The organism is Rugamonas sp. FW305-51 (assembly GCF_058786935.1).
This window is the reverse complement of the sequence record NZ_JBYSZG010000004.1, coordinates 164,224-220,408: the sequence shown is the minus strand read 5'-3', so window position 1 is coordinate 220,408 and position 56,185 is coordinate 164,224. Positions and strand designations below refer to the sequence as shown.

The window sequence follows — 56,185 nt, the reverse complement described above, 5'->3', positions numbered from 1 at the left end:
AGCCATCGAGGCGGCCACGGCGGCCGGCGCACAGAGCTTTGCCTTGCGCACGCTCCGCCTGGCCACGGCCGATCTGGCGCAAGCCGAGGCGTTGCGCGCAGCGATGGTCGCAGAGCTGGCCATTCTCGGCCAGCAGCAGGCGCGCGTAAGCGCCCAGGCGACCGCCGCAACCGCTGCCCAGGCGGCTGCCACAACCGCCCTGAATGCGGCCTCCACCGGTGCTGCTGCCGGCGCCGGTCTGCTGCGCGGTGCGTTGGGCCTGCTGGGCGGCCCGATCGGCGCCGTCGTCACGGTACTCGGTCTGGCCGCGACGGCATGGGCCGTGTGGCGAGATACCAGCAAGGATTCTGCCGAAACTGCGACGGAGGCGGTGCGTGCCAGCACTGAGGAAATCATCTCCGACATGAACAAGCAGATCGCGCGCATCGAGGCCCGCAATGCGGCCGCAGCGCGTGGCGTGCCGACCACCAAGTCCGAGACGCCGGCAGCGCAGCGCCTGGTCGAGGTCGATGCGCAGATCCAGCGCCTGATCAAGCGGGAGGGCGAATATGCCGCCGGCGCCGAGTTCGGGAATCTGAATGTGGAAGCCCGCGTCGAGCTGCTCAAACGGCTGGGCGGTCAGTACAACGACCTGACCGTGATTGTCGAGCGCTTCAACAAGGCATCGGCGGACGAGTCGGCCCGCAAGAATGCCAAGACGCATCTGGACTTCATGAAGGAATACGGGTCCAAGGCGGACAAGGCCGAGGCGGAGATCAAGAAGTGGAAGGCGGCGTTGGGCGATGCCTTCAGCAGCGAGGACGAGGCCAAGATCCGCAAGCACTTCGAGACGGTCGACCAGGGGGCCAAGAAGGAAGTATCGGCGTACGAGCAGCTGGTGACGGCGATCAAAGCCAAGGCCGCTGAAAACGATCTGGAAGCGCAGGCGGGCGTCAATGCTACCGAGAGCCAGAAAATCGGCATCAAGGTTGCGCAGGAGCTGGCAGCAGGCACGCTGAAGCTGTCGGCCGCGCGCAAGTCTTCCATCCAGTCTTTGCTGGAAGAACAGGCTGCTTCCGAGAAGCGCCTAGCCAACCAGAAGATGGAACGCGAGGTGGCCGACTGGATCGGCAAGAGCACCATCGAGCGCAAGGCATCGAGCGCGGCGCTGGCTGAGGAATACGCGCTGTACGGCAAGAGCAGCGATGCGCGTGCCATTGCGGCGGTGGCCACGCGCGCCGAAGCGGATCTCGAAAAGTACCTGCTGGAGCAGCGCAAGGCAGGCCGTCCTCTGACCGATGAAATGATCGGCCAGTTGCGCACCGAGTCTGCTGAGCGTGTGAAGGTGGAGCAGGCCACGCTGGCGCAGACCCGCGCGCTGGGCTATGCGGCCCAGCTGGCGGAGGAGAACAAGCGTGCGGCGGCCGAAGCACTAGCCGATCCGCGTGCACGCGCTACGGCGCTGCTGCAGATCGATGCCGACAACTGGCAGGAGCGTATCCGCCTGGCTGGTGCCGGCACCGAAGCGCAGAAGCGCCTGCAGGCCGAGTACAACACCTGGTATGCCAACCAGAGCCGCAAGGTGGTGCTCGACGTGGATGTGACGCGCGCCACCGAAGTGCTGAAAATCTTCGAGGGACTGGACGATGCGGCCCGATCGGCTGCTGCCGGCATGGAGGCGTCGTTCGGTCGCGTGGGCAAGGCAATCGGCGGTCTCACGACTGCGCTAACTGGTTACCAGCGGACGCAGGCTGCGATCGCTGCCCAGCTTGCCGCCGCGACGAAAGACGCTGGCGGGGATCGCACCAAGATTGAGAAGGCAAACGCCGGAGCGGCCGTCGCATCCGCCCAGGCGCAGCTCCGAAGCTACGGCGACATGGCCAATGCCGCGAAGGGCTTCTTCAAGGAAAACTCGGCCGGCTACAAGACCCTGCAGGCGGTCGAGAAGGCTTATCGCGCTGCCGAGATGGCAATGGCGCTGCAAGCCATGGCGAAGAAGATCTTCTTCAAGGAAGGCGAGGTCGCGGCAAACGTGGCGCTGAACGCGACCAAAGTCAGCGGCGAGGCGGCCGCTACGGCGGCATCGACTGGGCTGGCGGCGACCGAGGCCAGTGCCTGGGGCGTAACGGCAGTGGTCAAGGCAATCGCGTCGATGCCATTCCCGCTGAACCTGGCTGCCGGCGCGGCAACGCTGGCTGCTGTCGTAGCCATCGGCGCCAAGATTGTCGGTGGGCTGGGTGGCGGCGGTGGCGCCAACATCGCCAAGGAACGGCAGGAGGCGGCCGGTACGGGCACCGTGTTGGGTGACGCCAATGCGAAGTCCGATTCGATCGCCAGGTCGCTGGACCTGATCGAGAAGAATTCGGGCATTGAGCTGTCGCACACTGCCGGCATGCTGGCGTCGCTGCGCAGCATTGAGCACTCGATCTCAGGGCTGGGCGGCCTGCTGGTGCGTGACGCGGGACTGACCGGCAAGCTGAGCGGCGACAGCGTCGGCTCCGCCGAGGCGTTCGGACGATCGACGGTGGCCATGGCCATTACGGGCGGTGTAATCGGTGTGACGCTGGACAAGCTGACCGGCGGACTGGGCGGCAAGGTCCTGGGCAAGGTACTGGGCGGAATTTTCGGCGGGAAGGTAACGACCCTCGATACCGGCCTGACGGCCGACCGTGCATCGGTGGGTCAGGTGCTGGCGGGAGGCATTCATGCCAGCCAGTACACGGACACGAAGAAGTCCGGTGGGGTCTTCCATAGTGACAAGTACAGCACCACGCTGACCGCCCTGGGAAGCGAGGCGGATGATCAGTTCACCAAGATCATCATCGGTCTGGCCGACACGGTGAAGCAGGCCGGTGGGCTGCTCGGCATCGGGGGCGACGCATTCACGCAGCATCTGAATTCGTTCGTCGTGGAGGTCGGCAAGATATCGCTGAAGGATCTGTCCGGTGAGGAGATCCAGAAGCAGCTGGAAGCGGTGTTCTCCAAGATCGGCGATGACATGGCCCGCTTCGCGGTGGGCGGCCTGCAGCAGTTCCAGCAGGTCGGTGAGGGGTACTTCGAGACCTTGACCAGGATCGCGTCGGACTACGCAAACGTTGACTCCATCATGGCGTCGATCGGGCGCACGTTCGGCATGGTCGGCATGGAAAGTATCGCGGCGCGGGAGCGCCTGATCGAGCTGGCCGGCGGCGTCGACAAGCTGGCGGAGAAATCGCAAAGCTTCGCGGAGAACTTCCTGAGCGAGTCGGAGCGCCTGGCGCCGTTGCAAAAGTATGTAACCGAGCAGTTGGCCTCGATGGGGCTGGCCAGCGTCACGACCCGCGATCAGTTCAAGCAGGTCGTCCTCGGCCTGGACGTCACGACCGAGGCGGGCGCTAAGCAGTATTCGGCGCTGCTTGACCTGGCCGACGCCTTTGCCAAGGTGACCCCGGAACTGGAAGAGACGACGAAGGCCGCCGACAACGCGGCGCAAATTGCGGCGGATCGGAAGCGGCTGGAAGGGGAAATCTACGACCTGACGCACACCGAAGCCGAAGCCTTGGCCCGCAAACGCCGCGAGGAACTGTCCGCGATGGACGAATCCCTGCGGCCGCTGCAGGAGCGCATCTACGCGCTGACCGACGAGAAGGCCGCTGCTCAAGAGGCGGCGGAAGCGAGCCGGAAGGCGCAGGAGGCGATCGAGAAGGCGCGGCAGCAGGCCAATGAAACCATGCTGTCGTTCGGTAACGCCCTGGTTGCCACCATGCAGCGCGCGGAGGAAAGTGCGCGTGCGCTGCGTGCTTACCGCGAGTCGTTGTTTGGGAGTGAGCTGTCCCCACTCGGCAGCCAGACGCGGATCGACGTCGCGAAGCAGCAGTTCGAAGCCGCCGACGCTTCCAATCTGCAGGAGGCGTCGAACACGTACCTGAATCTGCTCAAGACCCTGGGCGTCGGTGGTCTCGACTACGCCAAGGCATTCTCCGCGGTGCAGGCGCGCGCCGGCTTGGTGGCGGATCAGCAGGCGAAGTTCGCCGCGTCGATCCCGGCCTTCTGGCAGGCGATCAATGGCTTTGGAGCGGCCAATGGCTCGCATGCGAACGGGCTAGCCAGCGTGCCGTATGACGGCTACAAGGCGATCCTGCATCGCAATGAGCGCGTGCTGACGGCGCGTGAAGCGGCCGAGTATGAGGACGACTCGGAGTCGGGAGACGAGACGGTGCGCTTGCTGCATGAGCTTCTGACCGAGGTGAAAGCCGGAACGAAGAGCAGCAAGGCGGTCGCGGACACGCTGGCTCGGGTGACGCGAAACGGTAACACGGTCAAGACGGAGGTTGCATGAGTTTTAACGTCATTCCGCCACTGCAGATCACCACCGCAAGGGTGGTGAGTTCTACGGTGGCGGAGCCGGACGCCGGCGAGGTCGAATATAACCCGGCTACGTCGTACGCCCTCGACGCCCAGGTGATCAGTTCAACTACGCACCGCAAGTACCAGTCTCTTCAGGCCGCGAATCAGGGGAAAGCCCTGCCGGTCTGGCCGGCGACCCAAAACTTGTGGTGGTATGACATCGGGCCGACCAACCGCTACGCCATGTTCGATCTGTTCCGAAATACGGCCTCGAAGAAGGCGGGGGTGCTGGAGGTTGTCCTGGCTCCGGGCGTGCGGATCGACTCGCTCGCCTTGCGCGGACTTGTCGCGTCCTCCGTCGATGTCCTGATGACGAGCAATGGGAACGTGGTCTACAGCTACTCGAAGAGCCTGAACGTGAGGGAGGTGAGGAATGCCTACGAGTACTGCTTCAAGGAGTTCGAGATCCAGTCCAGCCTTACGCTGCTCAACCTGCCGCCGTACACGGGGGCGCAGCTGAAGGTGACGCTGCAGAACACCGCAGGAGCTGTCGAATGCGCGTCGTTGGTGATCGGACAGCGGGTCGAGATGGGAACGATGCTGGCCGAGGCGGAGTCGGACACGTTGAACTTTTCCACGATCGAGCGGGACCCGACCGGGATGGCAGTGCTGCAGCCGGAACCGAACGCGCCGACTTTGGTGTCACAGATCCTTGTGCCCATCGAGTCGGTGCGCGTCGTGCGCCGGCTACGCGATCGCCTTGCCGGCGGCGTGCCGGCAATCTACTGCGGTATCGCCGACGACTCGCACCCGTATGCGGAAGCCGTCGATATCTGCGGCATCTACAAGAAGTTCACTATCAATTTGAAGAACCAGACTGAGGCAATCGTCAGTCTGCAACTGGAGTCTATATCTGATGGCGCAAACCCAACCACCAGTTCTTGATCCGCTGCCGCAGGCGCCCAACCAGAGCCAGCCTACGGGCTTCGCAACGGTAATGGACACCTTCCTGGCAGCCCTTGTCATTTTCCGCACGCAGATCGTGGCCTTCGGACTCAATCTGTACAACAACGCCGTCGATGCATACCAGAGCGCATTGGCGGCGGCAGCGAGCGCATTGGCTTCGGCGAACAGTGCGACGGCGGCAAACCTGAGCGCCCAGGCGGCAGACGCCAGCGCACAGGCAGCGGCCATCGGCTCCAATGCCCCTAAGTGGGTGGCGGGGCCGTATGCCGACGGGGTAATTGTCTGGTCCCCATCCAACCGTAAGCGCTTTGCCAAGGTAGGCGCGGCCGTGTCCAATGTGGACCCGGCGCTCGATAATACGGGCGCATGGACGAGCCCCGTCGATATACCTGGGACTGGCAGCAATACCGCGAACGTGGCGGCCGGTTCGACGTTGGTGCTGTCGTCGGCCGGCGCCATGGTGCAGAACCTCACGCCGCTGGGGCCTGGCGCGTCAATGCAGTTTCCTCCAGCGAGTGCCATGCAAGCCGCAGTGGCAGCGGCATACGCCTGTAACCAGGGTGTTCACCAGCTGGGCGTGCGTGATGGCTCCGGCGTGCTGAAGCAAGTCATGCCCGCCGGCGGCGCAGCCGCCTACACGCTGGCCGACGTCAGTAGCGCGGCGGGCCGCTGGGACTACCTGGTTGGCGGCGATGACGGCATCCTGTCTTTCTTCGATGCGGCGTTGCCGAGTGGCTGGAGCTACCTCACGTTCCGGCCGAACTTGCCGGCGTCGACCGGCGAGATCGATAAGACTTTCCTGGTGGTGTCGCCGACTTTGATCGTATGCCTGGTCGTTCAGGGCGCGAGCGTTGGTCTGCTGGCATTCAATCCCGTTACGGGCGCCATTAGCTCCGTGCAGACGCTTACTGCCTCGTATTCAACGGACTCGAAGTTCATGCTGGTGAAGATGAGCGCCACTACGGTCGGCGTGTTCTGGGGGCAGGCATGGAACACTCCCGCGTCGGCCCGCGTGGCTGGTAAGCTGATTTCCTTCGATGCGGCATTGGTCGCAGGCGTCGGGGCAACGGCGCTTGTTCCAGCAGGTGGGTTCGTGTTCGATGAGATCAATGCCTTGGTCTTGAGCGGCGGGGCTGTGGCAATTGCAGTGCGCGGCCAGACCGCGTCGCAACCGTATTACACAGGTTTTGCGGTGGCCGGCTTGACGCTCACGCCAGGGGGCGCACCTTCGCAGTTCGGAACGCCCGTACCGGGGACTGGCGGCGCTGCTCCGCAAATGACGGAGGTTGGGCCAAATTGTTTCGCGGTCGCAGGCATTCCTACCAATGGTTCGAATGCCTATGTAATCACGTACTCGATCAACAACGCGACCGGGGTGGTTGCAGCGGCCGCGACTTCGCCTGCTGTGCCGCTCGGTGCCGGCTATGCAACGCCTGGCCAGGCTTCTGTTGTGCAGCTGCCAGGCACGACCAAGTACATTGCCTATTGGCCGCAGACAACTGGCACAGCCGTGGCGACAGCGTTCACGCACATCTTCAACATTACGACCGCCGGTGCAATCTCCGTGATTAACGGTCAGGCAGGCCCTAACACGGTTGGCGGGTATTACCTGGGAAATCCCGGCTACCGTTTGTCAATTCAGGGATTCGGTGGACCTACGCCTGGGATTGTGGTCCCGCACTCCGCTGCGTCGGGAAGTGTGCAGCCGCAGTATTCGCTCCTGAGCGAGAGCACCGGCACTCCAGGCACGGTGGCATACCAGCCGAACAAGACGACCGCGCAAGGCGTTGGTGCCGAGCTGCAGTCGCCAACGCCAGGCACCTGGTATCTGCAGTTTGGCACCAACTCGCTCTATCGAGTGACCTACAACAGCGCAACCGGTGCATGGACGCAGACGCTGCTGGGCAGTTTCAGCAGCAGCTACGGGACGATCTACTACGGCAACGTCGTCAACGGCATCCCGGTCATCTATGGCAGCAACAACTACGTGGCGTCGAAACGCGGCACGAAGTTTTCGGCAATCAACACCACGCCCACTGGTGGCTTCGTCATGGGGCAAAGCTGGGGCAGCTTCGAATCCCTGGGCAACTACATCGTGTTCCCCGACACGAGCAACAAGAAAATTCGTGTGATGGAGATTGCGCAATGACGGTGAAACTTCTGATTGGGCCTGATTCGCGGGTGGTGGACTTCGGTGATGTGCGCGAGGTCGACGGCGGCGGTTTCGTTGGCCCCAGCGTGACCGTCCCGGCCGAGCTGGCCGACGGGTTCTCTGTGGTCGACGCGCCGGAAGGGTTCGAGCCTGGCGTGCACGGTTGCGTCTACGAGGATGGCAATGTGGTCGTGTTGCCGGCGCCGCCGATTGAAAAGACCCGCGACCAGCTTAAGCAAGAGCGCGATCAGCGCGTGGCGGGGATTCAAGTCACGACCGCAGCCGGTGTGACCTTTGATGGCGACGAGGTCAGCCAGGGGCGTATGGCGCGCGCCATCCTTGCCCTCAAGGCTGCAGGGCAGGAGTCGACGATGTGGGTGCTGGCGGACAACGAGAAGGTGTTGGTCAGCGTAGTGGAACTGGAAGAAGCGCTCATTCTGGCCGGCCAGGCTCAGACGGCGCTGTGGCCGATCTGATGGTCGGCGAGTTCGAATTGGCCTCCGCCGCCACTGTGCGACGGCTGCGCGAGGCGCTGCTGGCCAGGCTGCGGCTGCTGGCCATCTATCCGATCTGCATTGCTGCTTCGCTGCTGGCGGCGTGGCGAATGTTCTACCTGATCGCGAGAGACCCCGACAGGGCCTGGACGATGGCTGTCGCGCACGACCAGCTGGGGAATGCCGCCCTGGACGGTGATCCCGACGAAACGGTCAGCAGCCGCGCGAATCGTGCGCGTGCAGCCGGCCGCCGTTGGGGCTGCCTTCTGTGCCGCGCCCTGGACTGGCTTGATACCAACCACTGCAGCGACGCTGCAGGCGTATGACCTCCAAACTATGAAAGCGAGAGATATGAGTGAACCGATTACCAGCGCGGCCGCCGGCGCGGTCGGCTGGAAAGTGCTGGGCGGCGCAGCTGGTGCGGGGGCCATTGGTGCCGGCCTGGCTGCTGTGGTGGTGATGTGTCTAACGCCGCCGCGCAGCAGCAAAGAGTGGGCGGTGGGCATCATCTGCACCATCGTGGGTTCGTTTGCCGGAGGTGCCTACGTGATCATGCGTTGGGCCTTGCAGGCCTGGGCCTATGAGCCGTTCGGGCTGGTCGCAATGCTTGGCGTCGCGTTCGCGTGCGGCCTGCCTTGCTGGGCCTTTGTGCGCCTGCTATTCAACTATGTCGACCGGCGTCGCGATGCGGATCTCGCCGAGATCGTCAAGGACGTGAAGGAGATGCTGTGAGGCCGGACCAATTCGCAGTCATCATGCCAAAGACCCGCTCCAACGCGGGCTTTTTTGTGCCGGCCTTGAATGGCGCTATGGCGGAGTTCGGGATCGTCACCAGGTTGGATCAGGCCGCGTTCCTGGCAACGTTAGCGCATGAATCTGCCCAGCTGACGGTGCTGGAGGAAAACCTGAACTACAGCACCGAGGCGTTGGGCAAGGTCTGGCCGAAGCTCTTTCCGCCGGCGATTGCAAAGGAATATGCGCGCCTGCCAACCCGGATCGCCAACCGTGCCTACGCGAACCGGGAAGGGAATCGCGATGAAGCATCAGGTGACGGTTGGCGCAATCGCGGTGCCGGCGCCATCGGTCTCACGTTCGAGAACAATCACGCGGCATGTGGCCGATTCTTCGGCGTCGATCGCGCCCAGGTAGGAGCGTGGTTGCGTACACCGGAAGGAGCATGTCGCAGCGCGGCCTGGTTCTGGAAGAGGAATGGCGTCGGCGCCTACGCGAATGCCGGCGACTTCGACGGCGTGTGCGACATAGTCAATCGCGGGAAGAAGACCGAAAAGGTCGGTGATGCGATCGGGTGGCCTGACCGTCTGGCGCATTACAAGCTGACGCTGGAGGTATTGCAATGAATCTGGTTCTCTCGCCGCTTGCGAAATACGCTGTGGCCGTTGCGGCGGCTGCGGTGCTTTACGTCCTGGGCATGTTGCACGGCGAGCGCGTCGCTGGCCAGCAGCATATCGACTACGTCCAGGCTCAGGCCGCGCGCGGCGTCACAATTGCCAAGGCGCAGGCCGAGGTGGTCGTGCGCACCGAGATCAAGTACCGCGACCGAATCAAGACCGTTTATGTCCAAGGAGAGGAAATTGAAAAACAAGTCCCTGTACTGGTATCGCCTTCTGATGATCTGCAGCCTGGCGTCAGTGTTGGTTTCGTGCGGAGCTACAATGCCGCCTGGTCAGGTGAGCCTGCCGGACCTGGCGCCGAGTCTGACCGTGACGCCGCCGGAATTCCGCTTGCTGAAGTCGCGGAAGCCGACGCTCACAACGCCACCGCTTGCCGCGCCTGGCGTGAGTTAGCCTTGGGCGTGCGTGACTTCTACCTGCAGCAGCAAGCCGTGTTGAGGTGATGTGCAGACGTCTGCACTAAGCTGATTCGAACGGTGTAAGCGCTTAACGGGCTCCCAGGAGTGGTTTCCCTTGTGTGTCGATCGTTCGAATTATCTTTGCCGTGGCGGCGTCAACCACTCCTGCCGTTCCAAGGGATAGGAGACTGATCAGGCTTTCGCCCTTCATGCCAGTGACCATGTTGGCTCCGATGAGTAGGGCAATTTCATGCGACCTAGTGAATCCTCCTCGTAGCAGCTTTCTGATCCCAGAGGCAAGTAGGTCGGCAGCTTGAACGCCGGGGCTGGCGTCAGAGTTGACGAGCGCGAAGTCCTCCGTTAGAAGCTTCTTTGCATTGAAGCCGTCCGCTGGCTCTATGTCATATTCAGTATAGAGGTAGGTCGGTTGCTCGCCAGGCGGGAAATCAAATCGAGCGAAGTAGCTGTAATCAAACTTCGCGTCGTTGACCATGATGAATGGATCTGTAATCGACATCGACTGCATAACGGGCGCCAATACAAGTTCGAAAACTCGCTCGTACTCGGACTGCTTGACGTCCTTCTGATCTAGGCGCCAGCGAAAGAATTCAAGGGCGGCAGGATCATGCTGCGCGAAATACATCGAGCTACGGCGGACCAGCTTGTCGAAAAGAGTTAGCTGCAGCTGCATTTGCGTGTAGAGCTGTAGAGACATTGTGGAGATCGTCTCACTGAGCTTCGTAAGGCTGTCGCGCATCGATTGGTGTTGCATCTTGTCGATGTGCATCACCACTGACTTGGATTGCATTTCCCGATGATGCGAGACGAGATCAGGGGGCATGCGGCTTGCGTCTCCGGCCGCAGCAAATGCGAGACCGCCAAGGCGGCTCAGGTCCCTGAGAAATCTGATGTATCTGGCTTCTGTAAGGTGCTTGAGCTTCACTTCCTCGCCGCCACGAACCTCCGCGCGCAGGTTCGCGATGAGCTGCTCCAGCTTAGGTATTTGGCGGTCGGGGATGGCAAATGCCACGATCGTCGACCATGAATTGAGTTCGTCTGTGTGTACGAAGGTGCCGGATTCGTCTACGAAGATGTGCATCGACTTTAGTTGTTTGGCGTTATCAATGAAAAAGACAGAGCGCCGGGCCAAGCTGCGTCAACAGCATGCCCCGGCCTCAATCCACTGAGTTGGCAGTGAACCGAGCAAGGCTCTGCACCCTCCGGAGGGCGGCAGAAGTCTAGCACAAAAAGCTAATAAGGTTTACTCTGTGGCAACACCTATCATTCCCTGGATCGGCGGCAAACGACGCTTGGCCGATCGTCTCATCCCGCAGTTTCCAACCCATACTTGCTACGTCGAGGTATTCGCGGGAGGGGCTGCACTATTCTTCATGCGGCCGCCGGCTGAGGTGGAGGTAATAAACGACATCAACGGCGAGCTGGTAAACCTATACCGGGTCGTAAAAAATCACCTGGAGGAGTTCGTCCGCCAGTTCAAGTACGCGCTGTCGAGCCGCGATGTGTTCAAGTGGATGCAGGAGACGCCACCGCACGTGCTGACCGACATACAGCGTGCGGCCCGCTTCTTCTACCTGCAGCAGCAGGCGTTCGGCGGGAAGGTGCAGGGGCAAACCTGGGGCACAGCAACAACGGCGCCGCCGGTCAACTTGCTGCGCATCGAGGAAAATTTGTCAGCTGCGCATTTGCGGCTGGCCAGCGCGTACATCGAAAACATGGACTGGTACAAATGCATGGAGAGATATGACCGGCCCCACACGCTATTTTATCTCGACCCCCCATATTGGGAGACGGAGGGCTACGGCGTGAATTTCCCGTTGACCGAGTATGAACGCATGGCGGAACTGATGGTGCGACTGAAAGGAAAGGCTATCCTCAGCCTTAACGATCACCCAGACATCAGGCGAGTGTTCGCACGATTCCAGATGGAGTCGACTGGAATTTCGTACACCGTCGGCGGTGGTGGCAAGGCGGTCAACCGTCAGGAGCTGATCATCTACAGCTGGGATCGGGCTGCTGAACCGGCCGGTCTGTTCTAAGTAGTTGCGCTGTGTAGATGTCTGCACAGCGCCCGTTGTACTGGCGCACTCACCACCTTATCTTTCCAGATGGGAAAGGAGGTAGAATGATCAGCAATTGTTCTAACTCTTCTTTCCCTTTATGGATGCTACCGAGTGGGCACTACTTACAGGAATCGTCGGCGCCGCCGCATGGATTCCGCCTGTAATTACTGGCATTAGGTCATATCTTGACCGGCCGAAGCTGACCATTGTCCCTTCTCGACAGGTTACGGTTGGTTTCACCGAGTTGGGGCCAGTTCTTAACGTGAAGGTCGCCATCACGTCTAACCAAAATATTCTGGTAGATAGCGTGCAAGTGCACGTCGAACACGAGTCAGGTGCCACCTTTTCGTTCAAGTGGCATGAAGTGATCGAGGTAAAAGGGCAAGTGATAATTCCCGGGGCGGAAAGTCAGCCCGTTTACCATCAGACCGAAGCGATTGCAATGAAGATATTGCCGAGCGATTTTAAGGATGTCGAACTTAGAAATCGTTTGGCTGACCATACCGAAGAGTATAGAAGGCATTCGCGGGAATACGCAGAGAGCCGAAGGCGATTGACTAATCTAGGTCAGTATGAGCCAGAAAAATTCTTTGCATCAGGGGCAGTGCAAGACATGGTTGCCTACTTGAGGTCTCAGATGATTTGGAAGCATGGTAAGTATTCGATGCAGTTTCGCATCGGCACAAAGGGAGCCGCAAGTGTAGAAGTTCCCGAGTTGAAATTTAACCTTTTGCAAGAGGATATTGAGTTACTGCAGGAGAACTGCAACAACCTGCCCCGATTCTTGAGGAACGCTTGTTATCACCAAACTGCACAAGAGAATGAAAAAGTCGCGCTTTCGTGGTCCTGGCTGACGCAGCCCTTAATTCAAGCCAGTGCAGGGTGAATGAGTTATTAGCTGAATATAAAAACGACTATGTTATCGTTAGACGAGTTGACAACGTTGCGAGAAACTGGATACGCATTCTGCTATGGATTGGATAGAACTGTTTCTACCCTAGAGTTTGCATCGAAAATTGGGACGGTGCTTAATTTGCATGTATTAGATCAGGCATATCCGGATCGTTCTCTTGATATTCTGAGGCCCAAGGAGCAATCGGCAGAAAGTCGGAATCGATATCATGGAAATTTCGGGTTTGGTGATTACCCGGCGCATACCGACCTGGCTCATTGGCTTATCCCGCCGCGCTATCTATTGCTGCGAGGGCGCGCTGGTTCGGCATCGGTAAAAACTTACATACACGGAGTGCGGAGGGTTGAGGCTTTATTGCCGTATTCGCTTGTAAAGCGCGCGCTATTTCTTCCTCGAAGCGCTCGGGTTGTGACTGCTTTGCCCTTCGCGATACCGCGAAGTGAAGGATTCACACTAAGGTGGGACCCAATATTTATTCAGCCCGCGAATTCGTATGCGATTGCTTGCGCCGATATATTGTTGTCGGATGCGTTTGTGGCCACGCGTGACGCCGTGGTGCTAGACGATGATGGAATGGCTTTGATTATCGATAATTGGCGTAGCCTGCATGGACGAAGTTCGGTTCCATTGCGTGACCGAACGCGGATTGTGGAGCGAATTTACCTGGAGGATATTCATGGCATCTCAAGTTGATGCGCACGTGTGGTCAGTTGATGCACTGTTTGCCAAGGCGCAGCTTTACTCCGAAAGGATGGCGGGCGCAGATGGCGGGGATAGTGAGTATCCACTTTGGTCGGCAGCCTTACTTGAGCTACTTGCTCGAGCTGCTCTATCGAACATTTCGCCGGTTCTATTAGCTGATGAAAAGAACTGGCGAAATATTTCGTTTGCTTTAGGAAAGAATACAACGGCAAAACGCTTTAATCCAAGCTCGATCGGAATTAAGGAAGTACTCGCGCGACTTAGTGAATTTGATTCCCGCGTTACGTCGGAGGTCGTTAATTTTTGCGCTTCACACTTCGATAAGCGAAATTCCGAGCTACACACTGGTGAGTTCGCTTTTGCTGGATACGGATCGTCCGCATGGTTGCCGAAGTTTTATCATGCTGCCGAAGTCTTCCTCACTTGTGTTGGCAAGCAACTTGCTGACCTTTTTGCGGAGGTAGAGCATATCCGCGGACTCATTGATTCTCTTTCGGATCAAGCCGCGCATAGCGTTAGTTCAGATATCTCCGCGTACAAGAGAGTTTGGGGGGATAAAATTGCCTCCGACAAAGAGCTGCTCATTCAACGGGCGAGCGTTTGGGCGTCTAGGCACACTGGTCATCGAGTAAGTTGTCCAGCATGTGCCTGCGATGCCTTGATATTCGGAACGCCGACTGGTCCTGTCACAACTCGAGCGGATGAGGATGGGATTGAGCAGAAACAGGGGCAATTGCCTTCAAGTTTCGAATGTGTCGCGTGCGGACTTCGCATCGCGGGGTATTCAAAGCTTGCAGCATGCAATATGGGAAATATGTTTACTGCAACTACGCGACTCGAACCGTCCGAGTTCTATGGGCTCTATACCGAGGCCGATGTGGAGTCGGCCGTAGATGAGGCTGAGCGTAATACCCGCAATCAGTTCGAGCCAGATTACAACGATTAGATTTTCGGACTCAGCTCGGCTAAGTGGGGCGATGAAGGTCCCTAGCACGTAGATGCAAGTATCGCGAAAGCATTTTCCAGTCGCGATGGCCTGACACGAGGGCTACCTCTTCTATGGAGTAGCGTTGCTCGAACAATCGTGACACACCCTCGTGGCGCAAATCGTGGAAGCGCAAACCCGCAATGCCGAGCTTATTGCAGGCGCGCGGGAATATCGAGCTAACTGTTCCCTCAGTAACTGGAAAGATGCGCCGCTCATTGTCCTTGCGTGGCTGCCGCTTCGCGATGTCGAAGGCTGTGCCAAGGAGTGGGACTTCCTGATCATTGCCCATCTTCTCGGTGGGATGCTTGCGGTCCCGGATAATGATCGTGCGGTGCTCTTCGTTGAGATCGTCCCACTGCAATCGAATAATTTCTCCAAGCCGCATGGCCGTTGCCACGGCAAAGTCGATTATGTCCGCCATGGGCACTTTCTGGCGTTTGATCGCGTTGAAATGCGCCTTGAGCCGGTCCAGCTCGTCGGAAGTCGGGCGGCGGTCACGCTCCGTGGACTTTGGTGACAGGCCGAGGTAGCGCATGTTGTCTCGGGCGGCTGCAGTCACAGTCGGATCGACCGGAAGGCGCCAGAGATTCTTTGCCGCCTTGAGCACGCTGCCCAGGTACGTCAGGTCAATCGCGATTGTCACGCCTCCTGCGCCGGCCTTCTGCCTAGCCTGCAGGTGCTGCGTCAGCCGCTCGACGGTCAGATCCGGTAGCAGTGTTTCGCCCAACTGGACGCGTAGCGCTGCCAGTACGGCTTTCTTATTCTTCCCGAACGGCTTAACGGCCCCGATCTCCTCTGTATACTTGTCGATTAAGTCGGCAACCGTCTTTTTTGATATGATGCGCACGTCCTGGTGCTTTAGCGCCATCATGTTCGCTTCCGTTGTCGCCGCCCATGCCGTGGCCTGGCCCTTCGTAGAGAATGTACGAGTTTCGGCCGGGAAGCCCTTGCGCCTCACCTGTGCCCGCCATTGATTTCCGATCTTAATTACCGATGCCATTTCGTAGCAATCCTGTAGCACTGCGTTGTGAATTTGAGTGATTAAACATTATATACAGTGATACATAGCATGACCGAGAAAAGCATCGCCATAGAGGGAAAGCCAGCAAAAGCCAGCGTTGATGGCGGTCGCAGGATCAGCGTAGCCCCGATGATGGACTGGACCGACCGCCACTGCCGCGTGTTCCACCGCCAGATCACGCGCCACACCTGGCTGTACACGGAAATGGTGACCACGGGCGCGCTGGTGTATGGCGACGTGGAGCGCCACCTGCGTTTCAGCGAGGAAGAGCATCCGGTGGCCCTGCAGCTGGGCGGCAGCGACCCGGCCGACCTGGCCGTGAGCGCCAAGAAGGGCCAGGACTGGGGCTACGATGAAATCAACCTCAACTGCGGCTGCCCGTCCGAGCGGGTGCAGAAGGGCGCATTCGGCGCCTGCCTGATGGCCGAACCGCAGCTGGTGGCCGACTGCGTCAAGGCCATGCGCGACGCCGTCACCATCGACGTGACCGTCAAGCACCGGATCGGCATCGACCAGTCGGAGAGCTACGACTTCGTGCGCGACTTCGTGGGCACGGTGGCCGACGCCGGCTGCCGCACCTTCATCGTCCACGCCCGCAACGCCATCCTCAAGGGCCTGTCGCCCAAGGAAAACCGGGAAGTGCCGCCGCTCAAGTACGAATTCGCCTACCAGCTCAAGCGCGACTTCCCCGACTTCGAGATCCTCATCAACGGCGGCATCAAGACCGAGGCCGAGATCGACCAGCATTTGCAGCACGTGGACGGCGTGATGCTGGGCCGCGAGGCTTACCACAACCCGTTCATGATGGCCGGTTTCGACCAGCGCTACTACGGCGACACGGCCGAGCGCCCCACGCGCAAGCAGGTGCTGGCGGCCATGGTGCCCTACATCGAAGCCCAGCTGAAACAGGAGGGCGGGCGCGGCCTCAAGCTCAATTCCATCACCCGCCACATGCTCGGTTTGATGCAGGGTTTGCCCGGCGCCAAGGGCTTCCGCCAGACCCTGTCGGACTCGAAAAAGCTGGCCGCCGCCGACCCCCGTTTATTGTTGGAAGCAGCCGCCCGGCTGCGCCATTCCACACAATAACCCGGCTTTTGCCATGCAATTGTCGGTGCTGCCTCAATTTCCGCGCAGAAAGTTCGCTTGCGTAAAATTGAGGCAGTTTTTGCTTGCTTTGAAGCAAAATTCACATCTATAATTCCTGAATATACACACAAATCCACCGAACTCCGTTTGTATATTGCGCTTCAAAAAATGATGCAGGCGGCTGGTGGAGCCGCTCATTTTGCATTCGCAGTCATTGTTTGCTACTGTCGCACACCTTAGCAGCAAGGGCCAGGTGGATTGCTTTGCGTACAACGCTTAGCCTCCAGGGCAAATTCTTATCAATAGTGTCACTTACGAAGAGACGAAATGAATTTAGCAAAAATGAAGGTTGGAACGCGACTGGGTCTCGGGTTCGCACTGGTACTGCTGTTCCTGGTGGCGGTGACTGCCGTCGGCATCGGCCGCATGGCCCAGATCCAGGACCGCCTGGACCACGTGGTCGGCGTCAATAACGTCGTTACCCGCCTGGTGATCGACATGCGTGCCAACGTCAGCGACCGCATCACTTCGCTGCGCATCCTGACCCTGATGCCGGAAGGTTCGGACCTGGAGCCGGAAATGAACCGCATCAAGGACCAGGCTGCCAAATACGGCGAAGCGGAGAAGAAGCTGACCGCCCAGTTCGCCCTGGAAGCGACGCCGGAAGAAAAAGCCCTGCTGGGCCAGATCAAGGAATACGAAGCGGCCGCCTTGCCCGCCATCGCCAAGGCTTCCGAGCTGTGGGTGGCCAACAAGGCCGAAGATGCCACCAAGGTCATGATCAAGGAAATCCGTCCCGTGCAGAAGAAGTGGATGGCCGCTCTTGACCAGTTGTCCACGCTCGAAGACAAACTGAACACCCAGGTGCAGGCGGACGCCGCCAATGGCTTCGCCAGCGCCCGCACCTTCATGATCGTGCTCGGCGCCCTGGCCGTGGCCATCAGCGTGCTGGCCGCCGTCGTCATCACCCGCGGCCTGCTCAAGCAGCTGGGCGGCGAACCCGACTACACGGCCAGCATCGCCGGCAGCATCGCCAAGGGCGACCTGTCCGTCATGATCGACACCGACCACCGCGACCAGGACAGCCTGCTGGCCGAGATGAAGGAAATGCGCGACAGCCTGGTCGACATCGTGGGCCAGGTCCGCACCGGTACGGAAACCATCGGCACCGCTTCGCGCGAAATCGCCGCCGGCAACATCGACCTGTCGTCGCGTACGGAAATGCAGGCCAGCTCGCTGGAAAAAACGGCTTCGGCCATGGAAGAGCTGACCTCGACCGTGAAACAGAACGCGGACAATGCCCGTGAAGCGAACCAGCTGGCCGCCACCGCGTCCGACGTGGCCATCAAGGGCGGCGCCGTGGTGTCGCAAGTGGTCGACACCATGAGCTCGATCGACGCCTCGGCCAAGAAGATCGTGGACATCATCGGCGTGATCGACGGCATTGCCTTCCAGACCAACATCCTGGCCCTGAACGCGGCCGTGGAAGCGGCCCGCGCCGGCGAACAGGGCCGCGGCTTTGCCGTGGTGGCCTCGGAAGTGCGCAACCTGGCCCAGCGTTCCGCTGGTGCCGCCAAGGAAATCAAGCTGCTGATCGATGATTCGGTGGAAAAAGTGGGCGCCGGCACCAAGCTGGTGGGCCAGGCCGGCGTGACGATGGACGAAGTGGTGGCCTCCGTGCGCCGCGTGACGGACATCATGAGCGAGATCGCCAACGCCAGCCAGGAACAGAGCGCCGGCATCGAGCAGGTCAACCACTCCATCATCGAGATGGACAGCATGACCCAGCAGAACGCCGCGCTGGTGGAAGAGGCGGCCGCCGCCGCCCAGAGCCTGCAGGACCAGGCCGCCGAGCTGGCGCGCGTGGTCAGCATCTTCAAGCTGGTGGAAGGTGAAGAGCGCGTGGCGCCCGTGTCCTATGCGCCGCCGGTGGCCGTCAAGAAGCCGGCTCCCGTGAGCCGTCCGGCCGCGCCGGTGCGCAAGATCGCCGCCGCGCCCGTTGCCAAACCCAGGAAAGCCGTCGCCGCCGCCCAGGCAGCCGATGAGTGGGAAGAGTTTTAAGTAGTCCTGGTTTCAGGTGTACCGCGCGGATGGCCTGGCCGTCCGCGTGTCTGACCGATTTCAATAATAGTCTTTAATAATAACGTAGTGGGATTATCGTAAACATGAAGAAAATTTCGACCAGCATTATCGCAGCCATCCTCCTGTCCGGCGTCAGCGCCGCCGCCTTCGCGGGCGAAGTGCCAGCCTCGTTCGACGCCAAGAACTGCCGCGCCGAATATCCGAAAGCCTCCCTGATGAACGAAGAACAGGGCAACGTTTCGATGGCATTCCTGGTGGCAGCCGATGGTACTGTGGTCGATTCGAAGATCGAAAAATCGAGCGGCTACAAGAACCTGGACAAGGCCGCCATCAAGGCCATCAGCGCCTGCAAGTTCAAGCCGGGGACCAAGGATGGCGCCATCGCCCAGACCTGGACCAAGGTCGATTACGACTGGAAACTGTAATACCACGCACGCGGCGCACGGCGCCGGGAACTTGATCCAGAATCAAACACTTGGGGAAATCAGATGTCTACAAATAAGCGTTGGTTGAGTGTTTTTGCTGCAGTGCTGATGTCGGGCACAGCGGTGGCGTACGCAGGCGAAGTGCCTGCCAGCTTTGACGCCAAGAACTGCAAGGCCGAATATCCGAAGGCTTCGCTGATGAACGAAGAGCAGGGTACGGTATCGATGATGTTCCTGGTTAAGGCCGACGGTACGGTGGCCGACTCCAAAGTGGAAAAGTCGAGCGGTTTCAAGAACCTGGACAAGGCCGCCATCAAGGCGCTGAGCGCCTGCAAGTTCAAGCCCGGCACCAAGGATGGCGCACCGGCCGAGACCTGGACCAAGGTCGATTACGCCTGGAAGCTGGACTGAACCGGCGCCTGTCGCACCCATGAAAGAAACCGGCCTGGCGCCGGTTTTTTTTTATGGATGGCCTATTTTTCCGCTTTCCCTACGGGTGTAACAAGCTGTAAATCCGTGGCAGGGGGCCGCAATTTTCCCTATAGTACGAGAAGGAGGAATTTGCGATGAAAACTATCTTGGCAGCGCTGTCCCTGGTGGCCCTGGGCGGTTGCGTGGTGGCTCCGCCGGCCCCCGCGTACTATGGCAGTCGTGCGCCGGTTGATCCCTATCAGTGGCATACGGTATCGGCGGAGCCGGTCGGCGCGTCGCGCGTGGAATACAGCAGCGAGCCGGTGTATGCGCCCGCGCCCGTGTATGTGCAGCAACCCGTCTACGCGGCGCCCGTCTATGCCGCGCCGTCGTACTATTATCCGCCGGTGACGATAGGCTTGGACTTCATGTTCGGCAACTGGTGCTGTGGCCACCGCTGGGGCGGCCGAGGCTATTACCGCCACCGCTGACGAACGGCGTGACCCAAAAGCGCAAGCCCGCGACACCATACCGGTGCGGCGGGCTTGGCTGTTCTGGCGGGCAGTAAATGTCAGGGCAGCATGTACAGCGTGCCTTGGTCCAGCATCGCCATATCCGAGCAGAGCAGATAGGCTGACGTGCCGGCCAGACCAAGCAGCAACGTTCCCCAGGCAAAATGACGCATATGCGCCAAGGTCGCCTCCGGAACGTGGAATGGGATGTGATGCGAAATGTTCATGCATCCAGTCTAGTCCCGGACCGCCGCGGCGCCCATCGGCCTATCGTCCGCCCACCTGTAGGACGATGGCTCGTGGCCTGGAATTACTTATTGCGCCACAGAACGACCGCATCGGCCGGCGCCGTATCCAGGGCGCCGGACAGTTCCAGCCATTGCTGCAGTCGTTCAGGATGCTTGAGGTGGATACCCATGCCGTCGATGGTGCCGACCTGTTCCAGCATGCGGGCGTCGAGCTTGGCCTTGGAGACGGTGGGGGCATTCATGACCATGCGGTCATAGGCCTTGCGGGCCTTGTTTTCCCATTTGTGCAGACTGCTGTCGTCGAAGCGGTTGGCTTCGAAATACACGGTCAGCGAACCGTCCGGGTTGCCGAAGCCCACCACACCGGCGCCCTTGCGGATGGTGGTGGTGGTGCTCAGGTCAAAAGAACTGGTGGGGACGAACACGCCGGCGCGGCCATCGATATCGGGCCGGCCCACGGGCGTGTCCTTGCCATAGGTGGTGACTTCGTTGTTGGAGATTTCTTCAGACATATGCTCATGCGCCTCCGACCTGTGACGGCGGGGCATTCCTGTTCAGTGTTATGGGAATTCAGGGGCGGCGGTTCGGCCCGTTTACTGCTGTTCGGTGCCTTGCACGGCAGTGCAGGGCGACACAGCATTGTAGCGTTAATCTAGTTCCATCGGGCAACGAGGCCCCATATTTTCTGGCCGCCCCGGCTGTCGGGATGGTCGGGCCTGATGGCTGCGCTGAAAAGACAAAAAGCCACAAGCGTGAACTTGTGGCTTTTCGTTTGCTGCGCATTCTTTGGGGTGGCTGATGGGGCTCGAACCCACGACAACAGGAATCACAATCCTGGACTCTACCAACTGAGCTACAGCCACCACTGGTTACTACGTTTGTCTCGGTGTTTGCGAGACAGGTGCCGAATTATACAAGCCAGTTTTGAAACGTGCAAATCTAAATGCACAGATTGTTACGGCCGGGCGCCGACCACGGCAAGGCCATGTCTAAATGGTCACGCTCGCCACCGGCGGGGCGAGGCCCAGCAGGTTGGAAAACGCCGCCGCCAGCTCAGCCGCGCTGGCACTTGTGTAGCCTTGCAGCCGCGCCGGCGACAGGGCCGGCGCGGCTGCCGCGCCGGCATCAGTCTGTGTCGGCGCGACGTCATCCTGCCTCACACCGGCGTCAAGCGGCGTCGTATCGACGTGATCCGGCGCCATGCCGGGATTGTCCGCCGCCATTGCCGGCGCCCGTTCCAGTCCGGCCGCCTGCAGCAGGCGGGCGATCTGGCGCGCCACGGCGTCGCCCGTGTCGATGATAGCCACAGGATGGGCGCTGGTGCGCTCCACCACCTGTTCGATGCCGGGCTGGACGAACACATAGTGGGTGCAGCCCAGCACCAGCGTATCGACGCCCTGCGCGATCAGGGGCGCCACGTAGCGTTGCAGCATGGCTTGCGTGGCCGGCGTGTCGAGCTCGCCCAGGTTGATCTGGTCGGCCAGGCCGATGCACGGCTGCAGCAGGAACTCGGCCCCGCTGGCGCCGCTGATCTGCGCGCGCAGCTGGAGGAATTTTTCGCCAGACAGCGTGCGGTCGGTGGCCAGTACGCCGATCTTGCCGTTGTGGCTGGCCGCGACGGCCGGCTTCAAGCCCGGCTCCACGCCCACCACGGGCAGCGTCGGATAGCGGGCACGGATGGCCTTGATGGCAGCCACGGTGGCCGTGTTGCACGCCACCACCAGTCCCTTGACGCCCTGCGTGACGAGGAAGTCCGTGACGGCCAGGGCGCGCGCCGTGACCACGGCTTCCGGCTTGTCGCCGTAGGGCGCAAAGCCAGTGTCGGCAAAATAGACCAGGTGCTCGTGCGGCAGCTGGGCGCGGATGTGGCGCAGCACGGACAGGCCGCCCACGCCGGAATCGAACACGCCGATGGGCGCGTCCGGGGCGGTGGAAATAGCTGGGATAGGATTCATGAGCGTATCGTAAACGGCAACCGCCCCGCAGCGCAAACGCAGCGGGGCGGCACGGGAACGGCTTAAGCGACGGTGACGGGGATCTGGCCCACGCTGCTCAGCTGCTCGATCTTGGCCTGCCACTCTTTTGGACCGGTGTTGTGGACCGACGTGCCGGCCGCATCGACGGCCACGGTGACGGGCATGTCGACCACCTCGAACTCATAGATCGCTTCCATGCCCATGTCCGCAAAGCCCAGCACCTTGGCGCTCTTGATCGCCTTCGACACCAGGTAGGCAGCGCCGCCCACGGCCATCAGGTAAGCGGACTTGTGCTTCTGGATCGCCTCGATGGCGACCGGGCCGCGCTCGGCCTTGCCGATCATGGCGATCAGGCCCGTCTTCTCCAGCATCATCTCGGTGAAGCCGTCCATGCGGGTCGCCGTGGTGGGGCCGGCCGGACCGACTGCCTCGTCGCGCACGGGATCGACCGGACCGACGTAGTAGATCACGCGGTTCTTGAAGTCCACCGGCAGCGACTCGCCCTTGGCCAGCATGTCCTGGATGCGCTTGTGCGCGGCATCGCGGCCGGTCAGCATCTTGCCGTTCAACAGCAGGGTCTGGCCCGGCTTCCACGACGCCACTTCTTCCTTGGTCAGCGTGTCCAGGTCGATGCGCTTGGATTTTTCCGTGTCCGGGGTCCAGTGCACTTCAGGCCAGGTCGACAGCGGTGGCGGCGTCATATAGGCCGGGCCGGAACCGTCGAGCACGAAGTGGCCGTGGCGGGTGGCGGCGCAGTTCGGGATCATGGCCACTGGCTTGGAAGCGGCATGGGTCGGGTGCATCATGATCTTCACGTCCAGCACCGTGGTCAGGCCGCCCAGGCCCTGGGCGCCGATGCCCAGCGAGTTGATCTTGTCGCACAGCTCGATACGCAGCTCTTCCAGCTTGTTCTTGGGGCCGCGCTGTTTGAGCTCGTACATGTCGATGTCTTCCATCAGCACTTCCTTGGCCATCAGCATGGCCTTCTCGGCCGTGCCGCCGATGCCGATGCCCAGCATGCCGGGCGGGCACCAGCCCGCGCCCATGGTGGGCACCGTCTTCATGACCCAGTCCACCAGCGAATCGGAAGGATTCATCATGATCATCTTCGACTTGTTTTCCGAGCCGCCGCCCTTGGCCGCCACTTTCACGTCGACCGTATTGCCCTCGACCAGTTCCATGTGCACCACGGCTGGCGTGTTGTCCTTGGTGTTCTTGCGGTCGAACTGCGGATCGGCCACGATGGAGGCGCGCAGCTTGTTGTCGGCGTAGTTGTAGGCGCGGCGCACGCCCTCGTTGACGGCGTCGGTGACGGTGCCGGAGAAGCCCTCGAAGCGCACGCCCATGCCGATCTTCAGGAACACGTTGACGATGCCGGTATCCTGGCAGATCGGACGCTTGCCTTCCGCGCACATGCGCGAGTTGGTCAGGATCTGCGCGATGGCATCCTTGGCGGCCGGGCTCTGTTCAGCCTCGTAGGCGCGCGCCAGGTGCTCGATGTAGTCGGCCGGATGGTAGTAGCTGATGTACTGCAGCGCGGCGGCGACGGAGTCGATCAGGTCTTCTTGCTTGATGATGGTCATGGTGATCTCGCGTGGTTAGATTCGAAAGGAACGATGAGTGATGCGGAAATCTGGGCAGCGGCCCGGCGGCAACGACGGCGCGCACGACGACCACGCGGACAGCGGCCGCAGGCGCGGCGCAGGCTGTCGGAAAGGCGGATAAGTCATCGGGGCAGGACTCCGGTATGCTAGTGGGCAGGTGAGGACTGCCGACATTTTACACGTGCTTATCGGCAATCGCATCCGCACGGCGAGCTGATGCGCAATGAATGCCCGAATTAAAAGATTGGTAAAATGGCACAACAGGCGTGATTGCAACGGGAACTGACATTAAATCCTCCGCCGGGGAATGCCTGTAAGGGCTCAGTAAGCGATCAAGTTTAATGTTGTTATCAAACGATTACTACACTGGAGATCAGCATGACCAGCACCGCAAACCAAGCACAAAGCGCCCAGCAACAGGGCCCACAAGAATCCCGCGTCTTCGCACCGCCGGCGGCGTTTGCAGACCAGGCCGCAGTATCGGGCATGGCCGCCTACGAGGCACTGTGCGCCGAAGCGGCGGCCGACTACGAAGGTTTCTGGGGCCGCCTGGCCCGCGAAAACCTCGTGTGGCAAAAGCCGTTCACCCAGGTCCTGAACGAAGACGAAGCGCCGTTCTACAAGTGGTTCGAAGACGGCCATCTGAACGTGTCGTACAACTGCCTGGACCGCAACCTGGAAAACGGCAACGCCGACAAGACCGCCATCATCTTTGAAGCGGACGACGGCACCAGCACCCCGGTCAGCTATCGCCAGCTGCACGAAAAAGTGTGCAAGTTCGCCAACGGCCTGAAATCGCGCGGCATCAAGAAAGGCGACCGCGTCATCATCTACATGTCGATGTCGGTGGAAGGCGTGGCCGCCATGCAAGCGTGCGCCCGCATCGGCGCCACCCACTCCGTCGTGTTCGGCGGCTTCTCGGCCAAGTCGCTGCAGGAGCGCATCATCGACGCCGGCGCCGTGGCCGTGATCACCGGTGACGAGCAACTGCGCGGCGGCAAGCAACTGCCGCTGAAAGCCATCGTCGACGAAGCGCTGGCACTGGGCGGCTGCGAAACCGTGCGCGACGTGATCGTCTACAAGCGCACCGGCGGCAACATCAATATGGTGGCCGGCCGCGACATGTGGCTGAGCGACCTGGTCGACAACCAGCCGGCCCAATGCGAGCCGGAATGGGTGAGCGCCGAGCATCCCCTGTTCATCCTCTACACGTCCGGTTCGACGGGCACCCCGAAAGGCGTGCAGCACTCGAGCGGCGGCTACCTGTTGTGGGCCGCGCTGACGATGAAGTGGACCTTCGACATCAAGCCGGCCGACGTGTTCTGGTGCACGGCCGACATCGGCTGGGTGACCGGCCACAGCTACATCGCCTACGGTCCGCTGGCAGTGGGCGCGACCCAAGTCGTGTTCGAAGGCATCCCCACCTACCCGAACGCGGGCCGGTTCTGGGACACCATCGCCAAGCACAAGGTCAGCATCTTCTACACGGCGCCGACGGCGATCCGTTCGCTGATCAAGGCATCCGACGTGGACCCGAAAGTGCATCCGCAAAACTTCGACCTGTCCACGCTGCGTTTGCTGGGCACGGTGGGCGAGCCCATCAATCCAGAAGCGTGGATGTGGTACTACAAGAATGTGGGCGGCGAAAAGTGCCCTATCGTCGACACCTTCTGGCAGACGGAAACGGGCGGTCACATGATCACCCCGTTGCCGGGCGCCACGCCGATGGTGCCGGGTTCGTGCACGCTGCCGCTGCCGGGCATCATGGCCGCCATCGTCGACGAAGCGGGGCATGACGTACCGAACGGGCAGGGCGGCATCCTGGTCGTCAAGCGTCCATGGCCATCGATGATACGCACCATCTGGGGCAATCCGGAGCGCTTCAAGTCCGGCTACTTCCCGGAAGAGCTGGGCGGCAAGATGTACCTGGCAGGCGACGGCGCGATCCGCAACAAGGAAACGGGCTACTTCACCATCACCGGCCGCATCGATGACGTGCTGAACGTGTCGGGTCACCGCATGGGCACGATGGAGATCGAATCGGCGCTGGTGGCCAATCCGCTGGTGGCTGAGGCGGCCGTGGTGGGCAAGCCGGACGACACGACGGGCGAATCGATTTGCGCCTTCGTCGTGCTCAAGCAGGCGCGTCCGACTGGCGACGAAGCCAAGCGGCTGGCGCTGGAGTTGCGCAACTGGGTAGGCAAGGAGATTGGACCGATCGCCAAGCCGAAAGAGATCCGTTTCGGCGACAACCTGCCGAAGACGCGTTCGGGCAAGATCATGCGTCGTCTGTTGCGCGTGCTGGCCAAGGGCGAGACGATTACCCAGGACGTGTCCACGCTGGAAAATCCGGCGATCCTGGAGCAGTTGAAAGAAGCGTCCTAAAAGGATGGGGCGGGCATCCGGTGGGAATCGGGTGTCCGCGGTGGTGAGTTGATTGCAAATAATATTGGTACTCTCCAGAATCTTTGCTATAATTTGCCGCTTCCCGAAAAGGGAAAAGCAGGAGAGATGGATGAGTGGTTGAAGTCGCACGCCTGGAAAGCGTGTATAGGTTCATAGCCTATCGGGGGTTCGAATCCCCCTCTCTCCGCCAGGAACACAAATGCAAAAAGGCCACCCTCGGGTGGCCTTTTTGCATTTGTGTTCCTGGTGGAGAGAAGCAAGGCCCCTGCGGGCCTTGCGCGGGGGATTCGAAGGGCTGGGCGTATTCGCCCAGCCCGCTCCGAATCGCCCAATTGCCACCGCGTGGCGGTGGCGCGCCGGAGGCGCCGCGCGCAGCGCCCGCAAAATTTCCCCTAAACATTATTCCAACAATCAATATCACTTCTGTCGATTTGTCTTCTTGCCACACCCAATACCCAAGTGTGGCAAGGATCATAGATCGCAAGCCGAAGGGCAGCACTCGCACATCAGGCAGCGTTGCACAGGGTGAGCGGGCATTCCCTCCAAGTGTAAATTTACTGCCCGATACCAAGTAACGCAACACCAGCCGCGCTGGCGAAGAAACGCCAACTCCCGTCGGGGCAACGAGGCAGATATATCCGTTTTCACAACAGATATTCCGATTAAAATAAACAAAAAAACAATAATTTACAATTATTAATATTGTATTATATGAATTCCATTTAATTAACATTAACTTTCGAACCGAAAGGATGTATATGCAAAGACTATTCGTGGGCGCTGTACTGGCAGCGGCCTGTTCCACATCTGCGCTTGCGGCGACACCCCGATACAATGTCTCCGTTGTCGGGACTGAACTCACCGGTGGAGTGGTGTTGAACGATGCCGGCCACGTGGCCAGCAATGCCTGGGATGCCGGCCCGGGATTCGCGGCAGGCCGGTTCTATAACGGCAGCAGCAACGTCAGCATCGGCACTCTAGGCGGTTCCTACTCGCGGGTACTGGGTATAAACAATCTGGATCAAATTGTCGGTATCTCGGCTACAGGCGCGAACGATCACGCTTTCTTGTATGGAAACGGAGCGATGAGCGATCTGGGCACGCTGGGCGGGCGCGGCAGCAAGGCCTATGCGATCAACGACAGCGGCATGGTGGTTGGACAGGCCGACTTAAGCAGTGGCGCAAAGCACGCCTTCAGCTACACCGCGACGGGCGGCATGAAAGATCTTGGTACCTTGGGCGGCTCCTACAGTGTGGCAACAAATGTGAATCTGCACGGCGATATCCTTGGCTATTCGACGACGGCTTCTGGTGACCAGCACGCCTTCCTCTATGTCAACGGTACCATGACAGACCTGACCGCAAAATGGCATGCAGGCAATGTCGCCCCCGATTGGGGCACTGTCGTGGGGCTGGACAACCTTAAATTTGGCCATGACGGCTCCATTGTCGGTTCGGTGAGTTTCGACTGGATGGGCGGTAACAACTTTGGCATGGTTTATCAGAACGACCAAATGACGGTGCTAGCAACTGCTGCACAAGTGAGTGGCCGTAGCGCCAGCGGCGTGACGCTGATGAGTGACAACCCGACGCCCAATCCTAACATCTCCATCAACGGTCAATACTTCAACCTCGGCAACCTGCTTGTCTCGCCCGAGCTTTATCGGGGTGTGAGTTTTGACTATAACCTTGATGTCAATGCGTCGGGACAAATCCTAATAGCTGGTTGGGATACGACGCAGCAGCAATCCCTGACCTATTTGCTGACGCCGGTCCCAGAACCTGAAACCTGGGCCATGTTGCTGGCCGGCTTGGGCATGCTGGGTTGGACCGCGCGTCGCCGCCAAGCAGCTTAACGCCGCAAGCGATCGGATGGGGTGTAGTGCGTGCAAGGGGTAAGTGACTGGCGGTGTCCAGTTTTGCCTGGCGCTCGCCTCTATCTGATCGCAGTCTCGGGCTAGGCAGTTTGTCGTGGATCGCTCTGTCGAGTGCGCACCTTGCGACACTGGTTCAAGTACATGGAGCGGCATGATGGGGCATCTCTGCCCGTCATACCCGGGCCGCCGGAAGTGTTCGTATCAAGATAAGACACCTGTAGCAGCAACGTGCGGCGACGTCAGCAGTTGCCGAAGCTGGGCATCGTTAAAAGCCGGAATATCGTCCGGCTTGCGGCTCGTGATCAGTCTGCTATCGACGATCACTTCGCAGTCGTCCCATTCGGCGCCGGCATTGCGTAAATCTTGCTGCAGGCTGGGCCAGCTGGTCAGGTGGCGGGCTTGGGCGATACCGGCATCGATCAGCGTCCAGGGACCATGGCAAATGGCCGCGATCGTTTTATCCGCCGCGTTGAACTCACGGATGAAATTAATGGCATCGGCGCTGAGGCGCAGCTGATCCGGATTGGCGACGCCACCAGGCAAAATCAAAGCATCGAATTCCGATGGTTGGGCGTCGCGCACATTCTTTTCAACGGTGAACTTGTCTCCCTGCGCCATGTAGTGAAAGCCCTGGACCTGTTCACCCTGGGCCTTGGGCGACACGAGTGTTACCTCCGCACCGTGCAGCTCCAGGAATTGACGCGGCCCGGTGTATTCCACTTGCTCGACGCCGTCCGTCTTTAAAACCGCGATGTGCTTGCCTTGCAGTTCCTTTCCAGCTACAAATACGGGACCGATCGATTATAGGAGCGTGCAGCGGCTGCGGGCGCACGGAAGTGGATGAAGTGGGGATGGCCGTGTTTAACTGTACATCGCCGAAGGACGGGAGGTATTTGCTCAGTCCGATCCGACAACTCGAATGCCACCGTCGCGCGATATTCCCCGCGCATTATTTACTGTGGCTATATTGGCCGATTGCCGGACCTGAAACCACACTCGGATTCGGTCGGGCGGATGACTGCGAAATTTTTGTGACGGCGCGGACCAGATAACAGAACATCATATCTGCCAAGCCTGCGATGTCGCCATGCAGGACTTGCGTCGATAAAGTCAGGACCGCTTCAACTGGCCGATCACGCTCGCCACCTTGGTGGTAATCATATCGACTGCCGGGCCATTTGCGCCGTGCGGAATAATGACATCGGCGTAGCGCTTGGTCGGCTCGATGAATTGCTTGTGCATCGGGCGCACGGTTTCCAGATACTGGCCGACGACACTTTCCACCGAGCGGCCGCGTTCGGTAATATCCCTTTGCATACGGCGGATGAAGCGGATGTCGGAGGCCGTGTCGACAAAGATCTTCAGCGACATCATGTCGCGCAAGTCCGCGTCATACAAGGCAAACAGGCCTTCGATGACGATGACCGGGGCTGGCTTGACGGGAATGGTCCTGCTGGAGCGGTTATCGATCGTGAAGTCGTACTCGGGCATCTCGATCGCTTCGCCGTTGCGCAAGGCTTGAACGTGCTGCACCAGCAACGGCCAGTCGAAGGCCTGCGGATGGTCGTAATTCTGCTGGCGGCGGACTTCAGAAGTGAGATGGGTTTGGTCGCAGTAGTAATCGTCCTGCATCACGACCGAGACCATCTCAGCGCCAAACGAAGCCAGCACTTGCTGGGACACGGTGGATTTGCCACTGCCGCTGCCGCCGGCGACACCAATGATAAATGGTTGGAAAGGAATCTTGTTCATGCCAAATGATACCGGAACCGCGACCGGACTGACAGGGACAGGCTGAGCCATTGTATGCGGCGGAGCGCCATATTGGCTTAACTATCAGGTATCTGGATGGGGCTGGCCAGCCAAATGCGGTCTTTGCTATAAGTACCGTATGACACGTCTGTACAGCAAGTCCTGGAAGCTCTGGCGGCTGCCGAACACCATGTGGATAACGACGGTTTAGCGTTCGTCACCGAACAGGGCATGTTCCAGCACTGCGCGCGCTGCGTCTAGCGGCATGCTGTGGCCGCGTTTCGCCTCCCGCTCTCCCAATGCCAGCAAGCGGAGCAGGGCGTTGCTCTCCCTGGTCTGGTGGTATTCGTCCAAGTTAATGCAGACAAACGCTGGCACGCCGTTCCGCGTAATGATCAGACTATCGGTTTCCTCGGACAGTTGGCGGGCAACGTCGGTGGCATTCCTTTTAAGGTAGGAAATTGGGCGGTATCGCTTACTGACATCCATGGCGCCTCCTGGATCTGCTGTGATACTAATTCGGACGAAATCCAGTTTGAGCGGTCCGGTGCAGCGGGTCAAGGGACATCGCCGGCGCGTGTTGTTATCGGCTGTTTATTCTCGCAATACAGGATCGGCTGGCGGTAGTCTTGCGAACTGGTCGGGCATACGACCCACAAGCTTTCCCATGCTGGTAATATCCTACGACCATGCCGCTTCCCAACCCACCCACCGGTCCCCGTTTCTGGCGCGACGCCAGCTTGCCCTTCATCGAAGCGCGGGCCATCGATGACGGGCGCAAGGTCAGCTACGCGCTGCACTCGCACGAGACTTTTTCCATCGGCGGAATCAGCCGCGGGCGTACCGACTACGTCAACGAAGCTGCGCGGCAGCAGGTCGGCCCTGGCGCCGTGGTCATGATGAATCCGGGCGACGTGCATGGCTGCAATCCGCTCGCCGATGAGCCGTGGTCCTACCGCATGCTGTATGTCGACCGTGCATGGCTGGGCGCGCTGCAGCATGAGTGGGGCTTCAGCGCCAACCACGACTTCCATCCCTACGCGGCGACCGCCAGTACCGCGCCCATGCTGTACGCGCGATTCAACCGTTTTTACGAAGTGTTGACCGACGATGCGGCCGATCCGTTGCTGCGGCAGTGTGCGGCGGTGACGTTCTTCGAGCAGCTCCAGTCCAGTTTTGGCCCCGCGACCGTCATTGAGCGCGAAGCGAACCGCAAGCTCGAGCGCGCCGCCGAATACATCAGCGACAATTACGCCGCTGCGTTGAAGCTGGACGACGTGTGCGCTGCGTCCGGCCTGTCGCCGTCCTATTTGATCCGTGCCTTCAGGAAGTGCTACGGCATGACGCCGCACACCTACCTGTTGAACCGCCGCATCCAGCTGGCGCGCGGCATGCTCAAAGGCGGCGGGGCGATTGCCGATGTGGCGCTGGAAACGGGGTTTGCCGACCAGGCCCACTTCCAGCGCATCTTCAAGCGCTTCCTGGCGGCGACACCGGGCCAATATCGCCGTTGAGCAAGAGGTAGATGGCGCTGGCCGCCAGCAGCAGTGCCATCGCGCGGTTGAACAGCCGCAGTCCCGCCCGATCGTGCAAATGGCGGTGCAGGAAGGTGCCCGCATAGGCCCAGCAAGCGAGCGAGGCATAGCAGATCGCGAAATACAGCGCGGCGAAGCGCCACACCAGCAGCGCGTCGCCGTTCGCGGCAAACGCGCTGATGCCGGCCACGGCCGCGACCCAGGCTTTCGGATTGAGCCACTGCATGGCCGCGCCCGTCATCAGCGACGGCGCCTTGCCGTTGCCCGCGAGATCGAGCGCGCCGTCATCGCGGGCCAGCTTCCACGCCATGAACAGCAGGAAGGCCGCCCCGCCCAGTTGCGTGGCCTTGGCCAGGACTGGCGCCCCCGCCAGCAAGGCGTTCAGGCCAACGCCCGTCAGCAGCAACAGCAGCGTAAATCCGACCGTGGCGCCGGTGACATGGCGCATGCTGGCCCGAAAGCCGTGCCGCGCGCCGCTGCTGAGGGCGACGATGTTGACCGGCCCCGGTGAAATGGACGACGCCAGGGCGAAGGCCGCCATGGAAATCAGGATGCTCATGGATGCGTGTCTCCGATAAAGTTAGCGATATCGAAGCGCACGATACGTGGCGGTGGCAGGTGCTGTATTGAAGAAAATGACCCTGGCGGCAAGTTCGGACGTATGCGGCCAGGCTGGAACGGCGGGGGCGTTTGGCATGGCGCCGGCTGAAGCTGCAGTGATGCCAGATGCGGACAGGATCCGGTGAACGGCCCGGTGCGGCGGGGCCAGCCCCTGTCACTGGCGCGCCGGGCAGATCGGCATGCGCCAGCGTCTCGTTATTTGTGCAGCGCCTTGGCCAGGTTGTTACGCAGCTTGCGTACGGCGTCGCGCGTTTCCACGAACTCGGCCGTGCTCAGGCCGCAGGCTTCGGACAGGTCCGCGCTGTAGGCCCGTTCGCGCAGGGCGCGGCCCTGTTTGGTGAGGTTGACGATCACCCGGCGCTCGTCCGCACTGTCGCGCTCCCGGCTCACATAGCCGGCGCTCTCGAGCTTTTTCAAAATGGGCGTGAGCGTGTTCGACTCCAGGAACAGTTTCTCGCCCAACTCGCTCACGGTCTGGTTGCTGTCCTCATACAGCGCCACCACGGTGATGTACTGGGTATAGGTCAGTCCCAAGGCATCGAGGAGGGGCTTGTATGCCTTGCCGAAAGTGAGATTGGCCGAGTAGACGGCGAAGCACAGGAAGTCCGTGAGTTTCAGGGCGTCCGGCTGAGCCGCCTTGCCCGCCTTGTTCGTTTTGGTCATGATGAGTTTGCTGTCCGTGTGGTTGCGCACCGCTACTTTACCACGCGGATGCGATTCAATCGTATCAGTCGCGCTGTGGCAGCTTCCAGTCCGGACGCACGAAGTGGCAGGTATAGCCATCGGGTATGCGCTCCAGGTAATCCTGGTGTTCCGGCTCGGCTTGCCAGAACGGGCCGGCCGGGGCGATCTCGGTCATGACCTTGCCAGGCCACAGGCCGGAAGCGTCCACGTCCGCCACGGTGTGTTCGGCCACCTGCTTTTGCGTCTGGTCCAGATAGAAGATGGCAGAACGGTAGCTGGCGCCGAGGTCATTGCCCTGGCGATTGGGCGTGCTCGGGTCGTGGATCTGGAAGAAGAATTCCAGGATCCGGCGGAAGCTGATCTGGCTTGGATCGAACACGACTTCGATACCTTCCGCGTGCGTGCCATGGTTGCGATAAGTCGCGTTGGGCACGTCGCCGCCCGTGTAGCCGACGCGGGTGGACAGCACGCCGGGCTGGCGGCGCAGCAGCGCCTGCATGCCCCAGAAGCAGCCGCCGGCCAGGATGGCGGTTTCAGTTTTCTTGCTCATATTGCATCCTTCGATGTTTGCAGAGGTGGATGGTGCGCGCGTACGCGCACCGGATTGCCGTACATTACACGGTTGTGAGGTTAGTGCGAGATTTATGGCGTATATGATTTCATCGCATGCGATATATATGGAAATGCAGATGGCTTATGCGGTGACGACATTCAGGGCCACGTCGATGTTGCCGCGCGTCGCTTTGGAGTACGGGCAGATGGCATCGGCCGCGTGCGCGATTTCGGTGGCCAGTGCGTGGTCGAGGCCAGGGACGATCAGGCTGAGACGGGCTTGCAGGAAGTAGGCGGCGCCGCCCAGGCCGAGATCGACTTCGATTTCCACGGCGGTATCGACCGGCAGCGTGACGTGCTTTTCCTTGGCCACGATGCCCACTGCGGCGATGTAGCAGGCGGACCAGGCGCCGGCGAACAGTTGCTCGGCGGTCGGGTGCGGTGCGACGGCGTCGAACGCGTAGGCGGGCGCGGCGCTGTTGCCGGGAACGGACAGGTTGATGTGCAGCTTGCCTTCATGGTCGCCGGCAATGACACGGCCGTCGGAGGAAGTGGTGCGGGTTTTGCCGGTCAACAGGACTTTTTGAATTTTGCTCATGGTGAACTCCTAATAGGGTAGTGTTGGTTAAATCGCACTCGATGGAATCTGATGCGATGTGGCCAGTATAGCGGCTTCGAAATGAATGTCAAGCGGTTGCGATCACATCGCATGCGATATTTTTGGGGCGGCGATTGCCGATGTGGCGCTGGAAACAGGATTTGCCGGCCGGGCCCATTTCCAGCCCATCTACAAGCGCTTGCCGGCGGCGACTCTGCTGTGCTGTCGAAACAATAATTTTCTGCCGGCGCGCGCCATAATGTCCTACACTGAGCTCTTCAAGTCCTGCGACATGACGATCGGGAGCGGCGATGGCTGAGGTGGACCAAGAGCGGATGTTTTACGTCGGACTCAAAGCCCTGGCCGCATCGGCCTTCCCCAAGCATTGCCGCAACTGCGGCCGCATCTACCACACGGCCGACCAGTTCATCTCCGAGAGCCGCGCATTGCGGGCCGGCGTTACCGGTCTCAAGCAAAGCTTTGACGACAACGACATGACGATCGTCGAGGTGTACCGCAACTGCCTGTGCGGCTCGACCCTGATGGACATCTTTACGGACCGGCGCGACAGTTCGGAACAGGGCCACCAGCGGCGCGAGCTGTTCAATACAACCCGCAGCTATCTGACGGGGCGCGGCATGAGCCCGGAGGAGGCCCGCCTTTGTCTGCTGCGCCTGCTGCGGGGCGAGGCCAGCGCGGCCGATCTGGCTGCGTTGCCGCACCATCCATTGCTGTAGCCGCCGGACATGGCCATGCATAAGCTGAACTGGAAACGGCCGCTGTTCTATCTGCTGCTGCCCGTTTTCCTGGTGATGGTATTTGTGGGGTTTCCCTTGCCGCTGGCACCGCCGCCGGCGCTCAAGGCGGGGCAGGAGCAGTCCGCGACGGTCAGGCGGCGCAAGCGGCACCTGCCGTGGTGGCTGCGCTATGAGCGCGCCGAAGAGGATGAGGTGGACCATTGAGGCCGGCGCGTGACGGCTGCGCCGGCGCCGCTCAATCCTGGCGCAGCAGCGGCTGGGACGGCGGCAGGCTGGCGTCGAGCCGCGCCTGCTCGTCCGGCGCGAAACGCTGGGCGCGCAGCTGCGCCAGCGCGCCCCCGTCGCCATCGGCCGCCGGGTTGCCGGACGCGGCCAGGCGGTCGCGCTCGGCACGGTAGGCTTGCACGCGGCGCTGCCATGCCGTTTCCGCCTGCTCGCGCTCGGCCAGTTGCGCCGCCGTGGCGGCGGGCAGGGCGGTGGTGCGCAGGCGGTACACGGCCTGCTCATCGGCGCCCTGGCGGCGCAATTCCTGTACGGCCGATTCGATGGCCGCCAGCCGGGCCGGCATGACGCCCGGCGCCGGAGCGCTGCCGGCGGGCGCCGCCGCCGTGCCGCCAACTGCCGTTTCCGTACCGCCCGTTGCCGCCGCCGTCGTCGTAGCGGCGCCAGCGGCCGTGCCGGCGGCAGGGGGCGCGAACGCGGTGGGCTTCACGAACGCGAAGTAGTCTTCGCTGCCGGAAGCGGCCGCATGCGCGACCGGTTGCGGCGCCGGCCACGCGCCATACACCAGCACCGCGGCCAGCGCCGCCAGCCAGGCGCAGGACCAGCCTGTCCGTATCGTCATGACTACAGGCCGAAGATGATGCCGGCGATGTTGTCGTAGATCGGATAGACGCCGTAGGTGGGCTGCAGCCAGCCGATCACGTCGAAGTGGTCATAGGCGCCGTAGTAGCCCAGGTAGTTCCAGCTGCCGCGTACCGAGCTGCCGTTGTAGTTGCGTACGGGCTGGCCGGCCGGCGCCTTCATGCTGACAGTGTTGACCACGCCGTCGTTGGGGAACCAGCTGCTGTCGATCAGCACGCGGCTGGCATCGGACTGGGTGTAGGAGCCCATGCCACGCTGCAGGATGGAGGGCACGACCCATTCGCCGGCCGTGTTCTTGAGGAAGAAGATCATGTCGTCGCGCGCGTACTGGTAGCTGCTGCTCTGGAACGGCGCGATGATGCGGTCGGTGCCGTTGCAGCACCAGCTGCCCTGTTCCGTGGCGTCGCTGCCGATCGAGTAGTAGTAGACGTTGGGCGAGGTCTTCACCCAGGCATTGAGTTCACGCGCGCCGTCCGGACCCAGGTCCCATTGGGCCGCGTCATGGTTGGCCAGCTGCCAGAAGGGGGCGCCTTTGGTGCGGTCGAGGAAGTCGCCCAGCGATTCGCTCGGTTCCTGCGCCAGGCCGAACTGCTCGAGGCGGAACTTGTAGACGGGGTTGGTGCTGCCGCCCAGTCCCGCCACTTCGACGATCTTGCCGGCCAGTTCGGACACCTTGGGCACGTAGTCCACGATCACGTCGCGCAGCGTGGTGCCGTTGTGCGGCGTGGAGATGGTGGTGGCGCTCTTGACCCAGCCCACCTTGCCGCCCGCGTACAGTTCGCCGCTGCCCTCATTGCCGTTGGGTGAGCCGTTTTCCATCAGCTGGATCAGGGTGCGGACGGTCTGGCCGCCCTGGCTGTGCGAGACCAGGTGGATGGGGTGGTTTGCATCCCAGGCCGGATACAGGGCCAGCGGATAGTGGTTGGGATTGTTGTTCGGGTCGGCGGCCCAGCATTTGCCGGCCGGGGCCTGGATGGCGCCGAAGGCGGCATAGGCGGCCGTGTGTTTGGCGCCGTAATCGGCGCAGCCGCCCTTGATCTGGTAGTACAGCTCCACGGCGCGGTCCCAGTTGGAACTGACCGGTCCCACGCCGGCCACATAGACCTGGTGGCTGGCGCTGCGCAGGTGGCCGGCGATGTCGTTGGTGCCGCCCCAGTAGAGGAAGCCGGTGCCCTGCAATTCGTCCGGGCCGAAGCCCAGGAAGCCATGCACCATCACCACCGGATAGTTGTTGGCGGCCTGCGCCTGCGGCACGGCCAGGCAGGCCGCCGCCGCGATCGTCAATTGCGCCACGCGGCTTGCCGCGTGCAATACAGTCCATTTCATCATGTCAGTCTCCAGTTTTTTTGGTTTGTGTTCGAGTGAGCTGATTTCATCACGAATGCACCAGGTGTCCGGCGCGCACGGCATTTCGCGGGAGGCCAACCGCATGGCCGCGCAAGCCACGCCGGGGCGGGCACTGGCGGGCAGTGTGGGCGCGTTACAACAGCGGCATCGGCGTGGGGCCGGATCATACCCCACCCACATGACGCGACATGAGCCGAGCCGGCGCGGGGCGTGCCGGCCGCGAGGGCATGGTACTGCGCGCCGCCATCATCGCGGCTTGCGACGTGCCGGCGCAGGCAGACCGAACGCTGAGGAAAATCAAAGGCCGGGCTCGCCAGCGGCCTAGCATGTCTTCATGGTGGCCGCGGCGGCGCCCCGTCCGGGGCAGGCGGCTCACGTTGCGGGAGGACTGGCCATGACCGTCTTTATCGATACCACCGGGCTGTCCGACGTGGCCTTCGGCAATCTGTTTACGGCCACGGGCAGCGACAGTGGCCTGGGGGAAATCAATGTTCCCAACGACAGCACCGTGTTCCAGGTCACGTATGTGGAAACGGCCGGCGCGCCGGCCACGGCGGACCGCATCAACACCTTGGTCAATACGGACTTCGGCGTGCCCATCGTGATCAGCGCGCTCAACGACGGCACCGATCCCATCACCGGCATCGACCTCAAGACGGTGGCCGGCGAAACCTATATCGACAGCAGCAGCGGCAGCGCCATCATCCGCGTCGTGTACGATGCCAGCCAGTGCCTGGGATCGGGCTTCTTCGTGTTCGACATCAACGGCAAGAAGATCACCTTCCCCGGCCCCGTGATCCTGTACCACGAACTGTCGCATGCGCTGCGGGCCGCCAACGGCACCACCCAGACCAACGACGAGATTCCGGCCGAGACGGACGAGAATGTGCTGCGCAGCCAGGAAGGGCTGTGCCTGCGCGACGTGAACAACCATGGCGGCGGCTGCGGCGCGGGCGACACGTGCGGCGGCACGACGGACGGCTGCTTCATCGTCTCGGCCACCACCGGTTCGGCCGAGTCGGAGGAAGTGCAGCGGCTGCGGGCGCTGCGCGGGCTGGTGGCCGGCACCACGCGGCTGGGCGCCTTGCTGATCGAGCGTATCTACGGCGAGTATTACCAGTTCAGCCCCGCCATCGCGGGCCGCCTGGGGCGCGACATGCTGGCGCGCCAGGCCGTGCTGCTGGTGGCCGTGCGGCCGCTGCTGGCCTGGTACACGCTGGCCGGCATCCTCGCCTTCGACGGCGACGGTTACGGCGCCGAGCAAGCCGTGCGCGAACTGGAACGGGCTTGTCCCCGCTATCTGGGCCGTTCGTCCGTGGCCGGCGTGCTGGCCGGCCTGCGCGCGGGCCAGCCGCTGCCGGACAAGATGCCGCCCCTGCTGCGCTCCTTTGCCGACGACGTGCGGAAGGCCGCCACGCTGCCCCATGCCGGCTGGGCCATACTCGATCCGCTGGCGCGGGCCTGGGGCGCGGCCGGCGGACGGCGCGACATCCGTAGCGAAGTGGCGCAGTGGCTGGCGCACGCGCCGCTCGAGACGCTGGCGCCGCCCGCCCCGGCGGCGCTGCCCGGTGAACTGGCGGCGCTAGCCGGCCTGTTCGATTTCCGCCCCGAGGCGCGGCAAGTGCTGGGCGCGCGCCTGGCGCAGGCGTGGCCGCAGGCGGCCGGCGCGCTGGTGCAGCATGGTTTTATCTGATCCCGAGGTGCACGATGAATTCCCAACCGTTGAAGATACTGGGCGCCGAACTGCAGCGCCGCACGACCGAGGCGCTGGCCGCGGCCGCGCCGTGCGACCGCGAGCCGCGCCGGCTGCTGGTCGATGTGGACAACCCCGGCGGCGCGCCGCTGCACGTGTGGACCAGCCGGCGCGCCTACGAGTACGACGCGGCCAGCGGCGTGCTGACGCTGTACCTGACGGAGCGCACGCCGCCGCTGCCCGACACCATCAAGATGATTTCCGTCCATCCGCAGACGCCCAGCCAGGTGGAAGTGCCGGCGCACAGCCAGGCCAAGCTGGAGCTGGCCGTGCCGGCGGTGATACGGCGCCGGGTGCCGGCCAAGGGGCTGGGTCTGGCGTTCGTGGAGGAAGCGATCACGCGGATCGAGAAAGTCGACCTGCACATCCAGTTCGCGGACGCGCCGTTCGCCAAGCCGGCCGGCGCAACGCCCGAGGAACACCTGCAGCGCCTGCGCACGCAGGGAGAACTTGCGCGGGCCACCATCACTCCCACCGGAACGAAGGAGTAAGCATCATGGCATCGATCGACGACGTATTCCACCAACTCCAGGCGGTCAACACCAACCTGTCCACGCTGCACGCGGACGGCATCGCCGAGACCAACGCCACCAACCAGGTCAAGAGCAGCGTCGACACGGTCGACGCCGACGTCAAGTCCGGCTTCAACGCCACCGTCAACGGCCTGACCACGATCGCGCTGATCGACATCGAGGCGGTCAAGCTGCTGTTCCACCTGACGCAGCAGAACGACACCATCATCTGCACGCTGGAGAACATCTCGCGCAACACCTGCGCCATGCTGACCCAGCTGACCATGCAGACGCAGCTGCAAAAGCGCATGGCCGACGACCTCGATGTCATCCGCGCGATGGAGGAAGCCGAGCAGCCGGCGGCGGCGCTGGAACGCGCACGGCTGGCCGCGCTGCAGACCGAGATCGAGCGCTGCTGCCCGCCGCCGCAAACGCCGCCGGCCTGCACCTACCAGCCTTGCCCGAAGGTGGACCCGGCCAAGATGCCGGACTTGCCCAAGATCGGCGGCAGCCATCCGCCCGGCGTCAACTAGCAAGGCAGGCAGCGCGGGCCGCCGTGCGTGCGGCCGCGCGTCCGCGGGAGGCGGCGCATGACCATCTTTCTCGACCTGGCGGGCCAGACATCGACCGCCTTCAACAATTTCGACGTGGTGTCGGGCCAGAACGGCGGCGTGGGCCTGCTCGACGTGGTGGGCGACGCCACCATGAAGCAGCTGACATACGACGACCAGAGCGGCCAGCTGCCCACCGCCGAGCGCCTGAGCGCGCTGGCCAACACGGACTTCGGCGTGCCCATCATCGTCACCGCGCTCAATGGCGGCAACGATCCGTACAAGGGCAACGATATCACGGGCAACGCCCAGGCCTACACTGACCATAGTCCCGGCCACCTGGTGATACGCATCGTGTACGACGTGAGCCAGTGCTGCGGCAAGGGCATCGTGGCGCGCAACAACAACGGCGACAACATCACCGTGCCCAATCCCGTGCTGCTGTACCACGAGATGGGCCATGTGTTCCTGGAACTGAACCACCTGCCCGACGTGGAATCGACCGTCATCGCCGACGAGAACGTGATGCGCTCCCAGCTGGGCCAATGCCTGCGCAACGTGAACGACCACGAAGGCGGCTGCGGCGACGGCAGCGATTGCGGCGGCAGCGACGGCGGTGCCGACAGCGGGCCGCCGGCGGGCGGTTGCGCGGCGGGTACCACCAACGGCTGCTTTGTCGTATCGGCCGCCACCGGTTCGGCCCAGTCGGACGAGGTGCATGTCCTGCGCCAGCTGCGCGCGCGCGTGGCGGCCCGTTCGGTGCTGGCGGCGCGCCTGATCGACGCCGTGTATGACGAGTATGCGCAGTTCAGTCCCGCCATCGCCAACCGTATCGAGGGCGATGTGCTGGCGCGGCGCGCCGTGCTGCTGGCCGTGGTGCGGCCGTTGCTGGCCTGGTATGGGCTGGCCGGCACGCTGGCCTTCGACGGGCGTGGCGAGGCGGCAAGGCGGGCGGCGCGCGCATTGCCCGCCGCCTGTCCCCGTTATGTGGGCAGCGCCCTGCTGTTGGACGTGCTCGACAGCCTGGCGGCCGGCCGTGCGCTGCCGCCGGCGGCCTCGCCGCTGCTGCGCGGCTTGGGGCCGGAACTGCGGACGGCGGCCGGCCTGCGCTGCGCGCGCTGGGCCGTGTTCGATCCGCTGGCGCGGGCCTGGCGTGCGGCGGCCGGGCAGGCCGACGTGGTGGCGGAGGTGGCGCAGTGGCTGGCGCAGGCGCCGTTTGAATTGCTGCCCCGGGCCGCTGCGCGGTCAACGTCGTTTGCGACGCGGCCCGGCGCCGCATCGTGCGCGCCGCGTGCAATGCCGGCTGGCGCCGCGGCAGGGGCGTCTGGACGGCAGGGCGGCGACGCGGCGCAGGCGGATGACGCGCCGCCTGGCTTGGATGTGACGGACGAGGACCTGCTGGCGCTGGCCGGCATGTACGGATTCCAGCCGGCCGCGCTGCGCACGCTGGGCGCGCGGCTGGCGGCGGCCTGGCCGCAGGCGCGCGCCATGCTGGCGCGTTGCGGCTATCTCTGAGCCGGCATCAGGTCTGACGCTAGTGCCGTTAAGTTAGCGGTCTTCTCAAGAAAAAAGGGGTACGTCCCCATTTTTGAAGGTCTGACGCCGTGTTCCCGGACATGGCGGCGGCCGGACCGGCTTGGGCCCGCTCAGGCGTCCACTACCTCGGCGCCGATCAGGAAGTTGGCGATCATCTCGTTGACGATGGCCGCATGGGTGATGGGCGCCATGTGGCCGCCCTTGGTCTGCGCCGCAGCAGCATTGGGCAGGGCGGCGGCCAGTTCGGCGGCCAGGCGGCGCGTCGATGATGGGCTGGCGGCGCCGGACATGACCAGCGCCGGCATGGCCAGGCCGCCCAGGTCGGCCAGCGTGGCCGGCTCGCCCAGCAGGGCCTCGAAGTCCAGCCGTACCTTGGCGATCTGCGCCGTGAAGCGCTGCTGCTGGGGCGCCGGCAGCGAATCGAACACGCCCTCCCGGTTCCAGTAATCGATGAAGACGCGGGTGGCGTCATGCGGGCTGGCGGCGCGCGCAATGGCGGCCACCACGGCTTCGATCTCGCGCCGCGCCGGGTCGGCCGGCGGCAGCAGGTGGAAGGCGACCGGCTCGAACATGGTCAGCGACAGCACCCGCCGCGGCATCTGGCGCGCCAGGCGCAGGGCCGTGGCGCCGCCGTAGGAGTGGCCCACCAGGTGGAACGGCTCGCCCGGCGCCAGGCGGGCGGCGATGGCGGCGTTGATGGCGTCTACTTCGTGGCCCAGCGTGTAGGGGCCGTCCACGGCCGGGAACGGCGACTTGCCGTAGCCGAGCAGGTCGACGGCGATGCAGCGAAAGCGCGCTTCCTGCTGCGCGATCAGGTCGGCCCACTGGGCGCGGGAGCTCATGGAGCTGTGGAGCAGGACGAGGGCGGGCCGCGTGTCCGGCGGCAGGGCAGAGGTGATCATGGCAGGCAGCTGAAAAAACAAAGCGGGCATTATACGCGCCGCGATGCCCACGTCCGCCCCGTCATACCGAAATCGATATCAATTTTGAAATAAATGTCATTAGCCCGTTATTTGCCTTTCTCCTACCATCTCTGAACAGCATCGGCCGATACAGGCCGGGGGAGGCGTGCCGGACGATCCCGTTCGCGCCGCCGAGAGTGGTCAAAAAAAACTAACGGAGACATGTATGACATTTAATCGCAGATCCATCCTGGCCGCAGCCATCCTTACCGCCTGCGCCGCTTCCCCCTTGGCCGCGCTGGCCGCCAAGCCGCTGGTAATCGGTTTTTCGCAAGTGGGCGCGGAAAGCGAATGGCGCACCGCCAATACCGTCTCCATCAAGGACGCCGCCAAGAAGGCCGGCGTGACCCTCAAGTTCGCCGACGCCCAGCAGAAGCAGGAAAACCAGGTCAAGGCGATCCGTTCCTTCATCGCGCAGAAGGTCGACGTGATCGCCTTCTCGCCCGTGGTGGAGTCGGGCTGGGACACGGTACTGCGCGAAGCCAAGGCCGCCAAGATCCCCGTCATCCTGACCGACCGCGCCGTCAGCGTGACGGACGACAGCCTGTACGTCACCTTCATCGGTTCGGACTTCGTGGAAGAGGGCCGCCGCGCCGGCAAATGGCTGCTGGAGCACACCAAGAACGCCTCGGCCGACGGCACCGTCAACATCGTCGAACTGCAAGGCACGGTCGGTTCGGCGCCAGCCATCGACCGCAAGAAGGGTTTCGAGGAAGTCATCGCCGCCAATCCCAAGCTCAAGGTGATCCGCTCCCAGACCGGCGATTTCACGCGCGCCAAGGGCAAGGAAGTGATGGAGGCGTTCCTCAAGGCGGAGGGCAAGAAGATCAACGTGCTGTACGCGCACAACGACGACATGGCCATCGGCGCCATCCAGGCCATCGAGGAGGCAGGTTTGAAGCCGGGCGTGGACATCACCATCGTCTCGATCGACGGCGTCAAGGGCGCGTTCGAGGCGATGATCGCCGGTAAGCTCAACGTCACGGTGGAATGCAGCCCGCTGCTGGGCCCACAGCTGATGCAGATCGCGGCCGACGTGGTGGCCCACAAGCCGGTGCCGAAACGCATCACCACGCAAGAGGGCGTGTTCCCGGCTGAAATCGCGGCCCGGGAATTCCCGAACCGTAAGTACTGAGACGCTTCCGTTTCCCCTGCGCGCGGGCGGGTGGCCAGCAGGCTGTCCGTGCCGCGCGCTCCTCGAAGGTCCCATCATGAGCTTATCCGCATACGCCGGCGGCGCCGCATCGGGTGCGCCGGACCGCGCGCCGGTGCTGGAGTTGCGCGGCATCTGCCAGTCCTTCCCCGGCGTCAAAGCCCTCAACAACGTCGCGCTGCGCCTGTATCCGGGCGAAGTGCATACGCTGATGGGGCAGAACGGCGCCGGCAAATCGACCCTGATCAAAGTGCTGACCGGGGTCTATACGCCCGACCAGGGCGAGATCCTGCTGGACGGGCAGCCGATACGTCCGGCCTCCACGCTGGACGCCCAGCACCTGGGCATCAGCACCGTGTACCAGGAAGTGAACCTGTGTCCCAACCTGTCCGTGGCCGAGAACATCTTCATCGGCCGCTATCCGCGCAAGTGGGGCGGGGTGGACTGGCGCACCATGCGCCGGCAGGCCGCCGCGCTGCTCAAGCAGCTGCAGATCGAGGTGGATGTGACGGCGCCGCTGGCCCGCTATCCGCTGGCGATCCAGCAGATGGTGGCGATCTCGCGCGCCATCAGCGTGTCGGCGCGCGTGCTGATTTTGGACGAACCCACGTCCAGCCTGGACGAATGTGAAGTGGACCTGCTGTTCGGCGTGTTGCGCAGGCTGCGCGAGCAAGGCATGGCGATCCTGTTCGTCACCCACTTCCTGGACCAGACCTATGCCATCTCGGACCGCATCACCGTCATGCGCAACGGCGAGCGCGAAGGCGAGTATGCCTGCGCCGACCTGTCGCGCCTGGCGCTGGTGAACAAGATGATAGGGGCGCCGGCCGATGCCGCCGCCTTTGATGGCGCCGCCCCAGGCGCCAGCCTGGCCAGGCCCACCGGCACGCCGTTCCTGCGCGCGCAGGGACTGGGCCGCAAGGGCGCGCTGGCGCCGCTCGACATCGAGCTGCACCGGGGTGAGCTGCTGGGCCTGTGCGGCCTGCTGGGCTCGGGCCGCACCGAGGCGGCGCGCCTGCTGTTCGGCGCCGACCGGGCCGACAGCGGCACCATCGCCGTCGACGGCAAGGCGTGCAGCTTCCATACGCCGCGCGACGCCATCGCGGCCGGCGTGGGCTTCTGCTCGGAGGACCGCAAGCATGAAGGCGCGATCCTCGACCTCAGCGTGCGCGAGAACATCATCCTGGCGCTGCAGGCGCGCAGCGGGCTGCTGCGCGCCATTCCGCTGCAACGCCAGCAGGCGCTGGCCGAAGAGTACGTGCAGGCGCTGGGCGTGAAGACGGCCAGCATCGACACGCCGATCGGCATGCTCTCCGGCGGCAACCAGCAAAAGGTGCTGCTGGCGCGCTGGCTGGCCACGGCGCCCGCGATGCTGATCCTGGACGAACCGACCCGCGGCATCGACGTGCGCGCCAAGCAGGAAATCATGGACTACGTGGCCGCGCTGTGCCGCAAGGGCGTGGCGGTGCTGTTCATTTCCTCCGAACTGCCGGAAGTATTGCGCTGCAGCGACCGCATGGTCGTCATGCGCGACCGCAAGGCGTGCGGCGAATACCAGCGCGGCGCGCTGGACGAAACCTCAGTGCTGCAAGTGATTGCGGCGGGAGACCATTGTGCATGACACCCTGAATCCTCCGGTGGCCGAGGCGCGCCCGCGGCCGTCCCCGGCCCAGCGCGTTGCGGCCCCGGCGCTGCAACCGCTGCTGGCCATGTTGGCCAGCCATCCGCTGCTGCGTCCCGCCGCCGCGCTGGCGCTGCTGCTGTTGCTCGACCTGCTGCTGGTGCCGGACTTCTTCCGGCTGACGATACGCGACGGCCACCTGTATGGCAGCGTGATCGACATCGTCAACCGCGCCGCGCCGCTGATGCTGGCGGCGCTGGGCATGACGCTGGTGATCGCCACGCGCGGCATCGACATCTCCGTCGGCGCCGTGGTGGCCATCTCCGGCACGGTGGCCGCCATGCTGATCGGCGGCACCATGGTGATGGACCATGGCGTGCCCAGTTACGTGAGCAATATGCCCATGGCCTGGGCGCTGTGCATCGCCATGGGCGCGGCCCTGCTGTGCGGCGCCTGGAACGGCGTATTGGTGGCCGGCCTGGGCCTGCAGCCCATCGTGGCCACGCTGATCCTGATGGTGGCGGGGCGGGGCCTGGCCCAGCTGCTGACGGACGGGCAGATCGTCACCGTCTACTACCAGCCGTACTTCTACATCGGCAGCGGCTACCTGTTCGGCCTGCCGTTCGCGCTGTTCCTGGTGGCGGCCGTGTTCCTCGTCACGGCCCTGTTGATGCGCAAGACGGCGCTGGGCCTGTTCATCCAGGCGGTCGGCATCAATCCGGTGGCGGCGCGGCTGGCCGGGGTGCGGACGGCCACGCTGATCTTCTTCGTCTACGTGTTCTGCAGCGCCTGCGCCGGCCTGGCCGGGCTGATGATCAGCTCCAACATCAAGAGCGCGGACGCCAACAACGCCGGCATGCTGCTCGAGCTGGACGCCATCCTGGCCGTCACGCTGGGCGGCACCTCGCTGGGCGGCGGCAAATTCAGCCTGCTGGGCGGCGTGATCGGCGCCCTCATCATCCAGACCCTGACCTACACCATCTACTCGCTGGGCCTGCCGCCGGAAGTGAACATGGTGCTCAAGTCGGTGGTGGTGTTCCTGGTGTGCCTGTCGCAATCGCCTGAATTCAAACAGCTGTGGCGGCGGCGGTTCCCGCGCCGCGCCGATGGAGCGGCATCATGACGACCCTGTCCCTACCTTTGCGGGGGCGTGCCTTGCTGGCCTCGCCCTATTTCACTTCCCTGGTCACGGTGCTGCTGTTGCTGGTGCTGCTGGGCGCGGGCGGGGCGGCCTATCCGGGGCTGCTGTCGCTGCAGGTGATGCTGAACCTGCTGATCGATAACGCCTTCCTGCTGGTGATCGCGGTCGGCATGACCTTCGTGATCCTGTCCGGCGGGATCGACCTGTCGGTGGGCTCGGTGCTGGCGCTGAGCACCATGGTGGCCGCCACGCTGCTGCACAAGTGGCATCTGCCCCCGCTGCTGGTGATCGTGCTGGTGCTGGCGCTGGGCGCGTGTTTCGGCGCTGCCATGGGCGCGCTGATCCACTACTTCAAGCTGCAGCCGTTCATCGTCACGCTGGCCGGCATGTTCCTGGCGCGCGGCCTGTGCTACCTGATCAGCATTAATTCGATCACCATCGAGGACCCGCTGTTCGTGCTGATGTCACGCACCCAGCTTGGTTTTCTCGGCGGCTTCGTGTCGCCGGGTGTGGTGGTGGCCATGGTGGTGCTGGCGCTGGCCATCTACCTGGCCCACTTTACGCCGTTCGGGCGCACCGTGTATGCGATCGGGGGCAACGAGCAGTCGGCGCTGATGATGGGTTTGCCCGTGGCGCGCACCAAGGTGCTGATCTACGCCTGCAGCGGCGGCTGCGCGGCGCTGGCCGGGGTGCTGTTCTCGTTCTACATGTTGTCCGGCTACGGCCTGCATGCGCAGGGCACGGAGCTCGATGCGATTGCGGCTGTGGTGATCGGCGGCGCCTTGCTGACGGGCGGCTATGGCTACGTGGCGGGCGCGCTGTCGGGCGTGCTGGTGCTGGGCACAATCCAGACCCTGATCGCCTTCGACGGCACCCTCAGCTCGTGGTGGACCCGGATCGTGATCGGCGCCTTGCTGTTCGTGTTTTGCCTGGTGCAGCGGCTGTTGGCCATCAGCGCGGCGGGCCGGGGGCGCTGATGCCGCGCCGAATTGACCGGCCGACCGCACAGGTCCGGCCGGCAGCGCGTGCCGGTGCTGGCTGGCGTGCACCAGGGCGCCGCCCGCTGGACGGCTCAGTCCTTGCGCAACACGACGTGCGTTGCCAATGCGGTCGGCACGTGCTCGGTGCAGCGGAATCCCAGCGCCGGCAGGTCCAGTCCCGCGAACAATGACTCGCCGGACCCCAGCAGCACAGGGGAGAAGGCCAGATGCATCTCGTCGACCAGGCCGGCCCGCAGGTATTCGCGTATCGTCGCCACGCCACCGCCCAGGCGCACATCCTTGCCGTTGGCGGCCCGCTGCGCTTGCGCGTAGGCGGACGCGATGCCGTCCGTGACAAAATAGAAGGTCGTGCCGCCTTTCATCGCCAGCGGCGCGCGGGGATGATGGGTCAGCACGAATACGGGCACGTGGTATGGCGGTTCCTCTCCCCACCAGCCTTGCCAGCTGTCGTCCGGCCAGGGGCCACGGACCGGGCCGAACATATTGCGGCCCAGGATCCAGGCCCCTATGTTGGCGAAGCCGCGGGCGGCAAAGGTTTCGTCCGGACCGTCCGTTCCTTTGCCTTGGTTCCCCATCATGCGCTGGAAAGTGCGGGTGCCCACGAGCCACTGGTGCAGCTCCTCCCCGCGCTCCCCCAAGGGATGGTGCAGACTCTGGTTCGGACCGGCGCCGTAGCCGTCGAGCGATACGGTAAAGCTTTGTACTTTGAGTTCGGACATGGCATCTCCTTGACGATGGACGACCATGGGGTCGGAATCGAAAACGATACCAGTGTATGTCAAGGCTTGCTGGTTCGATGCGGGTTGCAGTGCAAGCCGATTGGTTCAGTGCCTCGCTGCCATGGACAATCTTGCGCCGCCTGTCTCGGCCACGCAACGGGCCATGGCGCCCCGCCCGTGGCCACTGCCTGGCGAAAACTTGGCGTTTGACAACCCCCACTGCCTTGCGGATACTCTGAGGATACGACGAGATTTGCGAGGCAAGCGATGGGACGATGGCGGCTGGTGGTGGCATGGATGCTGGTCGCCGCGTGCGCTGCCTGCCGTGCCGACAACGGCGTGGAAGCGGGCGTGATCCGGATCGGCATGGCCAACGCCATCAGCGGTCCGGCCGCGGGCCTGGGCTTGCAGCTGCGGGCCGGCGCCCATGCCTATCTGGACAAGGTCAACGCGGCCGGCGGCGTGTATGGCCGGCGCATCACCCTGGTCAGCATGGACGACGGCTACGATCCCCAGCAGACCGTGGCCGCCACCCGCACCTTGCTCGACCTGCACAAGGTATTCGCCCTGTTCGGCTATGTGGGCACGCCCACGTCGGCCGCCGCCGTGCCGCTGGCCGTGCAGCGCGGCGTGCCTTACCTGTTCCCGTTTTCGGGCGCGGAATTCCTGCGCCATCCCGTGCAACCGGTGGTGTTCAACCTGCGCGCGTCCTATTACGACGAGGCCGAGGCGCTGGTGGCCCATGCGCTGGCCGAACATGGCGGCAACCGCATCGCGCTGTTCCTGCAGGACGATGAATTCGGCGAGGCCGGCAAGGCCGGCGTGCTGCGCGCGCTGCAAAAGCGCAACCTGAAGCTGGCGCAGGAAGTACGCTTCCAGCGCAATACGATCGACATCAACACCGGCCTGGACGCGCTGCTGCGCCAGCCGCCGGACGCGGTCATCTTCATCGGCACCTACCGTCCCTTGGCCATGCTGCTGCGGCGCGCCAGGTGGGCCGGCCTGAAGTCGCATTTCCTGGCCGTGTCGTTCACCGGTACGAGCGAATTGATCAAGCATGCCGGGGTGGACGGCGAGGGCGTGGTGCTGAGCCAGGTGATGCCGTCGCCGGCCGACGCGAGCGATCCGCTGGTGCGCCAGTACCAGGCCGACGTGCTGCCTGCGGCCCGCAACTACGGTTCGCTGGAAGGCTATGCGGACGCCGTACTGCTGGTCGAAGCGCTGCGCCGCTGCGGCAACGAGCCGACCCGGGAGCGCCTGTTGAAGGCGCTCGAGCAGTTGAAGATGACGCTGGGCGAGAACCCGGTCGCCTTCAGCCCGCAAGACCACCAGGGCTGGAGCCGGGTCTACCTGACCCAGATCAAGGATGGCATGGCCGTGCCGCTGCGCCCGCGCTAGCGCGGGGCTGGCGCCGCCTGGCGGTTCCGATACCGCCGGCTGCTGCCGCGGCCTGTCGCCCTGGCCCGGCACCGGGGGCGGGCACCGGGGACTGGAACGGCGCTCAGTGGCGCGACGGCCCCGCCGTATGCAGTTGCTTGTGCAGCTTGCGCAGGAACAGCCAGACGCCGGCCATCACCAGCGGCACCATCAGGCCAGTCAGCATGTCCGGATTGACGGGCAGGTTGGCGGCCTTGAGCGCCTTGCCCGCGTAGCCCACCAGTCCCAGCGAATAGTAGGAGATGGCCACCACGGACAAGCCTTCCACCGCCTGCTGCAGGCGCAGTTGCTGGGCCGAGCGGGTGTCGAGCGACTGCAGGATCTTGCGGTTCTGGCGTTCCTGTTCGATGCCGACCCGGGTGCGCAGCAGGTCGTTGCTGCGGGCGATACGCGTGGCCAGCGCTTCCTGGCGGCGCGCCACCGAGGTGCAGGTGTGCATGGCCGGCGCCAGCCGCCGTCCCATGAATTCCTCCAGCGTGGGCATGCCTTCGATGCGCACTTCACGCAGCTCCTGGATGCGGGCCTGCACCAGGCTGAAATAGGCTTGCGCGGCGGCGAAGCGGTAGCTGTTGTTGACCGACAGTTCTTCCACCCGCGCCGCCAGGCTGGTAATGCGGTGCAGCAGCTGCTGTTCTTCCTTGCTGTCGCGCGCCACGGCCGTGGTCGACACGTCGTGGTCGCTCTGCACCAGGGTGGCCGTCAGGCCCGCCAGTTCATTCTCCACCGCGTTCAGGGCCGGCTGGGTGGCCTCGGCCTGGGGCAGGGCCAGCAGGGCCATCATGCGGTAGGTTTCGATTTCCAGCAGCCGCCCCACCAGGCGCCCGGCCTGCGATTCGCGCAGCGCCAGGTCGCGCACGACAAAGCGCGAGAAGCCGTCCGGCTGGATCAGGAAGTCGGTCCAGATTTCGCCGCCGTGGCCTACGCTGCTGCCCACCAGGTTGCCCTGGAACAGTTCGCGCATGGCCGTCACGTCGGCCGGCTGGGCCGCTTCGCTGTTACTGAGCACCACATGGGCGGCCACGATGATCTTGCCGTGCAGGCTGGCCAGCCACTCCTGGGGCACATGGCGCAGCGGCGGGTTGCGGAAGGCGTGGCGCCAGTCCGTCGGGCCCTGGCCCTGTTCGACGAAGGTGTAGGTGGCGAACTCGGTGTGGCATTCCCACTTGAGGCGGAAGCGGCCGAAGTCGTGGTAGAAGTAGCGCGCCTGCGGGTGCGGCACGGCCACCCCGTAGTGCTGGCACAGCTCCTGCAGGATGGCATGCTGGGTCGCGCGGTGGTTGGCGCTGGCCGTGCCATCGCGCGGGGCGTACAGGGCGAAATGGGTCAGGATTTCCGGCGCCTCCAGCTTGAGGAAGGGGCGCGAGTGCATTTCGGCCGCGAGCGGCACGCGCATTGCATGGTTCAGTTTGGCGAAATCGGCATAGTCGCGGTAAGCGTCGGACATGGGCGCCCCAAGGGGAAAGTCGGTTGGAAGGTTGCAAAGCAGAAGGTTGCGAAACAGTATATCGGTCTGCCCAGAGGGGCACAACCGCGCGATGCCGATACTGTCTATACAACGGCGGGCAGCTCAGCGGGACGCAACGGGGTTCAGCGGGGGATGGTGACGGTCAGCTGTTGCGAGGCGTCCCAGGTGCCGGCGGCCGTATCGAGCCGGAACACGGTGAACGGCACCTGGCCCACCATGTCGCCATGGCTGTCCCAGTCCACGTCGGCGTAGGCGCCGCTGTAGTTGACGTCCTGGCCCTGGCGCACCAGGGCCAGGGCGGGGCCGATGGCTTCCGGGCGCACTGTCTGGCCGGGGCCGTTCATCACGTCGCGCAGGGCGGCGCGCACCATGGCGCCGGTGGGGCTGGCGCTGTGGTTGACCAGGCCGGCCCGCTCGATGGCCAGCGCCATCACCATCACGATGTCGTAGATGGGGGCGGTGAAGTCCTGCGGCTCGGCGCCGTACTGGGCCAGGTAGCGGCTGCGGAAACTCTGGTAGGACGGATTGCCGTAGGCGCCGATGGTGGCGGCCGCGCCGATGGCGCCGCCCACGATCTTGGCCGGGTCGGCCAGGTTGTCGAGGAAGGTCTGGTTGCCGGCCGCCGTGCCGGGCAGCAGCCACAGGGCCGGGTTCTGGTAGGGCAGCGCTTCGTTGAGCACATTGGCGGAAATGTCGGCCGCCAGGATGCCGTTCAGGACCACGTCCGGCTGGGCGTCGTACACCTGCTTGAGGTAGCTGTCGAAGCCGTTCTTCTGGCCGAACGGGATGGACACCGTGCGCACCACCTGGCCGCCCAGGGCCTGGAAGGCGGGCGTAAACAGGCTGGCCAGGCCGGCGCCGAAGGCGTCGCCCGCGTTCACCAGCACCACGGCGCGGCGCTTGCCGGCGTCGTAGGCCAGCCGGGCCAGCACGGGTGTGGCGTCCACGTCGGACACGCCGATGCGGAAGATCAGGTCGTCGTCGGCGATGGTGGTCAGGGTGGGTGAGGAACTCGACTCCGTCAGGATGGGCACGCCCTTGAGTTTGGCCTGCGGCAGCAGGTTGAGCACGCGGGTCGAAGTGGAGACGTTGAGGATGGTCACGCCGGCGTCGAGCAGCTGCTGGCCCATGTCCTGCGCTTCGGCGTTGTCGCGCGCCACCAGGGCGATGGCGTTCAGGCGCTTGCCCAGTACGCCGCCGGCGTCGTTGATCTGTTTGGCCGCCAGCAGGAAGGCGTCGCGGGTCGAGGTGCGCCAGCCGACGGAGCCGATGTTGATGGCGGCCGGATCGACCATGCCCAGGATGGGCTTGGCCGGCAGCGCCGTGGTGGCGTCGCCCGTGCCACCGCCGCCGCAGGCGGCCAGGCCCAGCATGGCCAGCAGCGACAGGCAGGCGTGGCGGCGGGCGGGCGAGGCGGCGGCCGGCCGGGTGGACGGATGAGCGGATGGCCCGGCGGACGGCACGGCGGTGACGGCGCCGGCTGCGGCGCCGGGGCTAGTAGCGGTATTCATATTGCACTCCGAAGCGCCGCCCGGCGGACGGGTAGTCGATGCCGCCCACGCCGGGATCGACGTAGCGGCTGTTCCACAGGTCGCGCAGCTGCAGCCGCAGCTGGGAACGGCGGTCGATGGTCCAGCGCGCCGTCAGCGTGCTGTCCACGTAGCCGGCCAGCTGGTAGTCCTGGTTGGCCAGCAGCACGTTGGCGGTGGCGGCCGGGCGCGCGCCCACGTAGCGGTTGTCCAGGCTGACGAGCAGGCGCTGGTCCAGCAAGCCCACGCTGGCGCCGAAGTTGGCGCTGTTGGCGGGGAACAGTTCGCCGCCGGGGCGCTGGGCCAGCGGCGCCAGCGTGTAGCGGTTCAGGCTGCGCCGGGTGTTGGCGCGGCTGACGTTGGCGTAGCCGTTGACGTTGTCGCGCTGGTAGCGCAGCTCCAGCTCCACGCCGTTGACGGTGCTGTCGCTGCTGTTGCGGGCCACCACATTGAAGAAAGCCTGTTCCAGCGTGACCAGCTCGCGCACCTGGGTGTGGTAGGCCGTCAGCGTGCCGTTCCAGTGCGGCGCGGCCGGGGTGCTGAGCTGGGCTTCCACGGTGCGCGCCTTTTGCGGCGCCAGCTCCGGATTGCCGTTGAGGTCACCCGGCTGCACAGGGCTGCGGTACAGCAGTTCGGCCGACGGCGCCTGGAATGCCGTGCCGCCCAGCAGCTTGACGCCCCAGTCGGCCACGCTGCCCACCGCGCCGGCCCGCAGCGAGGTCTGGGTGCCGTACACGGAATGGTGGTCGGCTCGGGCGCCGGCGATGGCCTGCCACGACGCGAACAGGGGGAACTGCCATTGCAGGTAGAGGCCTGTGTTGCGCAGCGTGCGCTGGCCCGGTTCGCTCAGCTGGAACAGGCTGGCGTCGGCGATGCGGTAGCGCTGGAACGACACCAGTGTCTCGCGGTCGTGCAGCACGTCCGCGCCCAGCAGCAGACTGGTGCTGTCGCTGGGCTGCCACAGCCACTCGGCGCTGCCGTCCACGGCGTGGTAGCCCATGTCGCGCAGCAGATAGTAGTCGCTGGCGCCGGTGCGCACGCGGTCGGCGCCGCCCGGCTGGCCCTGGCCGTAGCTGACGCTGGCGCGCACGGTGTTGCGCTCGTCGAGCCGGCCCGTGTAGTTGAGGCGCGCGTAGCCCTGCTGCAGTTCGACGTGGCTGGGTGGGCGCAGCAGCGGATTGAGGCTGGCGTAGACATTGTCGCTGTCCTGGCGCTGCCAGTACACACTGGCGCCCAGCTCGTCGCGCTCGCCCTGCCAGCCGCCGCGCAGGTACAGCGTGCGGGGCGCGCTGTCGTCGTCCGGGCTGGTGGCCACGGCCGCGTAGCGCCGGTAGTCGGGCGAGATGCGGGGCAAGGCCTGGCCGCCCCGGTCCAGCTGCGCGCCCTGCACGCCCCAGGCGCCCCACCACGGCCCCTGTTGCACGTTGCCGCTGCCGCTGGCGACGGTGACGTTGCGCCCATCCTTGTCCCATTCGTGGCTCAGTCCCAGGCGCTGCTCGGTGCCGCTGCGGCGGGTGATGACGTTGACGGCGCCCAGCAGGGCGTCGGCGCCGTACAGCACGGAGACGGGGCCGCGCACGATCTCGATGCGCTCGATCATGCTGATGGGGATAAATTCCAGGCCGATCAGCTGCTGCTGGGTGCTGCGGAAGGCAATAGGCTGGCCGTCCAGCAGGATCTTGATGCCGCGGCTGGCCGCCTGGGCCCCGGCGTTGATGCCGCGCACGCCGAAGTTGTGGTTCAGGCCATCGTCGCTCTCGACCAGGCCGGCCACGTGGGACAGGGCTTCGGCCACGCTCTGGTAGCCGTAGCGGGCCAGGTCGTCGGCCGTGAGCAGGGTGACGACGGCGGGCGCGGCGTAGAGCGGGGTGGCGGTCTTGGTGGCGGTCTGCACCTTGACGCTGCGCAGCTGGTCCAGGCTCAGTTCGAACACGGTGTCTTCCTGGCTGGCGGCGTGGGCCGCGCCCGCGGTCCACGCCAGGCACAGCATGGCCAGCCCGATGGCCGGGCGCGGCGCGCGCACGCATGACGGGCAGGGCGGACAGCAAGGATCGGCCGGGTCGGAGGGGCCGGCCGGGTGGGCCAGGCGGGCCAGGCAGAACGGGCGGCGTGTGGCCAAGACGGTTCCCCCTAAATGGTCGGCGGCAGGACCCGCGCCGGCGGGCAGGGGTGACCCCTCGCGTCCAGTATTCCCGATTTCCGGTGGCGCCACAAGCGCCGCGGCGCACGGCGCCGGCCGAGCGGCGCATCTACCCGGCGGTCCGCCCCGGCAAGGGGGCAAATGTGGCACATCAAGTGTTACATCGGGCCCTGCAAGTGTGAACAATACGCAACGGCCGGCGCCGCCGCCGGGGCGCCGTTGCCGCGTCAACGGCCGGCCAAAAAATAGCGTGCGCAGGCCGGCCATTGGGATAGAATCGACTTGGCATACAGCAATCTGGCGCCGGGCCGGGGGCCCGGATGGCGCATAGGGGGCGGGGAGATGAGACGAGGTGGCCGGTGGTGGCGCTGGTGCGGCTGGGGCGGCTGCCTGCTGTCGCTGCTGCCGTGCGCGCTCGCGGCCGACGACGCGCCCTTGCCGGAACAGCAGGTCAAGGCCGCCTACATCCTCAATTTCGCCCGCTACGCCAGCTGGCCGGCCGCCGCCCTGGCCGACCCGCGGGCGCCGCTGGTGGTGTGCGTGATCGGCCAGGGCGCCGGCGACATCGCGCGCCAGCTGCAAAGCCGGGCCGCCGGCAGCCACCCGCTCGAGCTGCGCACCATCACCCGCAACGAGGAAGGCGACGGCTGCCACGCGCTCTACATCGGCGCCTCGGAGCGGGCCCGCCAGGGCGCGCTGCTGGCGCGGCTGCGCGACCAGGCCATCCTCACCATTGGCGACTCCACCTCCTTCCTGGCCGACGGCGGCATGATCAACCTGATGCTGGTCGATGGCAGCATCCGCTTCGAAGTCAACCTGGCCGCCGCCAAGCGCTCGGGCATGAGCCTCAATCCGCGCGTGCTGGCGCTGGCCGAGCGGGTGCTGGGCGGAGCGCCCAAATGACGGCGTGGCGCGCCGCGCTGCGCGACCTGGCCTTGCCGCGCAAGCTGCTGCTGATGTCGGTGCTGACGACGCTGGTGGCCATGCTGGTGGCGCTGCTGGCGCTGGTGAGCTACGACCTGCTGGTGGTGCGTCCGCGCTTGGTGCAGGACCTGGCCAGCCGCATGGACCTGGTGTCGCTCAACCTGGACGTGGACCTGAACTTTGGCGACCGGGCGGCCGCCGAGCGCACCCTGGGCGCCCTGCGCGGCACGCGCGACATCGACAGCGCCTGCCTGTTCGACGCCCGCCAGCGCGCCTTCGCCCGCTATGCCCGGGCCGGCACCCCCTTGTGCGACTGGCCGGGCGACGTGGTGGCCGGCGGCCACCACTTCCACGGCGACCTGCTCACCATGCTGGCGCCGGTGCGTTTCGAGCACGAAGTGGTGGGCTACCTGCAGGTGGAATATGCCTTGCCGCCGCTGGCCGAGCGGCTGCGCCAGTACGGCCTGGTGCTGGCCGTGGTGCTGATGACGCTGGTGGTGGGCGGGGTGCTGTACGCGCTCACCCTGCGCCGGCTGGTGACCCAGCCCGTGCTGGCCCTGTCGCGCGTGGCCGACCGCGTCACGCGCGAGCAGCGCTACGACTTGCGGGCCCAAGTCCAGGCGCACGACGAGATGGGCCGGCTGGCCGAGGCGTTCAACACCATGCTGGCCACCATCTCGGCCCGCGAGCATGCACTGCGGGTGAGCCAGTCGCTGCTCAACAACATCGTCGAGAAGTCCTCGGCCGTCATCTACATCAAGGACCGGGACGGGCGCTACCTGATGGTCAACCAGCGCTTTCGCGACATCCTGCCGGCCGGCGCGCGCGACCCCGTGGGCCAGGTCGACGGCGACCTGTTCGCGCCGGACGTGGTGCGGGTGATACGCGACGCCGACCACAACGTGCTCGCATCGGGCCTGTCCTACACCTACGAGGAGGATGTGCCGGATGGCGCCGGCACGCCGCATACC

At 63.8% G+C, this 56,185-nt stretch carries 53 protein-coding genes and 2 tRNA genes (2 of these 55 running past the window's edge); 34 read left to right on the top strand and 21 right to left on the bottom strand.

Translation table 11 applies throughout. The annotated features are described in order from the left end of the window. The 8 genes in view from AC3WOS_RS04975 to AC3WOS_RS04940 are tightly spaced (at most 25 nt apart) and all read left to right on the top strand, a layout consistent with a single transcriptional unit that may run on beyond the window. Positions 1-4,297: the 3' portion of a tape measure protein gene (locus AC3WOS_RS04975; protein ID WP_492714735.1), read on the top strand. The gene continues 1,043 nt to the left of window position 1, outside the view; 4,297 of the gene's 5,340 nt are visible here — the last part of the coding sequence; its start codon lies beyond the left edge, outside the window; the stop codon is at positions 4,295-4,297. Continuing rightward, positions 4,294-5,250, top strand: coding sequence for a hypothetical protein (locus AC3WOS_RS04970; protein ID WP_492714734.1), 957 nt, complete (start codon positions 4,294-4,296; stop codon positions 5,248-5,250). Before AC3WOS_RS04975 ends, AC3WOS_RS04970 begins: the two co-directional genes overlap by 4 nt. Next, entirely contained in the window at positions 5,222-7,420 is a 2,199-nt protein-coding gene (locus AC3WOS_RS04965) for a hypothetical protein (RefSeq protein ID WP_492714733.1), read from the top strand. Before AC3WOS_RS04970 ends, AC3WOS_RS04965 begins: the two co-directional genes overlap by 29 nt. Continuing rightward, entirely contained in the window at positions 7,417-7,899 is a 483-nt protein-coding gene (locus tag AC3WOS_RS04960) for a DUF4376 domain-containing protein (RefSeq protein WP_492714732.1), read from the top strand. Before AC3WOS_RS04965 ends, AC3WOS_RS04960 begins: the two co-directional genes overlap by 4 nt. Beyond that, on the top strand, positions 7,887-8,243 hold the full coding sequence (locus AC3WOS_RS04955; protein ID WP_492714731.1) for a hypothetical protein: 357 nt from the start codon (positions 7,887-7,889) through the stop codon (positions 8,241-8,243). Before AC3WOS_RS04960 ends, AC3WOS_RS04955 begins: the two co-directional genes overlap by 13 nt. 25 nt (positions 8,244-8,268) lie before the next feature. Beyond that, positions 8,269-8,649 carry a hypothetical protein gene (locus AC3WOS_RS04950; protein WP_492714730.1) on the top strand — a complete coding sequence of 127 codons (381 nt, stop codon included), beginning with the start codon at positions 8,269-8,271 and terminating at the stop codon, positions 8,647-8,649. A 23-nt stretch (positions 8,650-8,672) separates the two neighbouring features. Continuing rightward, the gene (locus tag AC3WOS_RS04945; protein WP_492714729.1) at positions 8,673-9,275 is read left to right on the top strand and encodes a glycoside hydrolase family 19 protein; all 603 of its coding nucleotides are present in this window, start codon (positions 8,673-8,675) and stop codon (positions 9,273-9,275) included. Further along, on the top strand, positions 9,272-9,772 hold the full coding sequence (locus AC3WOS_RS04940) for a hypothetical protein (RefSeq protein ID WP_492714728.1): 501 nt from the start codon (positions 9,272-9,274) through the stop codon (positions 9,770-9,772). The genes AC3WOS_RS04945 and AC3WOS_RS04940 overlap by 4 nt, the downstream gene beginning before the upstream one ends. A 43-nt stretch (positions 9,773-9,815) precedes the next feature. Here AC3WOS_RS04940 and AC3WOS_RS04935 read toward each other — a convergent pair whose 3' ends face one another. Further along, positions 9,816-10,826, bottom strand: a complete 1,011-nt coding sequence (locus AC3WOS_RS04935; RefSeq protein ID WP_492714727.1) for a DUF3800 domain-containing protein — start codon at positions 10,824-10,826, stop codon at positions 9,816-9,818. Between the two features lie 169 nt (positions 10,827-10,995). Between AC3WOS_RS04935 and AC3WOS_RS04930 the strand changes: the two genes are divergently transcribed. The 3 genes from AC3WOS_RS04930 (at position 10,996) to AC3WOS_RS04920 (ending at position 14,369) form a co-directional block, all read left to right on the top strand. Beyond that, positions 10,996-11,784, top strand: a complete 789-nt coding sequence (locus tag AC3WOS_RS04930; RefSeq protein ID WP_492714726.1) for a DNA adenine methylase — start codon at positions 10,996-10,998, stop codon at positions 11,782-11,784. A 121-nt stretch (positions 11,785-11,905) separates the two neighbouring features. Next, positions 11,906-12,694, top strand: coding sequence for a hypothetical protein (locus tag AC3WOS_RS04925; RefSeq protein WP_492714725.1), 789 nt, complete (start codon positions 11,906-11,908; stop codon positions 12,692-12,694). Positions 12,695-13,397: 703 nt separating this feature from the next. Continuing rightward, the gene (locus AC3WOS_RS04920; protein WP_492714724.1) at positions 13,398-14,369 is read left to right on the top strand and encodes a hypothetical protein; all 972 of its coding nucleotides are present in this window, start codon (positions 13,398-13,400) and stop codon (positions 14,367-14,369) included. Positions 14,370-14,388: 19 nt separating this feature from the next. Here AC3WOS_RS04920 and AC3WOS_RS04915 read toward each other — a convergent pair whose 3' ends face one another. Continuing rightward, positions 14,389-15,411: a site-specific integrase gene (locus tag AC3WOS_RS04915; protein WP_492714723.1), complete on the bottom strand. Its 1,023-nt coding sequence runs from the start codon at positions 15,409-15,411 to the stop codon at positions 14,389-14,391. Positions 15,412-15,480: 69 nt separating this feature from the next. Between AC3WOS_RS04915 and dusA the strand changes: the two genes are divergently transcribed. The 5 genes from dusA to AC3WOS_RS04890 all read left to right on the top strand — a co-directional run bounded on the left by dusA (position 15,481) and on the right by AC3WOS_RS04890 (position 19,927). After that, entirely contained in the window at positions 15,481-16,518 is a 1,038-nt protein-coding gene (dusA, locus tag AC3WOS_RS04910; protein WP_492714722.1) for a tRNA dihydrouridine(20/20a) synthase DusA, read from the top strand. Between the two features lie 327 nt (positions 16,519-16,845). Beyond that, complete coding sequence (locus tag AC3WOS_RS04905) at positions 16,846-18,579, top strand: methyl-accepting chemotaxis protein (protein WP_492714721.1); 1,734 nt, start codon at positions 16,846-16,848, stop codon at positions 18,577-18,579. A gap of 104 nt (positions 18,580-18,683) precedes the next feature. Then, on the top strand, positions 18,684-19,025 hold the full coding sequence (locus AC3WOS_RS04900) for an energy transducer TonB (protein WP_492714720.1): 342 nt from the start codon (positions 18,684-18,686) through the stop codon (positions 19,023-19,025). Positions 19,026-19,133: 108 nt separating this feature from the next. After that, positions 19,134-19,436 carry an energy transducer TonB gene (locus AC3WOS_RS04895; RefSeq protein ID WP_492714719.1) on the top strand — a complete coding sequence of 101 codons (303 nt, stop codon included), beginning with the start codon at positions 19,134-19,136 and terminating at the stop codon, positions 19,434-19,436. Positions 19,437-19,591: 155 nt separating this feature from the next. Beyond that, the gene (locus AC3WOS_RS04890; protein ID WP_492714718.1) at positions 19,592-19,927 is read left to right on the top strand and encodes a hypothetical protein; all 336 of its coding nucleotides are present in this window, start codon (positions 19,592-19,594) and stop codon (positions 19,925-19,927) included. A gap of 80 nt (positions 19,928-20,007) precedes the next feature. Here the strand turns inward: AC3WOS_RS04890 and AC3WOS_RS04885 are convergent, their stop codons facing one another. The 5 genes from AC3WOS_RS04885 to AC3WOS_RS04865 form a co-directional block, all read right to left on the bottom strand. Further along, positions 20,008-20,175 (bottom strand): hypothetical protein, encoded by a 168-nt coding sequence (locus AC3WOS_RS04885; protein WP_492714717.1) that lies wholly within the window; start codon positions 20,173-20,175, stop codon positions 20,008-20,010. A gap of 83 nt (positions 20,176-20,258) precedes the next feature. Continuing rightward, on the bottom strand, positions 20,259-20,708 hold the full coding sequence (locus AC3WOS_RS04880) for a hypothetical protein (protein WP_492714716.1): 450 nt from the start codon (positions 20,706-20,708) through the stop codon (positions 20,259-20,261). Positions 20,709-20,983: 275 nt separating this feature from the next. Further along, positions 20,984-21,059, bottom strand: a tRNA-His gene (locus AC3WOS_RS04875). Positions 21,060-21,185: 126 nt separating this feature from the next. Continuing rightward, positions 21,186-22,151 (bottom strand): glutamate racemase, encoded by a 966-nt coding sequence (murI, locus tag AC3WOS_RS04870; protein WP_492714715.1) that lies wholly within the window; start codon positions 22,149-22,151, stop codon positions 21,186-21,188. 62 nt (positions 22,152-22,213) lie between these two features. Further along, positions 22,214-23,755 (bottom strand): fumarate hydratase, encoded by a 1,542-nt coding sequence (locus tag AC3WOS_RS04865; protein WP_492714714.1) that lies wholly within the window; start codon positions 23,753-23,755, stop codon positions 22,214-22,216. Positions 23,756-24,154: 399 nt separating this feature from the next. Here AC3WOS_RS04865 and acs point away from each other — a divergent pair, with 399 nt between their 5' ends. From acs to AC3WOS_RS04850, 3 genes are all read left to right on the top strand, one after another. Continuing rightward, entirely contained in the window at positions 24,155-26,161 is a 2,007-nt protein-coding gene (acs, locus tag AC3WOS_RS04860; protein ID WP_492714713.1) for an acetate--CoA ligase, read from the top strand. A gap of 120 nt (positions 26,162-26,281) precedes the next feature. Beyond that, positions 26,282-26,372 (top strand) — tRNA-Ser (locus tag AC3WOS_RS04855). 685 nt (positions 26,373-27,057) lie between these two features. Next, positions 27,058-28,038 carry an FxDxF family PEP-CTERM protein gene (locus AC3WOS_RS04850; RefSeq protein WP_492714712.1) on the top strand — a complete coding sequence of 327 codons (981 nt, stop codon included), beginning with the start codon at positions 27,058-27,060 and terminating at the stop codon, positions 28,036-28,038. Between the two features lie 222 nt (positions 28,039-28,260). Here AC3WOS_RS04850 and AC3WOS_RS04845 read toward each other — a convergent pair whose 3' ends face one another. From AC3WOS_RS04845 to AC3WOS_RS04835, 3 genes are all read right to left on the bottom strand, one after another. Continuing rightward, complete coding sequence (locus tag AC3WOS_RS04845) at positions 28,261-28,857, bottom strand: type 1 glutamine amidotransferase domain-containing protein (RefSeq protein ID WP_492714756.1); 597 nt, start codon at positions 28,855-28,857, stop codon at positions 28,261-28,263. Between the two features lie 312 nt (positions 28,858-29,169). Continuing rightward, complete coding sequence (gene udk / locus AC3WOS_RS04840; RefSeq protein ID WP_492714711.1) at positions 29,170-29,811, bottom strand: uridine kinase; 642 nt, start codon at positions 29,809-29,811, stop codon at positions 29,170-29,172. A 207-nt stretch (positions 29,812-30,018) separates the two neighbouring features. Further along, positions 30,019-30,300 (bottom strand): type II toxin-antitoxin system Phd/YefM family antitoxin, encoded by a 282-nt coding sequence (locus AC3WOS_RS04835; protein ID WP_492714710.1) that lies wholly within the window; start codon positions 30,298-30,300, stop codon positions 30,019-30,021. A 200-nt stretch (positions 30,301-30,500) separates the two neighbouring features. Here AC3WOS_RS04835 and AC3WOS_RS04830 point away from each other — a divergent pair, with 200 nt between their 5' ends. Continuing rightward, a complete protein-coding gene (locus AC3WOS_RS04830) occupies positions 30,501-31,325 on the top strand; it encodes an AraC family transcriptional regulator (RefSeq protein ID WP_492714709.1) in 825 nt (274 codons plus the stop codon). On the opposite strand, the gene AC3WOS_RS04825 is transcribed toward AC3WOS_RS04830, so the two are convergent. The 4 genes from AC3WOS_RS04825 to AC3WOS_RS04810 all read right to left on the bottom strand — a co-directional run bounded on the left by AC3WOS_RS04825 (position 31,282) and on the right by AC3WOS_RS04810 (position 33,801). Next, the gene (locus AC3WOS_RS04825; RefSeq protein ID WP_492714708.1) at positions 31,282-31,905 is read right to left on the bottom strand and encodes a LysE family translocator; all 624 of its coding nucleotides are present in this window, start codon (positions 31,903-31,905) and stop codon (positions 31,282-31,284) included. The genes AC3WOS_RS04830 and AC3WOS_RS04825 overlap by 44 nt on opposite strands. A gap of 257 nt (positions 31,906-32,162) precedes the next feature. Next, on the bottom strand, positions 32,163-32,630 hold the full coding sequence (locus AC3WOS_RS04820; RefSeq protein WP_492714707.1) for a MarR family winged helix-turn-helix transcriptional regulator: 468 nt from the start codon (positions 32,628-32,630) through the stop codon (positions 32,163-32,165). A 64-nt stretch (positions 32,631-32,694) separates the two neighbouring features. Then, complete coding sequence (gene msrA / locus AC3WOS_RS04815; protein ID WP_492714706.1) at positions 32,695-33,201, bottom strand: peptide-methionine (S)-S-oxide reductase MsrA; 507 nt, start codon at positions 33,199-33,201, stop codon at positions 32,695-32,697. A 144-nt stretch (positions 33,202-33,345) separates the two neighbouring features. Continuing rightward, on the bottom strand, positions 33,346-33,801 hold the full coding sequence (locus tag AC3WOS_RS04810; RefSeq protein ID WP_492714705.1) for an Ohr family peroxiredoxin: 456 nt from the start codon (positions 33,799-33,801) through the stop codon (positions 33,346-33,348). Positions 33,802-33,886: 85 nt separating this feature from the next. On the opposite strand from AC3WOS_RS04810, the gene AC3WOS_RS04805 reads away from it, so the two are divergent. Genes AC3WOS_RS04805 through AC3WOS_RS04795 form a run of 3 tightly spaced genes read left to right on the top strand, consistent with a single transcriptional unit; the run spans position 33,887 to position 34,763 of the window. After that, positions 33,887-34,120 carry a hypothetical protein gene (locus tag AC3WOS_RS04805; protein ID WP_492714704.1) on the top strand — a complete coding sequence of 78 codons (234 nt, stop codon included), beginning with the start codon at positions 33,887-33,889 and terminating at the stop codon, positions 34,118-34,120. 16 nt (positions 34,121-34,136) lie between these two features. Continuing rightward, positions 34,137-34,538, top strand: a complete 402-nt coding sequence (locus tag AC3WOS_RS04800; RefSeq protein WP_492714703.1) for a hypothetical protein — start codon at positions 34,137-34,139, stop codon at positions 34,536-34,538. A 15-nt stretch (positions 34,539-34,553) separates the two neighbouring features. Next, on the top strand, positions 34,554-34,763 hold the full coding sequence (locus AC3WOS_RS04795) for a hypothetical protein (RefSeq protein WP_492714702.1): 210 nt from the start codon (positions 34,554-34,556) through the stop codon (positions 34,761-34,763). Between the two features lie 31 nt (positions 34,764-34,794). Here the strand turns inward: AC3WOS_RS04795 and AC3WOS_RS04790 are convergent, their stop codons facing one another. Then, the gene (locus AC3WOS_RS04790) at positions 34,795-35,403 is read right to left on the bottom strand and encodes a lipase secretion chaperone (RefSeq protein WP_492714701.1); all 609 of its coding nucleotides are present in this window, start codon (positions 35,401-35,403) and stop codon (positions 34,795-34,797) included. A 2-nt stretch (positions 35,404-35,405) separates the two neighbouring features. Then, the gene (locus tag AC3WOS_RS04785) at positions 35,406-36,752 is read right to left on the bottom strand and encodes an esterase/lipase family protein (protein WP_492714700.1); all 1,347 of its coding nucleotides are present in this window, start codon (positions 36,750-36,752) and stop codon (positions 35,406-35,408) included. A 412-nt stretch (positions 36,753-37,164) separates the two neighbouring features. On the opposite strand from AC3WOS_RS04785, the gene AC3WOS_RS04780 reads away from it, so the two are divergent. From AC3WOS_RS04780 to AC3WOS_RS04765, 4 genes are read left to right on the top strand one after another with little or no spacing between them, the layout of a single operon-like run. Then, the gene (locus AC3WOS_RS04780) at positions 37,165-38,463 is read left to right on the top strand and encodes a hypothetical protein (RefSeq protein ID WP_492714699.1); all 1,299 of its coding nucleotides are present in this window, start codon (positions 37,165-37,167) and stop codon (positions 38,461-38,463) included. Between the two features lie 14 nt (positions 38,464-38,477). After that, complete coding sequence (locus tag AC3WOS_RS04775; protein ID WP_492714698.1) at positions 38,478-39,014, top strand: hypothetical protein; 537 nt, start codon at positions 38,478-38,480, stop codon at positions 39,012-39,014. A gap of 5 nt (positions 39,015-39,019) precedes the next feature. Further along, entirely contained in the window at positions 39,020-39,568 is a 549-nt protein-coding gene (locus tag AC3WOS_RS04770) for a hypothetical protein (RefSeq protein WP_492714697.1), read from the top strand. Positions 39,569-39,625: 57 nt separating this feature from the next. Further along, on the top strand, positions 39,626-41,101 hold the full coding sequence (locus AC3WOS_RS04765) for a hypothetical protein (RefSeq protein WP_492714696.1): 1,476 nt from the start codon (positions 39,626-39,628) through the stop codon (positions 41,099-41,101). A 131-nt stretch (positions 41,102-41,232) separates the two neighbouring features. On the opposite strand, the gene AC3WOS_RS04760 is transcribed toward AC3WOS_RS04765, so the two are convergent. Then, positions 41,233-42,024 (bottom strand): alpha/beta fold hydrolase, encoded by a 792-nt coding sequence (locus AC3WOS_RS04760; RefSeq protein WP_492714695.1) that lies wholly within the window; start codon positions 42,022-42,024, stop codon positions 41,233-41,235. Between the two features lie 226 nt (positions 42,025-42,250). On the opposite strand from AC3WOS_RS04760, the gene AC3WOS_RS04755 reads away from it, so the two are divergent. From AC3WOS_RS04755 to yjfF, 4 genes are all read left to right on the top strand, one after another. After that, a complete protein-coding gene (locus tag AC3WOS_RS04755; protein WP_492714694.1) occupies positions 42,251-43,219 on the top strand; it encodes an ABC transporter substrate-binding protein in 969 nt (322 codons plus the stop codon). A gap of 76 nt (positions 43,220-43,295) precedes the next feature. Then, positions 43,296-44,858, top strand: a complete 1,563-nt coding sequence (locus tag AC3WOS_RS04750; RefSeq protein WP_492714693.1) for a sugar ABC transporter ATP-binding protein — start codon at positions 43,296-43,298, stop codon at positions 44,856-44,858. Between the two features lie 88 nt (positions 44,859-44,946). Then, positions 44,947-45,981, top strand: coding sequence for an ABC transporter permease (locus AC3WOS_RS04745; RefSeq protein ID WP_492714755.1), 1,035 nt, complete (start codon positions 44,947-44,949; stop codon positions 45,979-45,981). Next, positions 45,978-46,976, top strand: coding sequence for a galactofuranose ABC transporter, permease protein YjfF (gene yjfF / locus AC3WOS_RS04740; protein ID WP_492714692.1), 999 nt, complete (start codon positions 45,978-45,980; stop codon positions 46,974-46,976). Before AC3WOS_RS04745 ends, yjfF begins: the two co-directional genes overlap by 4 nt. 95 nt (positions 46,977-47,071) lie before the next feature. On the opposite strand, the gene AC3WOS_RS04735 is transcribed toward yjfF, so the two are convergent. Continuing rightward, positions 47,072-47,719, bottom strand: coding sequence for a dihydrofolate reductase family protein (locus AC3WOS_RS04735; RefSeq protein ID WP_492714691.1), 648 nt, complete (start codon positions 47,717-47,719; stop codon positions 47,072-47,074). A 267-nt stretch (positions 47,720-47,986) separates the two neighbouring features. Here AC3WOS_RS04735 and AC3WOS_RS04730 point away from each other — a divergent pair, with 267 nt between their 5' ends. Further along, complete coding sequence (locus AC3WOS_RS04730) at positions 47,987-49,117, top strand: ABC transporter substrate-binding protein (RefSeq protein ID WP_492714690.1); 1,131 nt, start codon at positions 47,987-47,989, stop codon at positions 49,115-49,117. Between the two features lie 103 nt (positions 49,118-49,220). Here the strand turns inward: AC3WOS_RS04730 and AC3WOS_RS04725 are convergent, their stop codons facing one another. The 3 genes from AC3WOS_RS04725 to AC3WOS_RS04715 form a co-directional block, all read right to left on the bottom strand. After that, positions 49,221-50,600, bottom strand: a complete 1,380-nt coding sequence (locus AC3WOS_RS04725; RefSeq protein ID WP_492714689.1) for a DUF3422 family protein — start codon at positions 50,598-50,600, stop codon at positions 49,221-49,223. Between the two features lie 143 nt (positions 50,601-50,743). Beyond that, positions 50,744-52,132, bottom strand: a complete 1,389-nt coding sequence (locus AC3WOS_RS04720) for an ABC transporter substrate-binding protein (RefSeq protein ID WP_492714688.1) — start codon at positions 52,130-52,132, stop codon at positions 50,744-50,746. Continuing rightward, positions 52,116-54,269: a TonB-dependent receptor plug domain-containing protein gene (locus AC3WOS_RS04715; RefSeq protein ID WP_492714687.1), complete on the bottom strand. Its 2,154-nt coding sequence runs from the start codon at positions 54,267-54,269 to the stop codon at positions 52,116-52,118. Before AC3WOS_RS04715 ends, AC3WOS_RS04720 begins: the two co-directional genes overlap by 17 nt. Before the next feature lie 363 nt (positions 54,270-54,632). On the opposite strand from AC3WOS_RS04715, the gene AC3WOS_RS04710 reads away from it, so the two are divergent. Both AC3WOS_RS04710 and AC3WOS_RS04705 read left to right on the top strand, forming a co-directional pair. Next, complete coding sequence (locus AC3WOS_RS04710; RefSeq protein WP_492714686.1) at positions 54,633-55,193, top strand: TOL_0243 family YfiR-like periplasmic protein; 561 nt, start codon at positions 54,633-54,635, stop codon at positions 55,191-55,193. Next, positions 55,190-56,185, top strand: partial view of an ATP-binding protein gene (locus tag AC3WOS_RS04705; RefSeq protein WP_492714685.1) — the 5' portion only. The gene runs 963 nt beyond the window's last position; 996 of the gene's 1,959 nt are visible here — the first part of the coding sequence; it begins with the start codon at positions 55,190-55,192; its stop codon lies off the right edge, out of view. Before AC3WOS_RS04710 ends, AC3WOS_RS04705 begins: the two co-directional genes overlap by 4 nt.

Coding starts and splice junctions, on each gene's coding strand:
- AC3WOS_RS04825 (WP_492714708.1), bottom strand. CDS start 31,905: ATGAGCATCCTGATTTCCATGGCGGCCTTCGCCCTGGCGTCGTCCATT.
- AC3WOS_RS04760 (WP_492714695.1), bottom strand. CDS start 42,024: ATGATCACCTCTGCCCTGCCGCCGGACACGCGGCCCGCCCTCGTCCTG.
- AC3WOS_RS04785 (WP_492714700.1), bottom strand. CDS start 36,752: ATGATGAAATGGACTGTATTGCACGCGGCAAGCCGCGTGGCGCAATTG.
- AC3WOS_RS04795 (WP_492714702.1), top strand. CDS start 34,554: ATGCATAAGCTGAACTGGAAACGGCCGCTGTTCTATCTGCTGCTGCCC.
- msrA (WP_492714706.1), bottom strand. CDS start 33,201: ATGAGCAAGAAAACTGAAACCGCCATCCTGGCCGGCGGCTGCTTCTGG.
- AC3WOS_RS04725 (WP_492714689.1), bottom strand. CDS start 50,600: ATGTCCGACGCTTACCGCGACTATGCCGATTTCGCCAAACTGAACCAT.
- AC3WOS_RS04890 (WP_492714718.1), top strand. CDS start 19,592: ATGAAAACTATCTTGGCAGCGCTGTCCCTGGTGGCCCTGGGCGGTTGC.
- AC3WOS_RS04770 (WP_492714697.1), top strand. CDS start 39,020: ATGGCATCGATCGACGACGTATTCCACCAACTCCAGGCGGTCAACACC.
- AC3WOS_RS04730 (WP_492714690.1), top strand. CDS start 47,987: ATGGGACGATGGCGGCTGGTGGTGGCATGGATGCTGGTCGCCGCGTGC.
- yjfF (WP_492714692.1), top strand. CDS start 45,978: ATGACGACCCTGTCCCTACCTTTGCGGGGGCGTGCCTTGCTGGCCTCG.
- AC3WOS_RS04920 (WP_492714724.1), top strand. CDS start 13,398: ATGGCATCTCAAGTTGATGCGCACGTGTGGTCAGTTGATGCACTGTTT.
- AC3WOS_RS04900 (WP_492714720.1), top strand. CDS start 18,684: ATGAAGAAAATTTCGACCAGCATTATCGCAGCCATCCTCCTGTCCGGC.
- AC3WOS_RS04800 (WP_492714703.1), top strand. CDS start 34,137: ATGTTTTACGTCGGACTCAAAGCCCTGGCCGCATCGGCCTTCCCCAAG.
- AC3WOS_RS04960 (WP_492714732.1), top strand. CDS start 7,417: ATGACGGTGAAACTTCTGATTGGGCCTGATTCGCGGGTGGTGGACTTC.
- AC3WOS_RS04970 (WP_492714734.1), top strand. CDS start 4,294: ATGAGTTTTAACGTCATTCCGCCACTGCAGATCACCACCGCAAGGGTG.
- AC3WOS_RS04790 (WP_492714701.1), bottom strand. CDS start 35,403: ATGACGATACGGACAGGCTGGTCCTGCGCCTGGCTGGCGGCGCTGGCC.
- udk (WP_492714711.1), bottom strand. CDS start 29,811: ATGAACAAGATTCCTTTCCAACCATTTATCATTGGTGTCGCCGGCGGC.
- AC3WOS_RS04965 (WP_492714733.1), top strand. CDS start 5,222: ATGGCGCAAACCCAACCACCAGTTCTTGATCCGCTGCCGCAGGCGCCC.
- AC3WOS_RS04780 (WP_492714699.1), top strand. CDS start 37,165: ATGACCGTCTTTATCGATACCACCGGGCTGTCCGACGTGGCCTTCGGC.
- AC3WOS_RS04830 (WP_492714709.1), top strand. CDS start 30,501: ATGCCGCTTCCCAACCCACCCACCGGTCCCCGTTTCTGGCGCGACGCC.
- AC3WOS_RS04865 (WP_492714714.1), bottom strand. CDS start 23,755: ATGACCATCATCAAGCAAGAAGACCTGATCGACTCCGTCGCCGCCGCG.
- AC3WOS_RS04940 (WP_492714728.1), top strand. CDS start 9,272: ATGAATCTGGTTCTCTCGCCGCTTGCGAAATACGCTGTGGCCGTTGCG.
- AC3WOS_RS04880 (WP_492714716.1), bottom strand. CDS start 20,708: ATGTCTGAAGAAATCTCCAACAACGAAGTCACCACCTATGGCAAGGAC.
- AC3WOS_RS04950 (WP_492714730.1), top strand. CDS start 8,269: ATGAGTGAACCGATTACCAGCGCGGCCGCCGGCGCGGTCGGCTGGAAA.
- AC3WOS_RS04925 (WP_492714725.1), top strand. CDS start 11,906: ATGGATGCTACCGAGTGGGCACTACTTACAGGAATCGTCGGCGCCGCC.
- acs (WP_492714713.1), top strand. CDS start 24,155: ATGACCAGCACCGCAAACCAAGCACAAAGCGCCCAGCAACAGGGCCCA.
- AC3WOS_RS04810 (WP_492714705.1), bottom strand. CDS start 33,801: ATGAGCAAAATTCAAAAAGTCCTGTTGACCGGCAAAACCCGCACCACT.
- AC3WOS_RS04805 (WP_492714704.1), top strand. CDS start 33,887: ATGTCAAGCGGTTGCGATCACATCGCATGCGATATTTTTGGGGCGGCG.
- AC3WOS_RS04915 (WP_492714723.1), bottom strand. CDS start 15,411: ATGGCATCGGTAATTAAGATCGGAAATCAATGGCGGGCACAGGTGAGG.
- AC3WOS_RS04750 (WP_492714693.1), top strand. CDS start 43,296: ATGAGCTTATCCGCATACGCCGGCGGCGCCGCATCGGGTGCGCCGGAC.
- AC3WOS_RS04745 (WP_492714755.1), top strand. CDS start 44,947: ATGTTGGCCAGCCATCCGCTGCTGCGTCCCGCCGCCGCGCTGGCGCTG.
- murI (WP_492714715.1), bottom strand. CDS start 22,151: ATGAATCCTATCCCAGCTATTTCCACCGCCCCGGACGCGCCCATCGGC.
- dusA (WP_492714722.1), top strand. CDS start 15,481: ATGACCGAGAAAAGCATCGCCATAGAGGGAAAGCCAGCAAAAGCCAGC.
- AC3WOS_RS04820 (WP_492714707.1), bottom strand. CDS start 32,630: ATGACCAAAACGAACAAGGCGGGCAAGGCGGCTCAGCCGGACGCCCTG.
- AC3WOS_RS04885 (WP_492714717.1), bottom strand. CDS start 20,175: ATGAACATTTCGCATCACATCCCATTCCACGTTCCGGAGGCGACCTTG.
- AC3WOS_RS04945 (WP_492714729.1), top strand. CDS start 8,673: ATGCCAAAGACCCGCTCCAACGCGGGCTTTTTTGTGCCGGCCTTGAAT.
- AC3WOS_RS04905 (WP_492714721.1), top strand. CDS start 16,846: ATGAATTTAGCAAAAATGAAGGTTGGAACGCGACTGGGTCTCGGGTTC.
- AC3WOS_RS04720 (WP_492714688.1), bottom strand. CDS start 52,132: ATGAATACCGCTACTAGCCCCGGCGCCGCAGCCGGCGCCGTCACCGCC.
- AC3WOS_RS04895 (WP_492714719.1), top strand. CDS start 19,134: ATGTCGGGCACAGCGGTGGCGTACGCAGGCGAAGTGCCTGCCAGCTTT.
- AC3WOS_RS04935 (WP_492714727.1), bottom strand. CDS start 10,826: ATGCACATCTTCGTAGACGAATCCGGCACCTTCGTACACACAGACGAA.
- AC3WOS_RS04775 (WP_492714698.1), top strand. CDS start 38,478: ATGAATTCCCAACCGTTGAAGATACTGGGCGCCGAACTGCAGCGCCGC.
- AC3WOS_RS04755 (WP_492714694.1), top strand. CDS start 42,251: ATGACATTTAATCGCAGATCCATCCTGGCCGCAGCCATCCTTACCGCC.
- AC3WOS_RS04765 (WP_492714696.1), top strand. CDS start 39,626: ATGACCATCTTTCTCGACCTGGCGGGCCAGACATCGACCGCCTTCAAC.
- AC3WOS_RS04735 (WP_492714691.1), bottom strand. CDS start 47,719: ATGTCCGAACTCAAAGTACAAAGCTTTACCGTATCGCTCGACGGCTAC.
- AC3WOS_RS04835 (WP_492714710.1), bottom strand. CDS start 30,300: ATGGATGTCAGTAAGCGATACCGCCCAATTTCCTACCTTAAAAGGAAT.
- AC3WOS_RS04710 (WP_492714686.1), top strand. CDS start 54,633: ATGAGACGAGGTGGCCGGTGGTGGCGCTGGTGCGGCTGGGGCGGCTGC.